At 62.8% G+C, this 56,904-nt stretch carries 50 protein-coding genes and 1 tRNA gene (1 of these 51 only partly in view); 23 read left to right on the top strand and 28 right to left on the bottom strand.

Annotated elements, in window-relative coordinates; genetic code table 11:
- Nucleotides 1-174 precede the first annotated feature (174 nt).
- From CR103_RS10060 to CR103_RS10070, 3 genes are all read right to left on the bottom strand, one after another.
- Nucleotides 175-591, bottom strand: coding sequence for a transposase (locus tag CR103_RS10060; RefSeq protein ID WP_229442987.1), 417 nt, complete (start codon nt 589-591; stop codon nt 175-177).
- 220 nt (nt 592-811) lie between these two features.
- Nucleotides 812-2,341, bottom strand: a complete 1,530-nt coding sequence (locus tag CR103_RS10065) for a GIY-YIG nuclease family protein (protein ID WP_143752570.1) — start codon at nt 2,339-2,341, stop codon at nt 812-814.
- A 922-nt stretch (nt 2,342-3,263) separates the two neighbouring features.
- A tRNA-Arg gene (locus CR103_RS10070) sits at nt 3,264-3,339 on the bottom strand.
- Between the two features lie 195 nt (nt 3,340-3,534).
- On the opposite strand from CR103_RS10070, the gene CR103_RS10075 reads away from it, so the two are divergent.
- On the top strand, nt 3,535-4,425 hold the full coding sequence (locus CR103_RS10075; protein ID WP_099915863.1) for a c-type cytochrome: 891 nt from the start codon (nt 3,535-3,537) through the stop codon (nt 4,423-4,425).
- A gap of 144 nt (nt 4,426-4,569) precedes the next feature.
- Here CR103_RS10075 and CR103_RS10080 read toward each other — a convergent pair whose 3' ends face one another.
- From CR103_RS10080 to CR103_RS10095, 4 genes are all read right to left on the bottom strand, one after another.
- Entirely contained in the window at nt 4,570-6,645 is a 2,076-nt protein-coding gene (locus CR103_RS10080; RefSeq protein ID WP_099915864.1) for a M13 family metallopeptidase, read from the bottom strand.
- Nucleotides 6,646-6,698: 53 nt separating this feature from the next.
- Nucleotides 6,699-8,741: a M13 family metallopeptidase gene (locus CR103_RS10085; protein ID WP_099915865.1), complete on the bottom strand. Its 2,043-nt coding sequence runs from the start codon at nt 8,739-8,741 to the stop codon at nt 6,699-6,701.
- Nucleotides 8,742-9,192: 451 nt separating this feature from the next.
- Nucleotides 9,193-10,245, bottom strand: coding sequence for a bifunctional UDP-4-keto-pentose/UDP-xylose synthase (locus CR103_RS10090; RefSeq protein ID WP_099915866.1), 1,053 nt, complete (start codon nt 10,243-10,245; stop codon nt 9,193-9,195).
- A 13-nt stretch (nt 10,246-10,258) separates the two neighbouring features.
- On the bottom strand, nt 10,259-11,254 hold the full coding sequence (locus tag CR103_RS10095) for an NAD-dependent epimerase/dehydratase family protein (protein ID WP_099915867.1): 996 nt from the start codon (nt 11,252-11,254) through the stop codon (nt 10,259-10,261).
- Nucleotides 11,255-11,526: 272 nt separating this feature from the next.
- On the opposite strand from CR103_RS10095, the gene CR103_RS10105 reads away from it, so the two are divergent.
- Nucleotides 11,527-12,966, top strand: a complete 1,440-nt coding sequence (locus tag CR103_RS10105) for a S41 family peptidase (RefSeq protein WP_099915869.1) — start codon at nt 11,527-11,529, stop codon at nt 12,964-12,966.
- A 98-nt stretch (nt 12,967-13,064) separates the two neighbouring features.
- The gene (locus CR103_RS10110) at nt 13,065-14,186 is read left to right on the top strand and encodes a beta-ketoacyl-ACP synthase III (protein ID WP_099915870.1); all 1,122 of its coding nucleotides are present in this window, start codon (nt 13,065-13,067) and stop codon (nt 14,184-14,186) included.
- Nucleotides 14,187-14,361: 175 nt separating this feature from the next.
- Here the strand turns inward: CR103_RS10110 and CR103_RS10115 are convergent, their stop codons facing one another.
- The gene (locus tag CR103_RS10115; RefSeq protein WP_099915871.1) at nt 14,362-16,392 is read right to left on the bottom strand and encodes an NADPH-dependent 2,4-dienoyl-CoA reductase; all 2,031 of its coding nucleotides are present in this window, start codon (nt 16,390-16,392) and stop codon (nt 14,362-14,364) included.
- A gap of 187 nt (nt 16,393-16,579) precedes the next feature.
- Here CR103_RS10115 and CR103_RS10120 point away from each other — a divergent pair, with 187 nt between their 5' ends.
- On the top strand, nt 16,580-17,158 hold the full coding sequence (locus CR103_RS10120; protein ID WP_099915872.1) for an SRPBCC family protein: 579 nt from the start codon (nt 16,580-16,582) through the stop codon (nt 17,156-17,158).
- Nucleotides 17,159-17,393: 235 nt separating this feature from the next.
- On the opposite strand, the gene CR103_RS10125 is transcribed toward CR103_RS10120, so the two are convergent.
- From CR103_RS10125 to CR103_RS10145, 7 genes are all read right to left on the bottom strand, one after another.
- Nucleotides 17,394-17,846 carry a hypothetical protein gene (locus tag CR103_RS10125; protein WP_099915873.1) on the bottom strand — a complete coding sequence of 151 codons (453 nt, stop codon included), beginning with the start codon at nt 17,844-17,846 and terminating at the stop codon, nt 17,394-17,396.
- Nucleotides 17,847-17,887: 41 nt separating this feature from the next.
- Nucleotides 17,888-18,334 (bottom strand): DUF2721 domain-containing protein, encoded by a 447-nt coding sequence (locus CR103_RS10130; RefSeq protein ID WP_099915960.1) that lies wholly within the window; start codon nt 18,332-18,334, stop codon nt 17,888-17,890.
- A gap of 67 nt (nt 18,335-18,401) precedes the next feature.
- On the bottom strand, nt 18,402-19,370 hold the full coding sequence (gene pip, locus CR103_RS10135; protein ID WP_370659434.1) for a prolyl aminopeptidase: 969 nt from the start codon (nt 19,368-19,370) through the stop codon (nt 18,402-18,404).
- A gap of 38 nt (nt 19,371-19,408) precedes the next feature.
- Nucleotides 19,409-19,543, bottom strand: coding sequence for a hypothetical protein (locus CR103_RS23845; RefSeq protein WP_267873985.1), 135 nt, complete (start codon nt 19,541-19,543; stop codon nt 19,409-19,411).
- 103 nt (nt 19,544-19,646) lie between these two features.
- Entirely contained in the window at nt 19,647-19,808 is a 162-nt protein-coding gene (locus tag CR103_RS22630) for a hypothetical protein (protein ID WP_180279349.1), read from the bottom strand.
- Between the two features lie 152 nt (nt 19,809-19,960).
- Nucleotides 19,961-20,701: an acetoacetyl-CoA reductase gene (gene phbB / locus CR103_RS10140; protein WP_099915875.1), complete on the bottom strand. Its 741-nt coding sequence runs from the start codon at nt 20,699-20,701 to the stop codon at nt 19,961-19,963.
- Between the two features lie 46 nt (nt 20,702-20,747).
- Complete coding sequence (locus CR103_RS10145) at nt 20,748-21,926, bottom strand: acetyl-CoA C-acetyltransferase (protein ID WP_099915876.1); 1,179 nt, start codon at nt 21,924-21,926, stop codon at nt 20,748-20,750.
- A 489-nt stretch (nt 21,927-22,415) separates the two neighbouring features.
- Between CR103_RS10145 and minC the strand changes: the two genes are divergently transcribed.
- From minC to minE, 3 genes are read left to right on the top strand one after another with little or no spacing between them, the layout of a single operon-like run.
- Nucleotides 22,416-23,192 carry a septum site-determining protein MinC gene (minC, locus tag CR103_RS10150; RefSeq protein WP_099915877.1) on the top strand — a complete coding sequence of 259 codons (777 nt, stop codon included), beginning with the start codon at nt 22,416-22,418 and terminating at the stop codon, nt 23,190-23,192.
- Nucleotides 23,193-23,222: 30 nt separating this feature from the next.
- The gene (gene minD / locus CR103_RS10155; RefSeq protein ID WP_099786742.1) at nt 23,223-24,038 is read left to right on the top strand and encodes a septum site-determining protein MinD; all 816 of its coding nucleotides are present in this window, start codon (nt 23,223-23,225) and stop codon (nt 24,036-24,038) included.
- Nucleotide 24,039: 1 nt separating this feature from the next.
- Nucleotides 24,040-24,291, top strand: coding sequence for a cell division topological specificity factor MinE (gene minE / locus CR103_RS10160; RefSeq protein ID WP_099915878.1), 252 nt, complete (start codon nt 24,040-24,042; stop codon nt 24,289-24,291).
- Nucleotides 24,292-24,306: 15 nt separating this feature from the next.
- On the opposite strand, the gene CR103_RS10165 is transcribed toward minE, so the two are convergent.
- On the bottom strand, nt 24,307-24,810 hold the full coding sequence (locus CR103_RS10165; RefSeq protein ID WP_099915879.1) for a hypothetical protein: 504 nt from the start codon (nt 24,808-24,810) through the stop codon (nt 24,307-24,309).
- Between the two features lie 233 nt (nt 24,811-25,043).
- On the opposite strand from CR103_RS10165, the gene CR103_RS10170 reads away from it, so the two are divergent.
- The 8 genes from CR103_RS10170 (at nt 25,044) to CR103_RS10205 (ending at nt 33,119) form a co-directional block, all read left to right on the top strand.
- Entirely contained in the window at nt 25,044-25,739 is a 696-nt protein-coding gene (locus CR103_RS10170; RefSeq protein WP_099915880.1) for a response regulator transcription factor, read from the top strand.
- A gap of 184 nt (nt 25,740-25,923) precedes the next feature.
- Complete coding sequence (gene hemA, locus CR103_RS10175) at nt 25,924-27,198, top strand: glutamyl-tRNA reductase (RefSeq protein WP_099915961.1); 1,275 nt, start codon at nt 25,924-25,926, stop codon at nt 27,196-27,198.
- A 74-nt stretch (nt 27,199-27,272) separates the two neighbouring features.
- On the top strand, nt 27,273-28,349 hold the full coding sequence (prfA, locus tag CR103_RS10180; RefSeq protein ID WP_099915881.1) for a peptide chain release factor 1: 1,077 nt from the start codon (nt 27,273-27,275) through the stop codon (nt 28,347-28,349).
- Between the two features lie 90 nt (nt 28,350-28,439).
- On the top strand, nt 28,440-28,910 hold the full coding sequence (locus CR103_RS10185; protein WP_099915882.1) for a disulfide bond formation protein B: 471 nt from the start codon (nt 28,440-28,442) through the stop codon (nt 28,908-28,910).
- On the top strand, nt 28,907-29,749 hold the full coding sequence (prmC, locus tag CR103_RS10190; protein WP_099915883.1) for a peptide chain release factor N(5)-glutamine methyltransferase: 843 nt from the start codon (nt 28,907-28,909) through the stop codon (nt 29,747-29,749). Before CR103_RS10185 ends, prmC begins: the two co-directional genes overlap by 4 nt.
- Nucleotides 29,750-29,933: 184 nt before the next feature.
- Nucleotides 29,934-31,526 carry a glutamate--cysteine ligase gene (gene gshA, locus CR103_RS10195; protein WP_099915884.1) on the top strand — a complete coding sequence of 531 codons (1,593 nt, stop codon included), beginning with the start codon at nt 29,934-29,936 and terminating at the stop codon, nt 31,524-31,526.
- Nucleotides 31,527-31,579: 53 nt separating this feature from the next.
- Nucleotides 31,580-32,623, top strand: a complete 1,044-nt coding sequence (locus tag CR103_RS10200; RefSeq protein WP_099915885.1) for a histone deacetylase family protein — start codon at nt 31,580-31,582, stop codon at nt 32,621-32,623.
- Nucleotides 32,624-32,648: 25 nt separating this feature from the next.
- Nucleotides 32,649-33,119, top strand: a complete 471-nt coding sequence (locus CR103_RS10205) for a GNAT family N-acetyltransferase (RefSeq protein ID WP_099915886.1) — start codon at nt 32,649-32,651, stop codon at nt 33,117-33,119.
- Here CR103_RS10205 and CR103_RS10210 read toward each other — a convergent pair.
- Complete coding sequence (locus CR103_RS10210; RefSeq protein WP_099915887.1) at nt 33,109-34,329, bottom strand: sensor histidine kinase; 1,221 nt, start codon at nt 34,327-34,329, stop codon at nt 33,109-33,111. The two genes, CR103_RS10205 and CR103_RS10210, sit on opposite strands and share 11 nt — an antisense overlap.
- Nucleotides 34,319-35,677 carry a sigma-54-dependent transcriptional regulator gene (locus CR103_RS10215; protein ID WP_099915888.1) on the bottom strand — a complete coding sequence of 453 codons (1,359 nt, stop codon included), beginning with the start codon at nt 35,675-35,677 and terminating at the stop codon, nt 34,319-34,321. The genes CR103_RS10210 and CR103_RS10215 overlap by 11 nt, the downstream gene beginning before the upstream one ends.
- A gap of 401 nt (nt 35,678-36,078) precedes the next feature.
- On the opposite strand from CR103_RS10215, the gene CR103_RS10220 reads away from it, so the two are divergent.
- From CR103_RS10220 to CR103_RS10235, 4 genes are all read left to right on the top strand, one after another.
- Nucleotides 36,079-37,362, top strand: coding sequence for an efflux RND transporter periplasmic adaptor subunit (locus tag CR103_RS10220; protein WP_229442988.1), 1,284 nt, complete (start codon nt 36,079-36,081; stop codon nt 37,360-37,362).
- 41 nt (nt 37,363-37,403) lie between these two features.
- Nucleotides 37,404-38,084 (top strand): ABC transporter ATP-binding protein, encoded by a 681-nt coding sequence (locus CR103_RS10225; RefSeq protein WP_099915963.1) that lies wholly within the window; start codon nt 37,404-37,406, stop codon nt 38,082-38,084.
- Nucleotides 38,085-38,095: 11 nt separating this feature from the next.
- On the top strand, nt 38,096-40,513 hold the full coding sequence (locus tag CR103_RS10230) for an ABC transporter permease (RefSeq protein ID WP_099915889.1): 2,418 nt from the start codon (nt 38,096-38,098) through the stop codon (nt 40,511-40,513).
- A 201-nt stretch (nt 40,514-40,714) separates the two neighbouring features.
- On the top strand, nt 40,715-42,814 hold the full coding sequence (locus CR103_RS10235) for a TonB-dependent receptor (protein ID WP_099915890.1): 2,100 nt from the start codon (nt 40,715-40,717) through the stop codon (nt 42,812-42,814).
- Between the two features lie 64 nt (nt 42,815-42,878).
- Here the strand turns inward: CR103_RS10235 and CR103_RS10240 are convergent, their stop codons facing one another.
- Nucleotides 42,879-43,928, bottom strand: coding sequence for an ABC transporter ATP-binding protein (locus tag CR103_RS10240; RefSeq protein ID WP_099915891.1), 1,050 nt, complete (start codon nt 43,926-43,928; stop codon nt 42,879-42,881).
- A 55-nt stretch (nt 43,929-43,983) separates the two neighbouring features.
- Between CR103_RS10240 and CR103_RS10245 the strand changes: the two genes are divergently transcribed.
- Nucleotides 43,984-45,624, top strand: coding sequence for an ABC transporter permease (locus tag CR103_RS10245; RefSeq protein ID WP_229442989.1), 1,641 nt, complete (start codon nt 43,984-43,986; stop codon nt 45,622-45,624).
- Between the two features lie 37 nt (nt 45,625-45,661).
- Here the strand turns inward: CR103_RS10245 and CR103_RS10250 are convergent, their stop codons facing one another.
- From CR103_RS10250 to CR103_RS10260, 3 genes are all read right to left on the bottom strand, one after another.
- Nucleotides 45,662-46,690, bottom strand: coding sequence for a Fe(3+) ABC transporter substrate-binding protein (locus CR103_RS10250; protein ID WP_180279350.1), 1,029 nt, complete (start codon nt 46,688-46,690; stop codon nt 45,662-45,664).
- A 98-nt stretch (nt 46,691-46,788) separates the two neighbouring features.
- Nucleotides 46,789-47,184 (bottom strand): FKBP-type peptidyl-prolyl cis-trans isomerase, encoded by a 396-nt coding sequence (locus tag CR103_RS10255; RefSeq protein ID WP_099915893.1) that lies wholly within the window; start codon nt 47,182-47,184, stop codon nt 46,789-46,791.
- 95 nt (nt 47,185-47,279) lie between these two features.
- A complete protein-coding gene (locus CR103_RS10260) occupies nt 47,280-49,157 on the bottom strand; it encodes a potassium transporter Kup (RefSeq protein ID WP_099915894.1) in 1,878 nt (625 codons plus the stop codon).
- A gap of 261 nt (nt 49,158-49,418) precedes the next feature.
- Here CR103_RS10260 and rarD point away from each other — a divergent pair, with 261 nt between their 5' ends.
- The 3 genes from rarD (at nt 49,419) to CR103_RS10275 (ending at nt 52,763) form a co-directional block, all read left to right on the top strand.
- Entirely contained in the window at nt 49,419-50,288 is an 870-nt protein-coding gene (gene rarD / locus CR103_RS10265) for an EamA family transporter RarD (protein WP_099915895.1), read from the top strand.
- Between the two features lie 147 nt (nt 50,289-50,435).
- Nucleotides 50,436-52,103 carry an energy-dependent translational throttle protein EttA gene (gene ettA / locus CR103_RS10270; protein WP_099915896.1) on the top strand — a complete coding sequence of 556 codons (1,668 nt, stop codon included), beginning with the start codon at nt 50,436-50,438 and terminating at the stop codon, nt 52,101-52,103.
- Between the two features lie 186 nt (nt 52,104-52,289).
- Entirely contained in the window at nt 52,290-52,763 is a 474-nt protein-coding gene (locus CR103_RS10275) for an REP-associated tyrosine transposase (protein ID WP_099915965.1), read from the top strand.
- A gap of 105 nt (nt 52,764-52,868) precedes the next feature.
- Here the strand turns inward: CR103_RS10275 and CR103_RS10280 are convergent, their stop codons facing one another.
- The 6 genes from CR103_RS10280 to CR103_RS10305 all read right to left on the bottom strand — a co-directional run.
- Nucleotides 52,869-53,510 (bottom strand): porin family protein, encoded by a 642-nt coding sequence (locus tag CR103_RS10280; protein WP_229442990.1) that lies wholly within the window; start codon nt 53,508-53,510, stop codon nt 52,869-52,871.
- Between the two features lie 119 nt (nt 53,511-53,629).
- Entirely contained in the window at nt 53,630-54,184 is a 555-nt protein-coding gene (locus tag CR103_RS10285) for an alpha-ketoglutarate-dependent dioxygenase AlkB family protein (RefSeq protein WP_307719697.1), read from the bottom strand.
- A gap of 166 nt (nt 54,185-54,350) precedes the next feature.
- Nucleotides 54,351-54,728 carry an MAPEG family protein gene (locus CR103_RS10290; protein WP_099915899.1) on the bottom strand — a complete coding sequence of 126 codons (378 nt, stop codon included), beginning with the start codon at nt 54,726-54,728 and terminating at the stop codon, nt 54,351-54,353.
- Complete coding sequence (locus CR103_RS10295) at nt 54,725-55,612, bottom strand: Rossmann-like and DUF2520 domain-containing protein (protein WP_099915900.1); 888 nt, start codon at nt 55,610-55,612, stop codon at nt 54,725-54,727. The genes CR103_RS10290 and CR103_RS10295 overlap by 4 nt, the downstream gene beginning before the upstream one ends.
- A gap of 1 nt (nt 55,613) precedes the next feature.
- A complete protein-coding gene (locus CR103_RS10300) occupies nt 55,614-56,207 on the bottom strand; it encodes a DUF924 family protein (RefSeq protein ID WP_099915901.1) in 594 nt (197 codons plus the stop codon).
- 54 nt (nt 56,208-56,261) lie between these two features.
- Nucleotides 56,262-56,904 carry the 3' portion of an MgtC/SapB family protein gene (locus CR103_RS10305; protein WP_099915902.1) on the bottom strand. The gene runs 104 nt beyond the window's last position, so only the last 643 of its 747 coding nucleotides appear in the window; the start codon falls outside the window, past its right edge — the gene reads right to left on this strand; the stop codon is at nt 56,262-56,264.

A 56,904-nucleotide genomic window follows, 5' to 3' on the forward strand; every position in this document is an offset into this window, starting at 1 on the left:
GCACTTGCTGGCGCTCCGCCGTTCCGAGGGCGAGCGGAGAGCGTCGCGGCTGGCGCACCGTATGCAGCGCCGCGCGCGACCACTTGGCACGGTAGTACGTGGCGCGTGACACGCCCATGCCTTTGCACGCGGCAGCGGCGCCAAGTGGCAGCACCAGGGTACTGGCGGCTGTCATCACGGCACATCCCCCGCCGTTGGCAAGCCCAGCAGATCGCAAAGTTTTTTTTGGACGTCGATGATTTGTTCGGCGCGGCCAAGCTGTTTTTTCAGCTTGGCGACCTCCAGCTCCAGACCAAGTACGCGGCGGTCGGCCGCCTTGGCAGCGTCGGGCTTGGGGCCGCGCGGCTTGCTCTGCAGGGCAGCCAGTTCGGCCGCCTCGACTTCCTGCCGCCAGTTGCTCAAGTGCGAGCTGTACAATCCCTCGCGACGCAACAGCGCACCGACGGCGCCCGGGTTGCTGCAGGCATCGGCTTCGCGCACGATGCGCCGCTTGTAGCTGGCCGTGAACTTACGGCGGCGCGCGACGGCGACAACCTCGGCACTCTCACGTTCATCATTTTGTTTTACCGCTGGCGACATCTGGTTTTCCATGTGATAGCAACTTCCTTAATTAGCATGATGAAGTTGTCTCACAGTAGTTTGACACAGGGGGTTCACGAGTGAGTGCATTTTCCTGTACGCCAAGGGTATACGTAGTGCTGGATCTCCTCCTAGAAATACACACAGCAGCATCGCGGTCATCGACGGACCGAGAAACGGAACTTTATGGAAAGGAGGAGCGATGAGAACGCTCATCAGGCTGCTTGTGGGTCTAATCGCGGCTGTAATCGGAGCCACTTAAGTGCCAATTCTTTACATGGGCCACAATAGCATCCAGCATGAGCGCTTCTTCGTTTTCAAGCAGTTGAAACGTCTCGGTTTTTCCCTCGAAATCTTCATCACTACGATACAAGTTTTCCACGAACTGGCGTTTAATCGCCTGTTCTACCTTATGAATATCCCGGAGGGTACCGCTAAACTGTGCAATGATTTCAATCGTCTCTCCCTGAAAGCGAACTTCCAATGGGCGTTTCGTCATTCCTATTTTATGAAGAGTCCCTTGAGTAGAACTTACTTTAATGAAATAAAGTGAACCAATAGTTGCGGCCAAGGCCTGATCTCGCTCAAATATAGTATCGCTGTAGCGTCCGTTACTAGGCTTGTAGACCAACGCTTCCTCCAAAGACATGGTTTTGAGCCGACTTACAAGCTGACCTGCAGTTAAATCGTGAGCGCAGGCGAGCGCGGCGAGTGATGGATAAGTAACCGCATTCACCTCATAGCGTTCCAGCGCCGGGAGCGGAGCTAGCCCTAACGATATCTCAAGGCTATGGCCGTCACGCTGACGGGCTAGGAAGGTTGTATAGTTAGTTCTTCCTACTTCTTCCCACGCAGACATACCGCTCCTATAGGTAACTCCATCGATTTTGACCGGCTTACTCACAGGTTCTTTAACGGCGCGATTAGCGTCCCACTTGTTGTCCCGCATCCTGTTATATACGAGCGCGGGTGACAAGGAATATGCTTCAGACAGGGCCTTGACTGTCTTGTAAGATTTGCCATCGACTACATATTGCTGCTTTGTTCTCGGACTCTCTTTTCTTACCTCGATGTGCTGCAAATCTCCCAGAATAATTGGATCTATACCCACGGCCTGGCGTGGCGTGGCATTTCGCTTTAGTCGGCGCCGGATTGTTGCTACTGGAACTCTGAACCGTTTGGCAGCTGCGACTATACTAAAATTTTCTTTGTTAATTTCGATAGTGGTCCCTAGACCGGCCGCGCTCCGCATATCAATTCTTTCGACCAACTCAAATGCTTGCTCAAAAGTCTGACCGTATCGAATCCGCGCCCTAACAGCATTGAAGGTGGCCGTGGGCGAAAGCTTGTCGTAAGCGTGACTTAAACTGTCGTAGTCGCAGCCTGCTATTGTGACCACATGCGGGCTGAGTTTTTTCTTCATAGTTGCAAAGTCGGCGTCCGCTTTCTTTAACTTGGCTGGTTTGTGCCGTCCATGGAAGATTTCCTCGTCGGTTGCGCCCCTATCGCGACGCTTGACTGCCGCTTCATATGTAATTCCAGCCGCATCAGCAAGCGCGGCGAGGTCTTTGAATACTCGGTCGCCAACCTTATACGTTCGGCGCATGCTTCTATTGGGTGGTTGAGTTAGTGCATCGGTCATTTGCCATCCCCCCTTCATACGCCCGAAGAAACACGCATACGAAACCCCAGGGGCAGAATGCGCAGCATGCAGTTCTGAGTAGGAGGCATACAGGATGCCGTTGTATATGATCTCAGTCATCTGGGATAACTTTAATAAGTTGAGATTGTTTTGGCGGGAATAGGATCGGAGGTATCCTAACATGCCAGAACGCAACATTGTTCAGCAGGCGAGAAGTAGATCGATACCTCTAAGAACGTGTCCGTAGACCTTTCATGACGTCATAGTCTGGTGTCCGTCAACGAAGTTCAGGTCGCTGCTCGCAGCCAACCACCTACGCCCTAGACGGTTGACACTGCGAGACCGACTGGCACAATGTTTTGATAGACGGCTTCGGGGCGTACCCAGCCGTTTCTGATGTGTCCCGTCTGGGCAATTACACCAAGACCCAACGCCAAATTTCAGGCTACGGTCTACCCTGATGATCCTCCCCTGTGGTCGCTGCTGTCGATGCACCAAAGCTGACCGCAAGGATCGGCTGACCAGTTCATGCTTTTCATCTTCCCCTTCAAAAAGACCCCCGGTAGTCCCCCTAAGTGGGTTGACTCAAAAAAGGGCTAAAGGTTGATTTCTGTTCTTGTTGTTGGAGATTTCACGAGTGAGTGCTTTTTCCTGTACACCAAGGCCCCGGTGGTCACGACCCAAGAACGAAGCAACAGGCCCGTATGCTTCAAAATCAAGGTATGGGGGTGGGTCGGGTGCGGCCATGGTAAACACGGTCCTGAGAGGCCTAGGAGGGACTACAGGCGCACCATGTGTCCGGGAGACACTTACTATCGCTGCAACTCAAGCGCCCCTAAGAAACAATCACGGAAATTGACGAGCAGTTCGGTCAATCCTGATGCGGGTACACCGGCCCACCAAACAAGGCTGGTTAATCTTAGGAGGCGCTGGTGTGGATAGCGAGCACAGTTTGAGCACAGTGCCGAGGTATAATCGTTGCTAGTTTGCATTAACGCGGTCTGCAAACACTCAACTAACCCGTTGATTCCATTGATTTAACTGGTGCGGCTGGCGGGGATCGAACCCACGACCCTTGGCTTCGGAGGCCAATACTCTATCCACTGAGCTACAGCCGCGCTGGGGAATTTCTGAAGAGAAGCAAAGGATACAGTTTTTCTGCAGCGCCGTCCATGGAAAGTGTCGTCTCACCGGCAATATCCGTTTCAAAACAGGGGCTTTGGGTCTATAATCGCCGGTTTGGCGAGTGTTTGCTTTTCTTCAAGTGAGCGAGTCTGGCAGGCCAGTTTTGAAAATTGTAAGTTAAGGACATCATGAGCGACGCACATAACGAACACGAATCCGCAATTCGGAACCCCAAGCAACTTGTAGTCGCCGTGGCCGGCTTCTTCCTGGTCACCGTCATCGGCATTATTTTACTGGTGTCGTTTGTCACAACGAGCAGGCTGACCGGTGCAGGCACTGACAGCCAGAGCGTGAAAGCGGTAGCCGCCCGCGTGCGTCCGGTCGCTGACGAAGGCTACACGTTCAAAGACGTGAATGCACCGAAAGTACTGCTGGCAGCCGAGGCCGTGTACACCGCCAATTGCGCTGCGTGCCACACCAGCGGTGCGGCCGGCGCACCGAAGTTTGGCGATGCAGGCGCATGGGCGCCACGCATTGCGCAAGGCTACGACACCTTGGTCAAGCACGCGGTCGAAGGCATCCGCGGGATGCCGGCAAAAGGCGGCAACGCTGACCTCGACAACGTCGAAGTTGCGCGCGCCGTGGTCTACCTGGCCAACAGCAGTGGTGCAAAATTCAAGGAGCCTGAAGTTCCGGCCGCGCAGCCAGCCGCGGCTGCCGCAGCAGCGCCAACCGCCACCGCTCCGGTCGCAGCCGAGGTCGTCGCTGCGCCTGCAGCCGCTCCGGCTGCAGCTGCAGCTCCCGCCGCTGCCGCGCCGAAGTTGGCCGCTGACGCTGGCAAAAACCTTTACAGCGCGGCATGCGTCGCATGCCATGGGGCTGGCATTGCCGGCGCGCCGAAATTCGGCGACAAGGCAGTCTGGGCGCCACGCATCGCGCAAGGCGCCGCGGTGCTGTATGAGCACTCGATCAAGGGTTTTCAGGGCAAGGCGGGCATAATGCCGCCCAAAGGTGGCTCGTCCGCTTCCGACGACGAAGTCAAGGCAGCGGTTGATTACATGGTCAACGCTGCCAAGTAAGCGCCAGGCGCCCTCTGTTCCAATTTAAGAACCGCTCGGTCGCCCGAGCGGTTTTTTTACGTATACTGCGCAGCCATACTCGGCGCACATAAAAAAAGGCCGCTCGCGCGGCCTCTTCTCAACTACCCGCCATGCTGTCAACTTTTACCAGATAATCACCCGATCCTTCGGCGCCAAATACATCTTGTCGCCCGGCTTGACATTGAACGCCTCGTAGAACGCCGGCTGGTTCATCATGGTGCCGTTGGCGCGGAACTGGCCCGGCGAGTGGGGATCGGTCTTGACTTGCACGATCTGCTGCGGCTCGCGCATCTTCATGCGCCAGACCTGGCCGAAGCCCATGAAAAAGCGCTGATCACCGGTGAGGCCGCTGATCACCGGCGCCTTTTTGCCGTTCAGCGACAGCTTATAGGCCTTGTACGCAATCGCCACGCCCGAGTTGTCGGCGATGTTCTCGCCCAGCGTCAGCTCGCCGTTGACGTTGTAGCCCGGCAGCGGGCTATAGGCGCTGTACTGCTTGACCAGCATTTGCGTCTTGGCCGCGAAGTTCTTGTGGTCGGCCGCGCTCCACCAGTCGCGCAGGTTGCCGTCGCCGTCGTACTGGGCGCCCTGGTCGTCGAAGCCGTGGCTGATCTCGTGGCCGATCACAGCACCAATGGCGCCGTAATTGACCGCATCGTCAGCCTTGGCGTCGAAAAATGGCGGCTGCAGGATCGCCGCCGGGAACACGATCTCGTTCATCTCCGGGTTGTAATACGCGTTGATGGTCTGCGGTGTCATGCCCCACTCTTCGCGGTCGATCGGTTTGCCCAGCTTGTTCAACTCGCGGTTCGATTCGAGCGTGCGCGAACGCATCACGTTGCCGACCAGGTCGTCACGCGATACCACCAGCGCCGAGTAATCCTTCCAGCGGTTCGGGTAGCCGATCTTCGGCCTGAACTTGGCCAGCTTGGACTGCGCTTCCTTCTTGGTCTCCGGACTCATCCAGTCGAGCGTGTCGATGCTCTGCTTGTAGGCCGCCAGCAGGTTCTTGACCATCGCTTCCATGCGCACCTTGCGCTCGGCCGGGAAATGCTGCGCGACGTACAGCTTGCCCAGGCTCTCGCCCTGCGACGTTTCGACCGCGCCGACCGCGCGCTTCCAGCGCGGCTGCATTTCGGTCACGCCCGACAGCGTGGTGCCGTAGAACGCAAAGCGCGTGTCGACGAAGGGCTTCGACAGCAAGGGGGCGTACGCGTTGATCAGGTGGATCTGCAGGTAGGCTTTCCAGCTCTCGAGCGGTGTTTTGTTGACGACGTCGGCGAACCCTTTCAGGTAACTCGGCTGGCTGACGATGACGTAGCCGGCCTTGCTGCTGATGCCCGCGCTGTCGAGGTAGGATTGCCAGTCGTAGCCTGGCGCCACTTCCGCCATCTTGGCCAGCTCGACCTTGTTATAGGTCTTGACCGGGTCGCGGTTCTGGACCTTGGTCCACTGCACCTTCGCCAGCTCGGTCTCCAACGCCAGGATCGCCTTGGCGTCGGCCGCGGCGGTCTTGCTGCCGGCCAGCGCCAGCATCTTCTCGACGTACACGCCGTACTTGGCAAGGGCGTCGGCCAGCTTGGCGTCGTCCTTTTTAAGGTAGTAGTCACGGTCCGGCAGGCCCAGGCCGCCCTGCATGATGTCGGCGACGTACTTGGTCGAATCCTTGGCGTCCTGGTGGATGCCGAAGTCGTACGGCAAGCCGACGCCGAGGCGGCCGAGATGCGCCATCATCGCCGGCAATTCGGCCCGGCTCTTGATGGCGGCGATGCGCGCCAGCTCGGCGTTCAACGGCGCCAGGCCGAGGGCGTTGGCCTTTTTCTCGTTCATGAAGCTGGCGTAGAAGTCGCCGATGCGCTGGGCGTCGGTGCCGGCCGCCTGGTTCGGACTCTTTGCCGCGTTCTCGATAATCGCGCGCAGCTGCGGCTGGGTGTCGTCCTGCAGCTTGGCGAACGAACCCCAGCTCGCCTTGTCCGCCGGAATAGCGGTCGTCTTGAGCCACTTGCCGTTCAGGTGAGTAAAGAAGTCGTCCTGCACCCGCACCGACGGGTCGAAGTAATCGACCGCGATGCCTGAACCAAGGGCGGCCGGCTTGGCGGTCAATGCCGTTTTGGCGGCAGCGGCGCCCTCGCCGGCGTGGGCGTGGGTGAAGGCGGTAAGCAGGCTCATGGTCAATGCGCTTAACAGGTATCGGTTCATCAGCTTATCTCAAATATAATGTAGGTGCTTGTAGGGGTCTGTACGGGCTGCGATTACCAAATGATGACGCGGTCTTTCGGCGCCAAATACATCTTGTCGCCTTCCTTCACGCCGAACGCCTCGTAAAACGCCGGCTGGTTCATCATGGTGCCGTTGGCGCGGAACTGGCCCGGCGAGTGCGGGTCGGTCTTGACCTGCACGATCACCTGCTGGTCGCGCATCTTGACGCGCCAGACTTGGCCGAAGCCCATGAAGAAGCGCTGGTCGCCGCTCAAGCCGTCGATCACCGGCGCCGGCTTGCCGCCCAACGACAGTTTATAGGCCTTGTAGGCAATCGCCACGCCGGAGTTGTCGCCGATGTTCTCGCCCAGCGTCAATGCACCGTTGACGTTATAGCCCGGTACCGGGCTGTAGGCGTCGTACTGCTTGGTCAGCATGTCGGCCTTGGCCTGGAACTTGGCGCGGTCCTCCTTGGTCCACCAGTCGCGCAAGTTGCCGTCGCCGTCGGACTGGCTGCCCTTGTCGTCGAAACCGTGACTGATCTCGTGGCCGATCACCGCGCCGATGGCGCCGTAGTTGACGGCGTCGTCGGCGCGCATGTCGAAGAACGGCGGCTGCAAAATCGACGCCGGGAACACGATCTCGTTCATCGACGAGCTGTAGTAGGCATTCACCGTCTGCGGCGTCATGCCCCACTCTTCGCGGTCGATTGGTTTACCGAGCTTGTTGACGCCGCGGTTGTAGCCGAAGGTCCGGGCCCGCATCATGTTGCCGACCAAATCGTCCTGCTTGATGGTCAGCTTTGAATAATCGCGCCACTTGTTCGGGTAGCCGATCTTGGGCGTGAACTTGGCCAGCTTGGCCTGCGCTTCCTTTTTTGTTTCGGGGCTCATCCAGTCGAGCGTGTCGATGCTTTGTTTGTACGCTTCGAGCACGTTCTTGACCAGCACTTCCATGCGCGCCTTGCGCTCGGCCGGGAAGTATTGGCCGACATACTGGCGGCCCACCGCTTCGCCCACTACGCTTTCGACGGTCGATACGCCATGCTTCCAGCGCGGCTGGTTTTCGGTCACCCCGGACAGGGTCGCGCCGTAGAACGCGAAGTTGGCGTCGTAGAAGTCCTTCGACAGGTACGGCGCATAGCTGCGCAGCAGCTGCCACTCGAAATACGCTTTCAAGGTTGCCAGGTCGGTCTTTTCCAGCACCTGATTCAAGCCCGTCAGGTAGCTCGGCTGGCCGACGATGATGTAGTCGGTCTTGGTGGCGATGCCGGCCGCGGCCAGTGCGCCCTTCCAGTCGTAGCCCGGCGACAGCGCGGCCAGGGCATCGAAGTCCATCTTGTTGTAGCGCTTGACCGGATCGCGCAGTTCGACCTTGGTCCACTGCACTTCGGCCAGCGCGGTTTCAAACCCCAGGATCGCCTTGGCCATGGCGGCAGCGTCTTTTTCGCCGGCCAGCGCCAGCGTTTTCTCGACGTGGCGCTCGTACTTGGCGCGCACGTCGAGCAGTTTGGCGTCGTCTTTTTTGAGGTAGTAGTCGCGGTCAGGCAGGCCCAGGCCGCCCTGGCTGATCTGGGCGGCGTAGCGGGTCGATTCGCGCGCGTCCTGGCCGACGCCAATCGAGTATGGCATCGGCACGCCGATCTGCGACAGGTGGGCGACCAGCGCCGGCACTGCCTTTTTGTCGCGCAGCGCGCGGATGCGCTGCATCTCGCCCGTCAGCGGACGGTAACCGAGCGCGTCGCGCTTTTTTTCGTCCATGTAGCTGGTGTACAGGTCGCCGATCTTCTGGTTGTCGGTGCCGGCTTTCTTGTGCGGGTCCTTCTGGGCTGCCTCGATCATGCCGCGCAGCTGGGGATTGAGATCGTCGCGCAACTTGGCAAAGGTGCCCCAGCTCGATTTGTCGGCCGGGATTTCGGTCGTTTTCAGCCATTTCCCGTTCAGGTAGGCGAAAAAATCGTCCTGCGCACGCACCGTCGGGTCGATGTACTGCACGTCGATGCCCGAAATCGGAGTCGCCGGTTTGGCCACGTCGGCGGCGCCGGCAAAAGCGGCGATCAGGCTCAGGGTCAGGGTGCTCAGTAGGTATCGTTTCACAGCGGTGTCCTTATGGGGCGGGAAAATGGCGCGGCGAATAGCCGAGGGAGAAATGTAACATATGACTCCAAGCAATACAGCCTCTTGGGCGCCGGCTCCCGGCCTGCCCTCCGGTTTTTACTTTACGATACATAAACTGTTGTATTCGGCAGGCCCAGGCTGCTTTCATGCCGCCACCGGCTCCGGCGGGCGTAAAAAAGCCCACGGCGGGCCGTGGGCAAAACCACTTCAAGGTGGTGGGGGAGAAAACGACTTCACTATAAGCTGGCATTTCGGCAACGCTGGGCACAATTACAATTGCTTACGGCTGGGTGATCAATCCATATATGGCTACATTTCGCGTGCGCGTTCCTCGTCCCGGGCACCGGGGTTACTCAAGCTCATGAGCGAAAAAAAACCGGGCTGCGCAGGCAGCCCGGTTTTTGTTAAATACTGGCAAATACTGGTGCAATCAGCTATTCAACTGCCGCGCATCGACCAGCTTGTCCTTGTACGAATCGAAAATGCCCACCAACGCCTCGCGCATGGCAAATTGTGGCTTCCAGTTCAGGTCCGTCATCGTGCCTTCGATCTTCGGCACCCGGTTCTGCACGTCTTGGTAACCGTTGCCATAATAGGCGTCGGAGCTGGTCTCGACCAGCTTGACCTTCTTGGCGGTGTCACGGTATTCCGGATACTCGGCGGCGAGCTCGAGCATCATGTTGGCCAGTTCGCGGATCGAAAAATTGTTGCTTGGGTTGCCGATGTTGTAGATCTTGCCGGTGGCGACACCGCCTTCGTTGGCGATGATCCGCACCAGCGCATCGATGCCGTCGTCGACGTAGGTGAACGAGCGTTTCTGCTCGCCGCCATCGACCAGCTGGATGTTCTCGCCGCGCACGATATGGCCGAGAAACTGGGTCAGCACGCGCGACGAGCCTTCTTTGGGCGTGTGGATCGAATCGAGGCCGGCGCCGATCCAGTTGAACGGACGGAACAAGGTGAAGTTGAGCCCTTCCATGCCGTAGCCCCAGATCACGCGGTCCATCAGCTGCTTCGAGCAGGCATAGATCCAGCGCGGCTTGTTGATCGGGCCGTACACCAGGTTTGACGCTTCCGGATCGAATTCGGCGTCCGGGCTCATGCCGTACACCTCGGACGTCGACGGGAACACCAGGTGCTTGCCGTACTTGGCGGCCGAACGCACGATCGGCAGGTTTGCCTCGAAGTCGAGCTCGAACACGCGCAGCGGTTCCTTGACGTAGGTCGATGGCGTGGCGATCGCCACCAGCGGCAGGATCACGTCGCACTTCTTGACGTGGTACTCGACCCATTCCTTGTTGATGGTGATGTCGCCCTCGAAAAAGTGCATGCGCGACTTGTACGACGCGTTGCCCAGCAGCTCGGTGATGCGGTCGGACTGCATGTCCATGCCATACACGTGCCAGTCGGTCGTTTCCAGGATGCGCTTGGACAGATGGTGGCCGATAAAACCGTTGACACCGAGGATGAGGACTTTTTTCATGGTAAAAGGGGCGCTACGCAGGCCGAATGGTTGACCACTGATTATACCAGTCGCGAAAATGCGTCAATCCGCTCGCCAGGGAGGTGGTCGGCTTGTAGCCCACCCACGCCTGAAGCTTGGCGGTATCGGCGTGGGTCGCCTCGACGTCGCCCGGCTGCATCGGCTGCAAATCGAGCCGCGCCGTCACCCCCAGCACGCGCTCGAGGGTGTGGATGAAGTCGATCACCGTGACCGGCTGATTGTTGCCGATATTGAAAACCGAATGAGGCGGCTTCACTTCGTCGGGAGGCGGCTTGAACAACAGACGCAGCACGCCTTCGACGATGTCGTCGATGTAGGTGAAATCGCGCCGCAGCCGCCCGCCGGCGAATACGGGAATCGTTTCACCCCTCTGCAGCTTCTCGGTAAAGCTGAAGCAGGCCATGTCCGGCCGGCCCCATGGCCCGTAGACAGTGAAGAAGCGCAGGCCGGTGGCCGGCAGCCGGTACAGGTGGCTGTACGAACAGGCCATCAGCTCGTTGGCCTTTTTGGTTGCCCCGTAGAGCGACACCGGCTCGTCGGTCCGGTCGTCTTCGCTGAACGGCACCTTGGCGTTGCCGCCGTACACGCTGCTGCTGCTGGCGTACAGCAGGTGCTTGATCCGGTGCAGCCGACATGCTTCGAGGATGTGGCCGAAGGCAATGATGTTCGACTGCAAGTAAGCGTTGGGGTTGACCAGCGAATAGCGCACCCCCGCTTGCGCCGCCAGGTGCACCACCAGGGTCGGCCGGGCGCGTTCGAACAATGCGTTCACCTGGGCCGCATCGGCAAGTTCGACTGCCGGGCACGGCACGTCGCAAGGGGCCAGCAGCGCCTCGACGCGGCTTGACTTGAGCCGGGGATCGTAATAGCCATTAAAATTGTCGCACCCGGTCACCCGGTGACCCAGCAAGGCCAGCCGGGCCGACACCGCGCTGCCGATAAAACCGGCGGCGCCCGTCACCAATATCGTGTGAGATCCGGGCGTCATGATCGCGGATTTTCCTGGGGAGAATGGGGTGAAAGGCGCGCTCGTCAGTTATCAAGCCGGCACGGACGGCTCAATACTGGCAGAGGTACAAGCGCCGCGTATGATCCCGCTCAGCCTGCGCAGCTTGCGCCGGCCCGTTTCCACTGGGCGAACCGGCCCGAATGTGCTGTAGCGTCACCGGCCTGGCAAGATCGCGTCTATACTGATGCAGCGCCGAGTCGGGCACTTTCGCCCGCACCCGCGCAGCACCAACCGCATCGATCAGGACCACCATGGGCTCAACACTGAAGAACTACGGCCTCGTCGGCCTCGGCCTGATCGCCGGCGTCGCCGTTTCCATGCAGTTCTCGGCGCTGGCGCAAAAGCCGGTCGAATTCAGCATCCCGCTCGAACAACTGCGTACGCTCGCCAGCGTGTATAACCTGATCAAATCCGACTACGTCGACGCGGTCGACGACAAGCAGCTGCTCAACGAAGCGATCGCCGGCATGGTCGGCTCGCTCGATCCGCATTCGGCCTACCTCGACAAGAAAGCCTACGCCGAACTGCGCGAAGGCACCGAAGGGCGTTTCGTCGGCCTCGGCATCGAAATCTCGCCGAGCAAGGACGGCACCATCCTGATCGTCGCGCCCATCGAGGATTCGCCGGCCTGGCGCGCCGGCATCAAGGCGGGCGACCTGATCACCCGCATCGACGGCCTGAACGTACAGGGCATCGGGCTCGACGACGCCATCAAGAAAATGCGTGGCGCCGCGCGCACCAGGGTTACCCTGACGATCGTGCGCAGGGGCGTGCTTGAACCGCTGGACGTCGTCATCGCGCGCGAGGAAATCGTGCAGAAAAGCGTCAAGGGCAAGATCGTCGAACCGGGCTATGCCTGGCTGCGCGTGTCGCAGTTCCAGGAACCGACCCTGGACGACATGGCCGCCCGCCTGGCCGCGCTGTACCGGCAGGAACCGAACCTCAAGGGACTGGTGCTGGACCTGCGCAACGACCCGGGCGGCCTGCTGCAAGGCGCGATCGGCGTCGCCGCCGCATTCCTGCCGAAAGACGCCGAAATCGTCTCGACCAACGGCCAGCTGGCCGGCTCGAAACAGCGTTTTTACGGCCGGCCCGAGTTTTATTCGCTGCGCGGCGACAGCGATGCGCTGGCCGGGCTGCCGGCCGCGCTCAAGACCGTGCCGCTGGTGGTGCTGGTCAACACCGGGTCGGCATCGGCTTCCGAAATCGTCGCCGGCGCGCTGCAAGACACCAAACGCGCCGCCATCCTCGGCAGCCAGACCTTCGGCAAGGGATCGGTGCAAACCATCCGGCCGTTGTCGAACGACAGCGCGGTCAAGCTGACCACCGCGCGCTACTACACACCAAACGGCCGCTCGATCCAGGCGCGCGGCATCGTGCCAGATTTCCTGGTCGACGAAAACGCCGACGGCGATGGCATCAATGGCTTGCGCACGCGCGAAGCGGACCTCGCCAGGCACCTGTCGAACGAACGCGACTCCGAAGACGCCAACACACGGCGCGACGAAGTCGAAGACGACATGCGCGCCAGTGCGATCGAACGCGGACGCAAGCCGCTCGAATACGGCAGCGCCGACGATTTCCAGCTGCGCCAGGCGCTCAACCACCTCAAGGGCTTGCCGCTGCAGCTGTCGCGGCGCGTTAGCGCACCGGCGCTGGCGCACCAGCCCACCAAGCCACCTGCCCACTAGCCCACTAGCGCCAAAACACCCGATCGGTCAGTACGCATGTGTAGAATATGCGGCACTCGCCGGGCATTGCCTGGCCTATTTCCTTTGAAAGCACTGCCATGAAACAAGTCGTCATTAGCGGCACCGGTTTGTTCACGCCGCCCCATTCGATCTCCAACGAGGAACTGGTGGCTGCCTTCAACGCCTACGCCACCCAGTTCAATGCCGACAACGCCGCCGCCATCGCCGCCGGCGAAGCGGTGGCGATCGAAGCGTCGAGCGCCGGCTTTATCGAAAAAGCGTCCGGCATCAAGTCGCGCTTTGTGATGGAAAAGGACGGCATCCTGGAACCTGGTCGCATGACGGCGCGCATCGCCGAGCGCGGCGACGACGAACTGTCGCTGCAGGCGGAGATGTGCGTGGCGGCGGCGCGCCAGGCGTTAGCGCGCGCCGGCCGCACTCCAGCCGACATCGACATGCTCATTGTCGCCTGCAGCAACATGCAGCGCGCCTATCCGGCGATGGCGGTCGAAGTACAAGATGCGCTCGGCATCGACGGCTACGGCTTCGACATGAACGTCGCCTGCTCGTCGGCCACCTTCGGCATCCAGACCGCGATGGCGGCAGTGCAAAGCGGCCAGGCGCGCGCGGTCTTGGTGCTCAATCCCGAAATCACCAGCGGCCACTTGAATTTTCGCGACCGCGACAGCCACTTCATTTTCGGCGACGCCTGCACCGCCATCGTGATCGAAGGCGCTGAGGAAGCGGTCAGCGGGCACCAGTTCGAGATCCTCGAATCGAAGCTCAAGACCAAATTTTCGAACAACATCCGCAACAATTTCGGCTTCATGAACCGGTTCGACGAAAGCGGCGTCGGCAAGGCCGACAAGCTGTTCCGCCAGCAGGGCCGCAAGGTTTTTAAGGAAGTGTGTCCGATGGCGGCCGAGATGATCAGGGAGACGGTGACGGCGGCCGGCCTCGAGGTCGGCCAGATAGCGCGCTTCTGGCTGCACCAGGCCAACCTGAGCATGAACCTTTTCATCACCCGCATGCTGCTCGGGCGCGACGCCGAAGCGGGCGAAGCGCCGGTCATTCTCGACACCTACGCCAACACCTCGTCGGCCGGCTCGATCATCGCTTTTCATAAACACCAGGACGACATGACGGCCGGCGCGCTCGGCGTGATCTGCTCGTTCGGCGCCGGTTACTCGATCGGCTGCGTGGTGGTGCGCAAAAAATAGCCGCCGCGGCGCAACGCTGAGGGTCGGACGTTTGTGCGTTTGCGCAAACGCCGCCGTTGAAAGCGGCAAACCTGCCAGACGTCATCCTCGCGGCTGCCGAGATCGATACTGAGTACGGCAGATCGGTGGAGCATATTCAGCATGGGTTTCCGCTGCGCGAGGGTGACGTACAGCTTTAAAGGCGCGATGCCAGCTCCGCCCCTTCCCTGATCGCGCGCTTGGCATCGAGCTCGACCGCCAGCGCGGCGCCGCCGATCTTGTGGAAGGCCGGCCCGCCACTGTCCCCCTCGAGCGGCATCAGTTCGGCCAAGCTGTCCTGGCCGGCGCAGATCACGATATTGTCGCACTCGATCAGCCGCTGCTCGCCCCCTACCGTGATGTGCAGGCCGCGCCCGTCGATCCGGTCGTAGCGCACGCCGGCCATCATTACCACGCCGTTGCGCGCCAGCGTGGCGCGATGCACCCAGCCCGACGTCTTGCCCAGACCGGCGCCCGGTTTCGAGGCCTTGCGCTGCATCAGGACGATCTGGCGCAACGGCGCCGGCGTGCTTGGTGCGACCAGGCCGCCGCGGTTGGTCGCCGCCAGGTCGACGCCCCACTCGCGCGCCCACGCCGCGACCGGCACCGGCAACGATTGCGCAGGATCGTGCAGCAGGTATTCGCCGACGTCGAAGCCGATGCCGCCGGCGCCGATGATCGCCACCCGCTTGCCGACCGCCGCTTTTCTCTGCAAGACGTCGACATACGACAGCACCATCGGATGCTCGATGCCGTCGATCGGCGGCATGCGCACCTTGACGCCGGTGGCAACGATAACGTCATCAAAGCCGCCCGCCAGCAACTTCGCGCGGGTGACGCGCTGGCCCAGCACCAGCTTCACGCCCGTCACGTCGAGCTTGCGCCCAAAATAGCGGATGGTTTCGCTAAATTCCTCCTTGCCGGGAATCTGCATGGCGATTCGGAACTGGCCGCCGATGCCGTCAAGGCTGTCGAACAGCGTGACGTCATGCCCGCATTCGGCCGCCACCGTTGCCGCCGACAGCCCGGCCGGGCCGGCGCCCACCACTGCCACTTTTTTTGGCGTGCGCGTTTTGGCGTACACCAGTTCGGTCTCGTGGCAGGCGCGCGGGTTGACCAGGCAGGAGGCGCGCTGGTTGGCGAAGGTGTGGTCGAGGCAGGCCTGGTTGCAGCCGATGCAGGTGTTGATCTCGTCGGCGCGTCCGCTGGCGGCCTTGGCGACGAACTGCGGGTCGGCCAGGAACGGCCGCGCCATCGACACCATGTCGGCGTCGCCGCGCGCGATGATGTCCTCGGCCACGCCCGGCGTATTGATGCGGTTCGAGGCGACTACCGGAATCGTCACCTCGCGCCGCAGGCGCCCGGTCACGCTGGCGAAAGCGGCGCGCGGCACCGACGTGACAATGGTCGGCACCCGCGCCTCGTGCCAGCCGATGCCGGTATTGAGGATCGTCACCCCGGCGTTTTCGAGCGCTTTGGCTACCGCCACCACCTCGTCCCAGGTATTGCCGCCGTCGACCAGGTCGAGCAGCGAATGGCGGTACATGATGATGAAATCGAGGCCCGCCTTGGCGCGGATGCGCTTGACGATTTCCACCGGCAGACGCATGCGGTTGTCGATACTGCCGCCCCAGCGGTCGGTTCTCTGGTTGGTGCGCGTACACAGGAACTGGTTGAGCAGGTAGCCTTCGCTGCCCATCACCTCGACGCCGTCGTAACCGGCCAGTTTGGCCAGCCGCGCGCAGCGCGCGTAGGCGGCGATGGTGCGCTCGATGCCACTTTCGGTGAGCGCGCGCGGCTTGAACGGCGAGATCGGCGATTTTTTCGCCGACGCCGACACCACCAGCGGCTGGTAGCCATAGCGGCCGGCGTGCAGGATCTGCAGCAGGATCTTGCCGCCTTCCTGGTGCACCGCGCGCGTGACACGGCGGTGATTGAAAACGTCGCCGGCAAAATTGAGGGTGCCGCCGAACGGCAGCAGCCAGCCTTCGCGATTGGGCGAAATGCCGCCGGTGACGATCAGGCCGACGCCACCGCGCGCGCGCTCGCGATAGAACTCGGCCAGCTTGCCGTAATGATAAAAGCGATCCTCCAGCCCGGTATGCATCGAACCCATGATGACGCGGTTGCGCAGGGTCGTAAAGCCGAGGTCGAGCGGGGCAAGCAGGTGCGCAAAGGTGGCGGTCATTGGGTATAGGGTTTTGGGTCCGGGTTCGGGCGCGGGTGCGCCTCAGCCCCGCATTAAAACCCGGTTTGTATAGATTGCGGCTACTAATTTTCATGAGCCCGCCAGCTGTTGCGGCTGCGCGGCGGGGGGGGCGCACGCTTGCGCCGCACGCTTGCGAGCCGGCACGTTTTATCGTAGGCTGCGGTGGATGAATGCCCGTCTCATCCTTCGCCTGCTCGTCTGGCTGCTCGTTTGCGTGCAACCAGCCTGCGCCCCGGCCGCCCTGGCACGATTGCCCGCCGTCGATGTCAGCGTCAAGCGCGTCGACGGCGCTAGCGGCCAGCTCTACCAGGTCAGCGCGCGCGGCGACGTCGCGGCAACGCCGGAGGCGGTCTGGCGCATCCTCACCGATTACGGCCGCATGGCCGAATTCGTGCCCGGCCTGCACAGCACGCGGGTCCTCGAACGCAGCGCCAACCAGGCGATCGTCGAACAGCACGGGGTGGCGAATTTCCTGTTCTTCCAGCGCAAGATCGGGCTGCTGGTGCAGGTGCGCGAACAGCCGATGTCGCAGATCGACGTCCATCTGATCGACGGCGACATGGCGGTCTACAACTGCACCTGGCGGCTGGTGCCGCTGCCGGAGACAGGCGGCACGCGGATCGTCTACAGCGGCGCGCTGGCGCCGAAGTTCTACGTGCCGGCCATGTTTGGGGCAAACCTGATCCGCGCCGACGTCGCGGCAATGATGGCCGCCGTGCTGGCGCGGCTGGACCGGCCGGGCTAGACTGGACTGGACTGGACTGGACTGGACTGGCACGTCACTACACGTCGTCCTCGCGAATGCGGAGACCCAATTTCCCGGGAACAGCGACAACGCCCGGCATCGTCCGTCAAAAGTTGATCAGCTTATCGTGCAAACTGGGTCCCCGCCTGCGCAAGGACGACGATTCAAATGTCAACGTAATATTTTCGCATCCTGGTGCGCAATTTCTGCGCAGGCGTCACCCGGACAGCACGGGTCAGCCGGCGTAGCTGTCGCGCTCGCGCAATTCGGCAAAGCCTTCGATGCTGCCGATCTTTACCGTCAGCGGATTCATCCTGCTTTGCGGCGTCATCGGGCGCCAGGCGAACTGCCACTCACATTCGGCGGCCTCGGCGAGCGTTTTGGTGAAGGCGACGCCGAGCGCGGCGCGCACGCCATATTCGACGGCGCCGTCGATCCCGGCCCAGGTCGGCAAAATGCGTTGCACCGCGCGGTGCAGGCGTTCACCGAATTCTTCGCTGTTATGGATCACCAGGCAGCTGTCGGCGTCCAGCAGGTCGAACAGCGACTTGTCCCACACGGTCGACAACGACAGCGTCAGGCATTGATTGGCCGGCATCAGGCGGAACTGGCCTTCGCGCAGCGCCAGTTCGAGTTCGTCGCGCGCCGCGTAGCGGTACAGGGTTGGGGGGCGTTGATAGTCGTGCATGATAAGAAGTTCCGGTAATAGGTAAGGGCACCGGCGCGCCGTCAGCGCACCGTTGCGCGGCGCGCGTTGTGCGCGAGCCGCATGTTTTTGGAGGCGATGAAAATTTCGCGCAACAGGAAGACGAAGCTGCCGATCAGCGCAAACATCGCCAGCACGAAGCAGGCGGCGATGTATTTGTCGAGCGGCAGGCTGGCGGTATCGCCCAAAAACAGCATCGCAATGACCATGCAGACCAGCAGGCCGCAGGCGGTCGACAGCGTGATGGCGGTGTTGATCAGGTGGGCGCGGCCGTACAGGATGTCCAGTTCGGCCGTGTAATGCGGGTCCGCGCCGATTTCGAGCCGGTCTTCGAGCACGCGCGAACGGTCGATGATGCGCGCGAGCCGGTTGGTCAGTACCGTCAGCTTGGTAGCCACGCCGGTCAGCAGGAACACCGGCGCGATCGCCAGCTGGATCACATGGCCGATATCGCTGATCTGGATATTCAAGGGCATCTTGTGATCTATTCTTATTGGATGGTTGTTTGAAGCGTCAGGCCGACAGTGTAGCAGGGCGTCACTCGAAACGGCCAAGACGCCTGAACTGTTCGGTGGCGGCCACCAGCGCGCTGGCGATACCGGTTTCGAGCGCGCCATGGCCGGCGTCCGCGATCATGTGTATGCGCGAGCCTGGCCAGGCCTGGTGCAGGCGATAGGCCGACACCGGCGGACAGATGACGTCGTAGCGGCCCTGCACGATAAAGGCCGGCAGGTGGGCGATGCGTTTGATGTCGCGCATCAGCTGGCCTTCTTCGAAAAAGCCGAGGTTGGCCATGTAGTGCGATTCGAGGCGCCCCACGCCCAGGTCGAGCGTGTCCGACGCCGGCTCCTCGCTTTGCGGGCGCAGGAACACGCGGCGTCCCTCGAAGCGGCTCCAGGCGCGCGCCGCCGGCCAGTAGCGCGCCGGGTCGTCGCACAGCATGCGCGACACGTACGCCTGCAGCAGGTCGCCGCGCTCGGCAACCGGGATAAGCGCGATGAAGTCGTCGTACAGCTCCGGATAGAACTGCTCGACGCCGTGCAGGAACCAGTCGATCTCGCTCGCGGTGCACAGAAAAATACCGCGCAGGATGAAGCCGAGGCAGCGCTCCGGGTAGGCCTGGCCGTACGCCAGTGCCAGGGTCGAACCCCACGAGCCGCCGAACACCAGCCACTGTTTGATGCCGAACATGGCACGCAAGGTTTCGATGTCCTCCATCAGCAGTTGGGTCGTGTTGTTGCGCCATTCGCCCAGCGGCGTCGACTTGCCGGCACCGCGCTGGTCGAACAGGATGATGCGGTAATGGCGGGGGTCAAAGAAGCGGCGGTGCTGCGGCGACAGGCCGGCGCCGGGGCCGCCATGCAGGAACAGCACCGGCGTGCCGTCCGGGTTGCCGACCTCTTCCCAGTAGATAGTGTGCAACGAATCGACCGCGAGCATGCCGTGGCGGTTCGCGATGATCGGCGGAAACAGCGACGGCTGGCTCTCGTGCATGGTATTTCTCATCGTGGCGAAGAGACGATTGTAACCTGCACGGCGAGCACTCAAAAAAAAGTATTGACGGCGAAACCGACGCCGTCGTCGTCGTCCACCGCCAGAGTGCAACCGGCCGGCAGCTGCAGGTAGGCGTGCTGCTCGTTCGTCTTGACGATGGCGCAGCCGTGCGGCAAGGTTTTCATTCGCGGTCCTGTTCCTGTCTTCCCTGTTCGTCTCCCAGCAACTGCTCCAGCCGGCGTTCGCAATGGTTGAGAAAATCGCGCGTCGCCGCGTAGTGTTCCGGCTTCATAGGCGGTTTCCTGGATGTCGTCGCCGTCGAAATCCGCCAACGGTCGATTTACCGGCGCCGATTGCGCCGATGAGGAAGGTGACGTCGGCGTGTAGCGACAGCTTGGCAATGTCGCGCAGGGACAACGAGCGCAGATACGGTCTTGCAGTGAGCGCCATGTGCCCCTCCGAAGTCAGAAGAAAACGCTACCCCTAAAATCGTCGTCCTCGCGAAGCGGGGACCCATACTGAGCAGATGTCGCCGATGTGGCGTACGCAGCATGGGGCCCCGCTGGCGCGAGGACGACGGGTGATACTGTGCCGCCTATAGCTCAATACATGTGCTGCCCGCCGTTGATGGCGATGTTGGCGCCGGTGACGAACGCTGCTTCATCGGACGTCAGGTAAGCGACCAGGCCGGCCACTTCTTCCGGCTTGCCCAAACGCGCCATCGGAATTTGCGGGATGATTTTGCTGTCGAGCACTTCCTGCGGAATCGCCATCACCATCTTGGTGCCGATGTAGCCGGGCGAGATGGTGTTGACGGTGACGCCCTTGCGCGCCACTTCCAGCGCCAGCGCCTTGGTGAAACCGTGCATGCCGGCCTTGGCGGCCGAGTAGTTGGTCTGGCCGAAGGCACCCTTTTGGCCGTTGACCGAGGAGATGTTGATGATCCGGCCCCAGCCGCGCTCGACCATGGTGTCGCACACCGGCTTCGTCATGTTGAAGACGGAGTCGAGGTTGGTGCCCATCACGGCGTCCCAGTTCGGCTTGTCCATTTTTTTAAACGTCATGTCGCGCGTGATGCCGGCGTTGTTGACCAACACTTCGATCGGGCCAACTTCCTTGACGACTTTCGCCACACAGGCCTGCGCGGAATCGTAGTCGGCGACGTCGCATTCGTACGCCTTGAACTCGTAGCCCATCTGCCTGGTTGCCGCCAGCCAGCCTTCGACCTTGGTGCTGCCGGGCGAATACGTCGTCACCACGGTGTAACCCAAGGCCGCCAGCTTGATGCATACGGCTTCGCCCAAACCGCCCATACCGCCGGTCACTAATGCAACTCTAGACATTTTTCATCTCCTGGTTTTGGTATCGCGCTGCTGTGAAAAAAAGGGATCAGTCCCGCTCGACTGCCAATGCGACGCCCATGCCGCCGCCGATGCACAGGCTGGCCAGGCCGCGCTTGGCGTCGCGCCGGATCATTTCGTGCAGCAACGTCACCAGGATGCGCGCGCCGGACGCGCCGATCGGATGGCCGAGCGCGATGGCACCGCCATTGACGTTGATCTTGCTGGTGTCCCAGCCCATCTCGCGGTTGACCGCGAGCGCCTGGGCGGCGAACGCTTCGTTAATTTCCATCAGGTCGACGTCCTCGTGGGTCCAGCCGGCTTTTTTCAGGCACAGCTGGGTGGCCGAGACCGGGCCCATGCCCATGATGGCCGGGTCGAGGCCGGCCGACGAATAGGCCTTGATACGCGCCAGCGGGGTCAGGCCGAGTTCTTTCGCCTTCGACGCCGACATCATGATGACGGCAGCGGCGCCGTCGTTCAAGCCGGACGCATTGCCGGCGGTGACGGTGCCTTCCTTGTTGAATGCCGGGCGCAGCGCCGTCAGCGCTTCGAGCGTGCTGCCGTGCTTCGGATACTCGTCGGTGTCGAAGATGGTGGCGCCCTTCTTGGAAGGGATCTCGAACGGGATGATCTCGTCCTTGAACTTGCCGGCCTTCTGGGCCGCCTCGGCCTTCTGCTGCGAGGCCAGGGCGAACGCATCCTGGTCGGCGCGCGAGATGTCGTACTTGCGGGCGACGTTTTCGGCGGTGACACCCATGTGGTACTGGTTGTAGACGTCCCACAGGCCGTCGACGATCATGGTGTCGACCAGCTTGCCGTCGCCCATGCGGATGCCGTCGCGCGAATTGGGCAGCACGTGCGGCGAGGCGCTCATGTTTTCCTGGCCGCCGGCGATGATGATGATGGCGTCGCCGCACTTGATGGCCTGGGCCGCCAGGTGGGTCGCCTTCAGGCCGCTGCCGCAGACCTTGCCGACGGTAAAGGCCGGCACCATGTCAGGCAGGCCGGCCTTGAGGGTGGCTTGGCGCGCCGGGTTCTGGCCGGCGCCGGCGGTGAGCACCTGGCCCATGATGACTTCGTCGACGGTGGCCGGATCGATGCCGATCCTGCCCAGCAAGGTCCTGATCACATGCGCGCCGAGGTCGACGGCCGGGATTTTTGCCAATGTGCCGCCGAACTTGCCGACGGCGGTACGGCCAGCGGCCACGATTACGACATCTTCCATTTTTTTCTCCGAGGTTGCTGGCGCCATTGGCCAGCCTGGTTGTCAAGCGGCGCCCCGCACAACCAGCGCGGGAAACGCCATCGGTCCTTACTGCAAAGCTGGCGGCGCGGCGCCGGGATCGACCGGCGGCCGCTGGCACCAGCGGTGGAGGGCGCCAGGTGGGCGTGCCTCCGGTGTCAGTCGCCGAAATCGCGGATTTTGCCTTGTTGGCAAAGAATTTATACTAAATTTCCACTCCTCTCGGCGTTTAAGCAATATCAATCTTATCAGCTTATTTACTGAAAACAATCGATGATTACGCTAATGCCAAAATATTGATTGCAACCTTGTCCACGGTGCGTGGCAGTCACCCAGCAAGTCAAGCGGGCCTAGGGTTTATTGCCTATGAGAACGACCTTGCAAACACTCCCTGTTCGGCAATATTCACAGTAGAATGCACGGGCCTGAAGCAATTGGGCGATGCCCGCCCGACACTCACGATTTTCGTTTATGCAAAAAACCTCGTCCCTTCCCATCGAAATCAAGATTTCCACGGTTGTCGCCATCTCGACGATCCTTTACTCGGCCGACACACTGGCGATCGACGCCGCGCTCAAGCAAATGACGGGCGGGGTATCGGATTTTTTCGAAGATGAATTTGCCGTCATCGACGTCACCGCGATCGCCGCGGGCGCACCGCCGATCGACTGGCGCGCGCTAGTCGAGCTGTTGCGCAAGTTCCGCCTGAACGCGGTGGCGGTGCGCGGGGCGACGCCGGCGATGGCCGACGCCATCCGCGCGCGCGGCCTGTCGCTCGACGGCGGCAGCAGCAGCGGCGCCAAACCGCGCGACGAGATTGAAGCCACCCCTGCCCTGGCGCCGCGCGCCGTTGCCGCAGTCGCTGCCGCCGCTGCGCAGCCGGCCACCGCCGTCATCTCGCCCGGCGCGATGATCATCGACACGCCGGTGCGCGCCGGCCAGCGCATCTACGCGCGTGGCTGCGACCTGATCATCACCGCGGCCGTCAACAATGGCGCCGAAGTCATTGCCGACGGCAGCATCCACGTTTATGCACCGCTCAACGGGCGCGCGCTCGCTGGCGCTTCGGGCAACACCGACGCGCGCATTTTCGCGCTGTCCATGCAGCCCGAGCTGGTGTCGATCGCCGGCGTCTACCGCACCTTCGACGACGGCTTCGCGCCCGAGTTGGCGCGCCAGCCGGCGCAAATCCGATTGGTGGGGGACCGAATCGATATACTATCGCTCAGTCCGGCTTCCCGAGCCTAATCCCCCAGTATATTTTCAAAGGACCTATTTGTGGCACGAATTATTGTTGTGACATCCGGCAAGGGCGGCGTCGGCAAGACTACCTCCAGCGCCAGTTTTTCCACCGGCTTGGCTTCCCGCGGCCACAAGACCGCCGTTCTCGATTTCGACGTCGGCCTACGCAACCTCGACCTGATCATGGGCTGCGAACGGCGCGTCGTGTATGACCTGATCAACGTCGTCAACGGCGAAGCGACCCTGAACCAGGCGCTGATCAAAGACAAGCACTGCGAAAACCTGTTCATCCTGCCGGCCTCGCAGACGCGCGACAAGGACGCCCTGTCCGAAGAAGGCGTCGAGCGCGTGCTGCACGACCTGATCAACATGGGCTTCGAATACATCGTCTGCGATTCGCCCGCCGGCATCGAACACGGCGCGCTGATGGCGCTGACGTTTGCCGACGAAGCGATCATCGTCACCAATCCGGAAGTGTCGTCGGTACGCGACTCCGACCGCATCCTCGGCATCATCCAGGCCAAGTCGCGCCGCGCCCAGACCGGCGCCGAGCCGGTCAAGGAACACCTGTTGATTACCCGCTACTCGCCGAAACGGGTCGAAAACGACGAAATGCTGTCGTACCAGGACGTGCAGGAAATCCTGCGCATCCCGCTCATCGGCATCATTCCGGAATCGGAATCGGTGCTGCACGCCTCCAATCAAGGCAACCCGGCGATCCACTTCAAGGGCACCGACGTCGCTGAGGCGTACGAAGACGTGGTATCGCGCTTCCTCGGCGCCGACCTGCCGCTGCGGTTCACCAGCTACGAAAAGCCGGGCTTTCTGCAGCGCATTTTTGGGACGAAGTAATATGGCACTGCTTTCATTCCTGTTCCCACCCAAGGCAAAGACCGCCAGCGAAGCTAAGGAACGCCTGCAGATCATCATCGCGCGTGAGCGCACGGGCCGCGGCGGACCTGATTTTTTGCCGGCGCTGCATCGCGAACTGATTGAAGTCATTTCGAAGTACACCAAGGTGAACGCCGACAACATCAAGTTGTCGCTCGACCGCCAGGGCAACCTTGAAGTGCTCGAAGTGAACGTGGTGCTGCCGGACGCCTGAGTTTTTTTCACCTGGCTACGCTGGCCGCGCAACCCGCAGCTTGTCGGCCACCTTGACGCACGCCTCGACGTGCTGGTAGCCGAGCTGGCGGAACATCGCAAACCCGATCGCCGCCGATACCACCGAGCCGGCGATCGGCACCAGCTTGGCCGCTGTCTTGGTGGCGATCTTCACCCCCACCTTCTTGAACAGTTTCATCAACAGTTCGCGCGTCACCAGGCGCCCCACCAGCATGCCGCCCATCCCGACCGCCGCCTCGTACGCCATCAGGCGAAATTTCGGCTGCAGCCGCTCGACCTGCTGCGGCGTCAGCCCGAAAGCGGCGTTGACTTCATCGACTAGCCGCACGAACAACGTCATGTCGGACACCACATCGAATCCCGGCAACGGCACCGCCGAAAAACCGGCCGCCATGGTGGCGCGCTTGCGCACCAGTTGGCGGCAGCGCTCACGCACTTTGGCGATCTCATCATTGCTACCCGGAATTAACGTCCAGTCGGTTGTCAGCGTGTCTGCCATCGCGGCGCCTCCCCTTGAAATTTTTTTATGCCAATAAACAAGTCAAAAACGACACGTTTTAGTGTACCTTGGAATAGCCCAGCCCGAATGCACGACAGGATTGCGCTTGCAGGCAACAAAAAAAAAGATTGCGGTGGCGATTTTTTGTAAAAGTCTGTTATATTTACGTTAACTATTCATTAGTATAAGTATGATAGTCCCTTTATATCACTTAACGTCTGCCGATAGCCCCTATGAAAATAGCCGTCTTAGATAAGGACCGCAGCCAGGCCGACCTGATTTGCCAGGTCTTGACCGGGGCCGGTCATGCCTGCCAGGCTTTTGACAGCGGCAAGGAAATGCTCGGGATGCTGAAAAAGGACAGTTGCGACCTGCTGATCCTCGACTGGCAGGTAGCCGACCTGTCAGGCGTCGAGGTGTTGCGGCGGGCAAAAGAGAAGCTGCCGTCGCACGCGCCGATCATGTTCGTGACGGGTAACTCCGGCGAGGACGACATTGTTGCCGGTGTCGGCGCCGGCGCCGACGACTACATGATCAAGCCGCTGCGGCGCGGCGAGCTGCTGGCGCGGGTGCAGGCGCTGTTGCGACGCGCCTATCCGTCGCAGAACGGCGCCGAACAGCTGCAATTCGGCCCGTACGTGTTCGAGACCCGCCCCGGCCGGCTGCTGCACGACGGCTCGGTGATCGACGTCACCCACAAGGAATTTTATCTGGCGTTGCTGTTTTTCCGCAACATTGGCCGGCCACTGTCGCGCGCCTACATCCACGAAGCAGTATGGATCCGCGAAACCGCTGTGCCCTCGCGCACCATGGACACCCACGTCTCGCGGGTGCGCAACAAGCTGCAACTGCGCCCGGAAAACGGCTTCCGGCTGGTGCCGGTGTACAGCTACGGCTACCGGCTCGAGAAGATGGGCGCAGCGGCATAGGGGTCAGGGCATAGGGGTCAGACCCCGGTTCTGCTTGGTTCTTCTTTGCCGGGTCTGACCCCGGCGTGTAGCGCTAGTGCCATCCGCAAGCGCACAAAAAGTCAACATCGGGGTCTGACCCCATGACCCGCGGGGTCAGACCCCATAAGATATAATGTTGGCTTACGCTGCCATCCGCACCCAAATGCAACTGCTCGCCGTCGGCCTCAACCACACCACTGCTCCCGTCTCGCTGCGCGAGCAACTGGCGCTTGCGCCTGACCAGCTTGGCCAGGCGGTGCGGGCCGCGCGCGGCTGGTTTGCGCGCTTCGATCAGCGCGGCGGCGACGAGGCGGCAATCCTGTCGACCTGCAACCGCACCGAGATGTACGCCGCCAGCCGCGCGCCCAACGGCCTTGACGCCAGTGCCCACTTCCTCGCCGATTACCACAAGCTCGACGTTGCGCAACTGCGTCCGCATCTGTACATGCTGCCGCAGGACCACGCTGTACGCCACGCCTTCCGCGTCGCCTCCGGACTTGACTCGATGGTACTGGGCGAGCCGCAGATCCTCGGCCAGATGAAAGACGCGGTGCGCATGGCCGACGAGGCGGGCGGCCTGGGCACCTACCTGCACCAGATGTTCCAGCGCAGTTTTTCGGTCGCCAAGGAAGTGCGCAGCACCACCGCGATCGGTGCCCACAGCGTGTCGATGGCGGCCGCCGCGGTGCGCCTGTCGCAGCGCATTTTCGACAAGGTCGCCGACCAGAACGTGCTGTTCATCGGCGCCGGCGAAATGATCGACCTGTGTGCCACCCACTTTGCGGCGCACCACCCGAAGTCGATCACGATTGCCAACCGCACCATGGAGCGCGGCGAAGCGCTGGCTGCGCGGTTTAACGGCCGTGCAATGATGCTGTCGGCGCTGCCCGAGCAGCTGGGGCAGTTCGACATCGTCATCTCGTGCACCGCGTCGTCGCTGCCACTGCTCGGGCTCGGGCTGGTCGAGCGGGCCATCAAGGCGCGCCGCCACAAGCCGATGTTCATGGTCGACCTGGCGGTGCCGCGCGATATCGAACCCGAAGTCGGCCGCCTCGACGACGTCTTCCTGTACACCGTCGACGACCTCGGCGAATTGGTGCAGACCGGGATGGAGCATCGCCAGGCTGCGGTGGCGCAGGCCGAAGCGATCATCGAAACGCGGGTGCTGTCGTTCATGCACTGGATGGGCGACCGCGCGGTGGTGCCGGTGATCCAGGATCTGCACGAGTCGAGCGAGGCGATGCGGTTGTTCGAACTCGAACGCGCCCGCAAGATGCTGGCGCGCGGCGACGACGCCGATGCCGTGCTCGACGCGCTCTCGAAAGGCCTGACCGCCAAGTTTTTGCACGGTCCACAGCAGGCGCTGCACCGCTCCGAGGGCGACGAGCGGGCCCGCCTGGCGGTGCTGCTGCCGCAGTTGTTCCGCGGCCGCCGTTAGCGCCACGCTTTTACTCTTCTGCTGGACCAGGCCGCGGCCAGGCGAGCCGTTCTCCCACCTACAAAAAGCCCCCTATGAAACCATCGATGCTGGCCAAGCTGGACCAACTGGCCAACCGCCTTGTCGAACTCGACGAACTGTTGATGCACGAAGGCGCGACGTCGAACATGGACAGCTACCGCAAGATGACGCGCGAGCACGCCGAGATCGGCCCATTGGTCGCGCTGTACCAGCAGTTCCAGCGTGCCGGCGCCAATCTCACCGAAGCGCAAGACATGCTGTCGGACCCGGACATGAAGGACTTCGCGCAAGAGGAAATCGAAGGCGCCAAAGGGCGCCAGGCGCAGTTGGAGATCGACCTGCAGAAGATGCTGCTGCCGAAAGACGCCAACGACGAGCGCAACATCTTCCTCGAGATTCGCGCCGGCACCGGCGGCGACGAGTCGGCGCTGTTCGCCGGCGACCTGCTGCGCATGTACAGCCGCTTCGCCGAGCGCAACCGCTGGCAGGTCGAGATGGTGTCGGAGTCGGCCTCGGACCTGGGCGGCTACCGCGAGGTGATCGTCCGGCTGGTCGGCACCAATGCTTATTCGAAACTCAAGTTCGAGTCGGGCGGACACCGCGTGCAGCGGGTGCCGGCCACCGAAACCCAGGGCCGCATCCACACCTCGGCCTGCACGGTGGCGGTGATGCCGGAAGCCGATGAAGTCGAAGACGTCAACATCAACCCGGCCGACCTGCGCATCGACACCTACCGCGCCTCCGGCGCCGGCGGCCAGCACATCAACAAGACCGATTCGGCGGTGCGCATCACCCACCTGCCGAGCGGGATCGTCGTCGAGTGCCAGGACGACCGTAGCCAGCACAAGAACAAGGCCTCGGCGTTAAAAGTGCTGGCCGCGCGGATCAAAGACGTGCAGTTGCGCGAGCAGCAGTCGAAGGAAGCGGCCACCCGCAAGAGCCTGATCGGTTCGGGCGACCGCAGCGAGCGCATTCGCACCTACAATTTTCCGCAGGGGCGCATGACCGACCACCGCATCAACCTGACGCTGTATAAACTCGATTTCATCATGGACGGCGACTTGACCGAGCTGACCAACGCGCTGGCCGCCGAGCACCAGGCCGAATTGCTGGCCGCGCTGGGCGACTAAAAAAAGCAGCGGCGAGGTCTTGCGCGCGCCTGTGCGAAAATCAGCCTTGCCGTCAAACCCGCAAAACTGCCAACCTGCACACCGGACCTTATGATCACTTCCCGTAGCCTCCTGCTTGCCATCGCCTCCGTGTGCCTCGCACTGATCGGCGCCGCGTTGTACCTGCAGCACGTGAAAAACCTGCTGCCCTGCCCGCTGTGCGTGATCCAGCGCTACCTGTTCCTGGCCGTTGCCGTGTGCTGCGCGATCGGCGCTTACGGCGGCAAGCCGCGCATCGGCGCCGGACTTGGCCTGCTCGGCGCGCTGGCCGGCGTGGGCGTGGTCGGCAAGCACCTGTGGGTGCTAAGCCATCCTGGCCTGTCGTGCGGCATCGACCCGATGGAAACAATGCTCAACAAGATCCCGAGCGCCACCGCGCTACCCTGGCTGTTCCGCGCCGACGGCCTGTGCGAAGATGCCCGCGACACCTTGCTCGGGCTGTCGATTCCGCAGTGGTCGGGGCTGTGGTTCGTGCTGCTCACCGGCGCGCTGGCTTATCTGTTAATGCGCCGGCGGGCATGAGCATCGCTTCCGCGATGAGCATCCCTGTCGGCGTGACCATCGCAGCGGTGCAGGCGGCGATGCTGCTCGATCCGCTCGAAAACCGCATCCTGCTGTGCCACGCGTTGGGCTTGAACCGGGTCGGTTTGATCACCCAGTCGGACCGCGTCCTCAACGCCGCCGAGACAGGTGCCTTGACTACCCTGGTGGCGCGTCGCATGGCGGGCGAACCGATCGCCTACATCGTCGGCAGACGCGAATTTTTCGGCCTCGATTTTTGCGTCACCGACGCCGTCCTGATCCCGCGGCCGGACACCGAACTGCTGGTCGAACTGGCACTCGAGCGGCTGCTGCCAGGCGCCTCGGTGCTCGACATGGGCACCGGCAGCGGCGCCATCGCGGTTGCCATCGCCCACACCCGCCCGGATGCGCGCGTGAGCGCATTGGATGCCAGTGTCGATGCCCTGGCCGTCGCGCGCGCCAATGCCGCGGCCAATGGCGCCACGGTGCGCCTGCTGCACAGCGACTGGTTCTCGGCCTTGGGCAGCGAAAGCTTCGACCTGATCGTCGCCAATCCACCGTATATCGCGAGCGGCGACCGCCATTTGTCGGAAGGCGATCTGCGCTTCGAACCGATCTGCGCGCTGACCGATCACGCCGACGGCCTGGCCGCGCTGCGCGCCATTGTCGCCGGCGCCGCAAGCCACCTTGCGCCCGGCGCCTGGCTGCTGCTCGAGCACGGCTACGACCAGGCCGCCCGGGTGCGTCAACTGCTCAGCAAGCACGGTTACGCCGGCGTGCAAAGCTGGCGCGACCTGTCCGGCATCGAACGCGTATCCGGCGGCCAATTTCAGGTATGACTGGTGTGACTCGGCATACCTCGACCCGACGCACGCCGGATTTCGCGCCCACGGGCGAAGTTGGCGTATTTCGGTTAATCTCTGCACAAATTACCAATTGGGTTGCCAATTGAGTTGTCAATTTAGTTATCAACTAAGTTATCAATTAAGTTATTAATAAAAGCAGTACAAGAAAGGATCACCCGTGTCGAACCAACTGACCCGCCGCCTCGCCCTGCTGGACGACGATGCGCACCGCGCCCTGCTCGGCCAGGGCTTGCGCGGCATCGAACGAGAAACGCTGCGGGTCGACCGCGACGGTCTGCTGGCGCGCACAGCGCATCCGGCGCAACTCGGTGCCGCCCTGACGCACCCGCAGATCACCACCGACTATGCCGAAGCGCTGGTCGAGTTCATCACGCCGGCCGAGCACGACATCAGCGTCACGCTGCACAAGCTCGACGCGATCCACCGCTACGTTTACACCAAGCTGGGCGACGAAATGCTGTGGAGCGGGTCGATGCCGTGCGAGCTGCCGGACGAAGCGGACATCGAAATCGCCAACTACGGCACCTCGAACATCGGCATGCTCAAGCACGTGTACCGGCGCGGCCTGGCACTGCGCTACGGCAAGGGCATGCAATGCATCGCCGGCATCCACTACAACTATTCGCTGTCCGAAAAACTGTGGCAGGTGCTGTCAAGCAGCGAAGGCGTCGCCCACGAACGCCGCATGCCGCTGCGCGACTTCCAGTCCGAGAGCTACATCGCGCTGATCCGCAATTTCCGCCGCTACAGCTGGCTGCTGATGTACCTGTTCGGCGCCTCGCCGGCGCTGTCGACAAGCTTCCTGCGCGGGCGCGCGCACGCGCTCGAAACGCTCTCTGACGACACCTTGTTCCTGCCGTATGCGACCAGCCTGCGCATGAGCGACTTTGGTTACCAGAACGACGCGCAGTCCGGCCTGACGCCGCACGAGAATAGTTTGGAGAGCTACGTCAACACGTTGATGGATGCGGTCAACCGGCCGTACCCGCCCTACCAGGCGCTCGGCACCAAGAAAGACGGCGAGTGGATCCAGCTGTCGACCAACGTGCTGCAGATCGAGAACGAATACTATTCGACCATCCGGCCCAAGCGCGTGATCCGCACCGGCGAGCGGCCGATCCAGGCGCTGTGCAAGCGCGGCGTGCAATACATCGAAGTGCGCTGCCTCGACGTCGATCCGTTCGAGCCGGTCGGCATCAGCCTCGAAACCGGCCGCTTCCTCGACGCCTTTTTGCTGTTCTGCGCGCTCGACGACAGCCCGCTGATCGCGCCGCCTGACAGCGCCGTCCACGCGCGCAATTTCGCCCGCACCGTCAAGGAGGGCCGGCGTCCGGGCCTCAGGCTCGAGCGCGCCGGCGAGGAAATCGAACTGCAGGCGTGGGCGAGCGAATTAATCGGCAGAATCCGCCCGGTCGCCGCGCTGCTCGACGACCAGCACAACGACGACGGCGTGCACGCGGCCTCGCTGGCGGCGCAGCAGGCGAAGATCGACAATCCGGCGCTGACGCCATCGGCGCGCGTGTTGGACGAAGTGCGCGCGATCGGTTCGTCGGCCGCTTTCGGCTTGCGCCAGAGCGCGCTGCACGCGGCGTACTTTCGCGACAGCGCGCTGATGCCGGCCGAGGAAGCGATGTTCGACGAACTGGCGGCCACGTCAAGAACGGAACAGGCCGCGATCGAAGCGGCGCCGGGACCGGACTTTGACGATTTCGTCGCTGCCTACAATGGTAGTACACTGTGCTGTGACTGATGCGCAAGCGGGCTTGATTGACGGGCTTGACTACCTACACCGGCGGAGACCCTGTGCTGACTTTTTTTAACGAACACCATGCGCAGCACCGTGGCCGCCACGAGATGTTCCGCGGCGCGCTCGTGCCCTGCTTCGAAAAGCCGGAGCGGGCCGACCTGGTGGTGGCCGAACTGGGCCGCCGCGGACTGGGCAAGATCGTCACTCCGCACGGCGTGCCGCTGGTGTCGCTCGAGCGGATCCATACGCCGCGCTACCTGCACTTCTTGCGCAATGCCTGGCACGACTGGCTCGCGCTCGACCCGGCCAATGCCGACCGCGACGCGCTGCCGTCGGTGTGGCCGATCCGCGGCATGCGCGCCGATGTCGAGCCGGACAACTTCAGCGCCCGCATGGGCCTGTACTCGATGGACAGCGGCACCCCTCTGACGGCCGGCTCCTGGATCGCGGCCAAAACCGGCGCCGATTGCGCCGTCAATGCGGCCCATGCACTGCGGCTCGGCGAGCGCGGCACCTTTGCGCTGACGCGCCCGCCCGGCCATCACGCCGGCGCCGATTTTTTCGGCGGCTACTGCTTCCTCAATAACGCCGCCCTCGCCGCCCAGCACCTGCTCGACGACGGCGCGCGCCGGGTCGGCATCCTCGATATCGACTACCACCACGGCAACGGCACCCAGGACATTTTTTATGACCGCGGCGACGTGCTGTTCACGTCGATCCACGCCGACCCGCGCGCCGAGTACCCGTTCTACCTCGGCCATGCCGACGAAACCGGTGCCGGCGCCGGCGAAGGCTGCAACCTGAACCTGCCGTTGCCGAAGGGGTCCAGCAAGGCGCAATGGTTTGCCGCGTTGGAGACGGCCTGCATCCGGCTGGCCGGCTACGCGCCGGACGCGCTGGTGGTTTCGCTCGGCGTCGATGCGTTCGCCGGCGATCCGCTGTCGCACTTCGCCTTGCAAAGCGCGGATTTTTTGCGCATCGGCGAACGCATCGCCTACCTTGGCCTGCCGACCGTGTTCGTGTTGGAGGGCGGCTACGCGGTCGCCGAAATCGGCATCAACGTCGTCAATGTGCTGGAAGGCTTCGAGACGGCGACGTGAATAAACAAGTGATTCAGGACTTGCAATGACAGAATGGCAGTGGCGCAGTTTCGCCGAACTTTCCGGCCACGAGCTGTACGACCTGCTGGCCCTGCGCCAGCAAGTGTTCGTGCTCGAGCAGCAGTGCCTTTACAACGATTTCGACGGGCTCGACGCCGCCGCCCATCACCTGCTCGGCTGGCGCACCATCGACGGCCGGCGCCATCTGGCGGCCTGTCTGCGCTGTCTCGCGCCAGGCGCCAAATACACCGAAATGTCACTCGGGCGCGTGCTGACGACGAAAGCGGCGCGCGGGGCCGGCATCGGCCGCGAGCTGCTCGCGCAAGGCATCGAACACGCCGAACGCCAGCATCCCGGCCACGCCATCAAGATCGGCGCCCAGCGATACCTGGAAGCTTTCTATGCAAGCTTCGGTTTTGTCACCATCAGCGCGCCGTACGAAGAAGACGGCATCATGCACGTCGACATGCTGCGCCAGGCCATCGTCAAAAGCTGATGATGAAGCGCGCGCCGGCGCCAACCGACCTGGCGTAGCGCACGGTGCCGCCGTTGCCGTGAACCAGCTGGCGCACCATCGCCAGGCCGATGCCGCCGCCCTGTTTTTTGGTGGTGAAGAACGGCGTGAAAATATGCGCCGCCAGCGTATCGGGCACGCCCGCGCCGTTGTCAAGCACCTCGATGCGCAGCCGTCCGCCGCGGGCCAGGCGTGCCGTCACCTGCGCCTCGGGAGCTGCCCCCGACGCCGCTTCCAGCGCATTTTTCAGCAGGTTGATCAGCGCCTGTTCGAGCTGGCCGGCATCGACCATCAGCTCCAGCGATTGCGGTTCGACCGTGAAGCAGGTGCGTCCGCCGCGCGCGCGCCAGGCCGGGTCGACCAGCGCCGCGATCCGCTCGAACAAGCTGGCAAGACGGACCCGCTCGGGGCGCGCTTCGGGCAGGTTCGACAGGCTGCGGTAACTGCCGACGAAAGCGACCAGGCTGTCGGCGCGCCGGCTGATGGCGCCCTGCGCGGTGACCAGGTCGGCGCTGACGTCGGCCGGCAGTGCGCTGCCGAACTCCTCGAGCAGCGCACAGGCGGTGCGCGACAGCGACGCCACGGGCGTCAACGAATTCATGATTTCATGGGTCAGCACATGGACCAGCTGGCGCCAGGCGTTGAGGGCTTCGGCTTCGAGCTCGCTCTCGACCGGCATCAATGCTGCCAACCGCTGCGCGCTGCCGTGCAAGGTGAGCGCCGATACCGACACCAGCGCGCGCTCGATGCCGCGTTCGGTGTCGAAGCCGATCATGCCGCGCTGGTCGACCGGCTGCGCCGCCAGCTGACGGTACAAAGCGGCCGGGTCGCTGGCGCGCCCTGGCGCCACCAACCGGCGCGCGTTGGCGTTGAGCGCCGACACTTCGCCCGCCGGGCCGACGCGAAACAGCGCGATCGGCGCGTGTTCCATCCGCGCCTCTGACACCAGCGCATTATCGACCAGGTTTTGGCGGTCGATCGGCACCGGGTCGCGCAGTTCCGCGCGCACGGCGCTGCGCGAACCCAAGCCATTCAAGCCGTGCCACAGCAAGCCGCCCAGCGGCAGCGCCGCCAGCGCGCACGCCACTATCAGGCGCGGCGACTGGTGAGCGGCGCCGGCGCCCGCGGCCAGCGCCAGCAGGCCCGCCAGCGCGGCCAGCACGGTAAGCTTGACGCGCCGGTCAGATACCATGCTTGCCAAGCTTGCGGTACAGCGCGGCGCGGCTGACGCCGAGCATTTTCGCCGCATGGCTGATGTTCCCCTTCGCCTGTTCGAGGGCCGCGGCGATGGTGTCGCGTTCGAGTACGCCGAGCTGGAAGAGCTCAAGCGCGGCCGGCTTTGGCGCCGGCGCGGCAAACACGGCGGCGCCGGTACGGTGGGAATCAGCCAGGCCGAAATCGGCGAAGCCGTATTGCAGCTCGCTGCCGAGGATGACGGCCCGCTCGCAGGCGTGGCGCAGCGCGCGCACGTTGCCGGGCCAGTCAAAGCGGTGCAATCGGTCGAGCGCGCCGTCGGCCAGCATGCGCGCCGGCCGCCCGTACTGGCGTTCGTACAGGGCCAGGTAGTGGCCGAGCAGCGCCGGGATATCATCGCGCCGTTCGCGCAGCGGCGGTACGCGGATGACGATGGTATTCAAGCGAAACAGCAGGTCGGGCCGGAACACGGCCGGATCGAACAGGCGCGTTTCATCGAGATTGGTGGCACTGACGATGCGCACGTCAATGGCCTCGGCGCGGTCGGCGCCAAGCGGCGTCACTTCGCGCCGCTCCAGCACCGTCAGCAGCTTGGCCTGGCCGGCCAGCGCCATGTTGCCGATCTCGTCGAGGAACAGCGAGCCACCGCGCGCAGCCTGGAAGCGGCCGGCACGGTCGGCTTTGGCGTCCGTGAACGCGCCCCTGCGATGGCCGAACAATTCGCTCTCGAAGGTCGATTCAGGCAGCGCGCCCATGTCGATCGCGAGAAAGGTAGCGCCGGCGCGGCGCGACGCCGCGTGGATCGCGCGCGCCACCAGTTCCTTGCCGACGCCGTTTTCGCCCAGGATCATGACGTTCGCCTCGGTCGGGCCGACGCCGGCCACCATCGCCTTCACGTCGCGCATTGGCGCCGATTCACCCATCAGCGCGGTGTTCGCGCTGGATGGCGCCGCGCCGGCGCGGCGCGCCAGCGCGTTGGCCACGGCGGCGACCAGGCGGGCGTTGTCCCACGGTTTGGTGATGAAGTCGCTGGCGCCACGCTTGAGCGCTTCGACCGCGAGCGGCACATCGGCGTAAGCGGTCAATGCAATCACCGCCGGCGGCCTGGCCTGGGCGCGCAACTGGTCCAGTAGCGCCAGCCCTTGTGCACCGTCGATGCGCCCGGGCGTAAAATTAAGGTCGAGCAGGACGACATCGGGCACCCCGGCCGCCAGCACGGCAGCCAGCCCGGCGGGGTCGTTCAGCGTCGCCACCTTGCCATGCAGGCGGCGCAACAGCAATTGGGCGGCGCAGGCGACGTCAGGGTCGTCGTCGAGGATCAGGATGCTGGCAGCGTTGTCGGCCATTCGATACGAGAGGGTGAGGTGAAATTACTTGCCATTCTAGCAGCAGGCATGACGTTACCATCAACCACTTTCGACGTCGTCCTCGCCATTGGCGAAAACGCCTCCTCGCGCACGCGGGGACCCAATTTGCCCGATTAGTTGATCATCTTTTTAACGGACGAAGCCAGGCATTGTCGATATTGCCGAAAAATTGGGTCCCCGCATTCGCGAGGACGACGTGTCCGGCCGGGGACGACGGCTCTGGGGTTTGCGGGAGAGACGGAGAGCGTGTTCGTTTTCGAACACCTGCGATTGTGCGGATACGGACAGAACGTGCGAAAAGCGTCCGCAAACATGTGATGTCAAGCATGGCACGGCGCTTGCAATGCCCTTCCTGACCTCACTTTTCACGGAACCCACGGATGGACCGAATCTCACAGCACGTCGCCAGCGGCGCGGCGATGGACACGCGGGTGCCGAAGCGGCGCGGCCCGATGTTCGCCCGCATCGGAGCCGGCGCAGTGTTGGTCGGGGCGAGTGTCTTTGCCGGATGGCACTTCATGCCGCGCGGTCTGCAAGTGGCGTCGCGCGACGTGCGCATCGCCGTCGTCGAACAAGGCGTGTTTCTCGACGATGTCGTGGTGCGCGCCAGCGCCGAGCCGCTCAATTCCGTGATCCTCGATTCGGTCGAATCGGGCCGCGTCGAGGAAGTGTTCGCCAGGGACGGCGCAATGGTCAAGAAAGGCCAATTGCTGTTTCGCCTGTCAAACCCGCAGCGCAATCTCGAGCTGCTGGCGCGCCAGGCCGAACACGCGCAGCAGATCTCTAACCTGTCGAACCTGCGGGTGGCGCAGGAAGCCGGCCGCACCGACCACCAGCGCCGCCTGCTCGATCTCGAGTTCGCGCTGGCGCAGGCCGACAAGCAGCATGCCCGCCATGCCAGGCTGGCGGCGCAAGGGTTCATATCGAACGTTGCCCTGGAAGAGTCAAGCGACAAGCTGGCACTGCAACGGCGCGCCTTCGGCCAGCAGCAGGACGCCGCCGACACCGAAACGCGGGTTCGCGGCAATGCGCTGGCGCAGATGGAAAAGGCAATTCTTGGCCTGCAATCGGGCCTGCTGCTGGTGACCGCCACGGTCGATGCGCTGGCCGTGCGGGCCCCAGGCGACGGCATGCTGACCGGCTTTCGCCTGCAGGTGGGCGAGACCGTCAAGACCGACCAGCACATCGGCCGCATCGACGATCCGAACCGCTTCAAGCTGTCGGCGCTGGTCGACGAGTTTTATCTGAACCGGGTGACGGTGGGCCGCCACGCCAGCGTCAGGCAGGGCGAAAAGATGTATGCGGCCGACGTCAGCACGATTTACCCGCAGATCAAGGAGGGCCGCTTCACGCTCGAGATGGTGTTTACCGAAGGCCAGCCGCCGCTGCTCAGTCCCGGGCAAAGCCTGGACGCCCAGATCACACTGGGCGAACCGGGCAAGGCAATCCTGCTGCCGAACGGCGCCTACCTCAACGAGACCGGCGGCGCCTGGGTGTTCGTGGTGGCGCGCGACGGCGCAACGGTGACGCGGCGCGCGGTACGCAGCGGCCGGCGCAGCAATACGCAAGTGGAGATCCTGGCGGGCCTGGCGCCAGGCGAGCAGGTGGTCGTATCGAGTTACGCGGCGTTCGAAAAAACCGAGCGCCTGCAATTGATCAAATAGACAATTAAGCAAATAAATAGTTGAATAAAAAGGTAAATACCATGCTCAAACTTGTAGGCGTTTGCAAGATCCACCTGGCCGGCGAAGTGCAGACGACCGCGCTCGACCGCATCGACCTCGACATCGACGCTGGCGAATACGTCGCCATCACCGGGCCTTCCGGCTGCGGCAAGTCGACCTTATTAAGCCTTCTGGGCCTGCTCGATGTGCCCAACAGCGGCGAGTACTGGTTCGAAGGCCAGAACGTGGCCGGCTGGAGCGAAGCGAAGCTAAATACGTTGCGGCGCGGGCGGGTCGGTTTCATTTTCCAGAGTTTTAACCTGATCGAAGAGCTGTCGGTGTTCGAGAATGTCGAACTGGCGCTCGAATATACGGGCACGCCGGCGCCTGAACGACGTGCACGGGTGAAAGCCATGCTCGAGCGCCTCGGCATCGCCCACCGCGCCACGCACCGGCCGTCGCAGCTGTCGGGCGGCCAGCAGCAGCGGGTGGCGATCGCGCGCGCGCTGGTGGCCGGGCCGGCCATGCTGCTGGCCGATGAACCGACCGGCAACCTCGATACCGCGCATGGCGACGAAGTCATGCGCCTGCTGCGCGACATCAACGCCGAAGGCACCACCGTCATCATGGTGACCCACTCGCCGGCGCACGCGGCGCAGGCCTCGCGCACCTTGCACCTGCTCGACGGGCGCATCGTGGTCGACGCGCTGCAAGCGGCTTGAAAGGCGGGCACATGAACCTGCGTGATTTTCGCGTTGGCTGGCGCCTGCTGGTGCAGGAACCGCTGTATTCGGCCGTCGTCGTGCTCGGCCTGTCGATCGGCTTCGCCGCCTGCTTCCTGCTGCTCGGTTTCGTGCGCTACTCGTTCAGCTATGACGCGCAGGTTCCCGATGCGCAGCAGGTGTACCTGGTCAAGACCCGTTTTAACATCACTGGTGACACCAAATGGTTCGAACTGGCGCCGCTTCCCTACCTGAAAGAAGCCCAGCGCAGTCCGATGGTCGCCGACGCCACAATGCTGTTCCCTCTTAGCGTGGCGATGAAGGTCGGCGCACAGGTGCTGCCGATTCGGTTGGTCGCTGTCAATGAGGGTTTCGGCGCGATGTTCGGCGTGCACGTGCTTGAAGGAGATCTGAGCGCGGTAATGAAGGAGCCCGGCAGCGTGGCACTGATCAGCAGCACAGCGAAACGCCTGTTCGGCCGCGCCAACGTGCTGGGGCAAACCGTCGCCATCGACGGTGCCGCATTCCGGATTGGCGCGATCCTGCCCGACCCGCCCCCCTCCAGCACTATTTTCTACGAAGCGCTGGCAGGCCAGGGCACAATGGCCTGGCCGGACGGCTATCGCAAGTCCATGATGGGCGCCTGGGGTGGCGTCGGCGGCAAGGTCTACGTCAAGCTCAAGCCCGGCACTTCGGCCGCAGCGTTGGAACAGGCCTTGCAGGCCGCCGGCGACCGTTCACCGTTGATAAAGGAACTTGGCCCAGAGGCGGAGGCCAAACTGGCTGGAAGGAAGGCTGTCGATATCCGCCTCGGCTCCCTGCCATCGATGTATTTCGATGACGATACCGCCAATGTACCGGGTAGCAGCGAGCATGGCGAACTGCGCGTGATCGGCGGCCTGGGCGCCGTCGCGCTGGTGATCCTGCTGCTCGCCGCCACCAACTACGTCAACCTGGCCACGGTGCGCACCGTGCGGCGCCAGCGCGAGATCGCCGTGCGCAAGGTGCTCGGTGCGCCTGCCGGACGGCTGGCCGCCCAGTTCGTCGCCGAATCGATGCTGGTAGCGCTGATCGCCACCGCGTTCGGCCTGCTGCTGGCCTGGCTGCTGTTGCCGGTGTTTTCCGACCTGGTCGACCGCCAACTCAAGGACATGTTCGGCGCGGTCAACCTGCTGGCGGCACTAGGGATGGGCGTCGTCACCGGAATGCTGGCGGGGATCTACCCTGCCTGGGTGGCGCTGGGCGTGCGTCCGCAACGCACTTTGGCAGGCCGCGGCAGCGCGGAGACCAGCGGCGGCCTGTGGCTGCGGCGTACGCTGACCGTGGCGCAGTTCTCCACTGCCATCTGCCTGACCGCCGTAACGCTGGCCATCGCCTGGCAGGCGCGCTACGCCAGCAACGCCAATCCGGGGTTCGACGCATCCGGCATGTTGGTGGTGGAACTGCCCCAGTCGATGCGCGGCGAACCGGCGCAGGCCATGCGCGCGCAGTTGGCGCACCTGCAGGGCGTGAAGGGCGTGGCCATCGCGCAAAATGCCATTAGCGATCCGATCATCGGCAACCACATCCCCTACACCACACAATCGGGCGGCAACGCAAACCTGCTGACGCGCGATATTAGCGCAAACTTCTTCGAAGTCGTCGGCGTGAAAGCGGCGGCCGGCCGCCTGTTCGACAGTACGCGAGAAACCGACACCACGGTCGACAAGGTGGTGATCGACGCGACAGCGGCACGCGCGCTCGGCTTCTCCGATCCGGCGATGGCAGTCGGGCAGGTCGTCACGGCGAACGTCGCGAACAATGTGCAGCCAGCGCAGGTGATCGGCATCTCGCCGCCGATGCGCATTCAGTCGCTGCACGAAGCGGTCAGGCCGGTGGTGTGGCGCATCAGGCCGCGCGCTGTTGTGCTGCTGGTTCGCGGCGACGCCGACCTTAGCGCGCTGCAAGGCACCATCGAGACGGTACTGCATCGCCAGTTGCCGGACCAAGTAGTCGCGATCGAGCGCGCGCAAGCCTACCTGTCGGCCAACTACGCCGACGACCTGCGCCTGGCCAAGCTGCTGGGACTGGCGAGCCTGGTGGCGATTGCCATCGCCTCGTTCGGCATCTACGTGCTGGCAACCTACAGCGTGCAGCGGTTGGCGCGTCAGATCGTGCTGCGCAAGCTGTACGGCGCCAGCCAGCGCGCCATCCTGACGCTGGTCGGGGGCGAGTTCGCCAGCCTGCTGGGGCTCGGCGCGGCGATCGCGCTGCCGATCGCCGCGCTGGTCAACGCGCGCTACCTGGCCGGGTTTGTCGAACGTGCGCCGATCGGCGCCTGGCCGCTGCTGGCGGCGCTGCTGCTGGCAGCGCTGGTGACGATGCTGTCGACCCTGCGCCACACGCTCGGCGCGCTGCGCATGGCGCCGGCGCAGGTCTTGCGCGATTGACGGTGATTATCACTTAATTTATCCCGGCTTGCTCGATGTGGCCATCGGCGGCAAGTACTGGCTGAAAGGCGGAACGTCGCCGGCTAACGCCGTCGACCCGCCGTGGCCATTTTCGTTGTTCAGTGGTTAAGGCACTTGTCATGACCCGCGACTGCATATAGAATAAGAATCATTCTCATTTCTATTTACACTTAATTCGCCATGACAACTTACTCAGTGTTCACCCGTCCGACCATCATGGCGCTCGCCGTCGCCAGTTCCCTCGCTGCAAGCACGGTCTTTGCCGAGGAAGCCGTGCAGCCGGTCATGGCGGAAGTCCACATCATCGGCACCGCGCAAGGCGGGTACAGGGAGAAGGCTTCGGTCAGCGCAATGAAGACCGACACGCTGCTGCGCGATACACCACAAGCGGTCACGGTGATCACGCGCCAGCTGATGGACGATCTGGCCATGCAGAGTATCGCCGACGCCATCCGCTATGTGCCCGGCATCGTTACCGCGCAAGGCGAAGGCAACCGCGATACCGCGGTTTTCCGCGGCAACAGCTCGACCAGCGACTTCTACATCGACGGCATGCGCGATGACGTGCAGTACTACCGCGACTTCTACAACATTGAAAGCGTCGAAGCCATCAAGGGCGCCAACGCCATGATTTTTGGACGCGGCGGTTCGGGTGGGGTGATCAATCGGGTCAGCAAACAGGCCGACTGGAAACCAGTGCGCGAGGCAGTGGCCAGTATCGGATCCTACGGCCACAAGCGCGCGTCGGTGGACCTGGGCGGCGCAGTGAGCACCGACATGGCCGTGCGCGTCAATGCCATGGCCGAGAAATCGGGCAGCTACCGCAACGGCGTGGAACTCGAACGCCAAGGCATCAACCCGACGATGACGCTGCGCGCCGGCAAAAATACCAGCATCAGCCTAGGTTACGAGCACCTGCGCGACGAGCGCATCGCCGATCGCGGCGTGCCATCGCTTAACGGGCGACCGTACAATACCGATGTGTCGACGTTCTTCGGCAACGCCGCATTGAGCCCGACCGCCACGCGCGTCAACGCCGTGACGGCCTACATCGAGCATGATTTTGGCAATAACATGGTGCTGCGCAACCGCACCCGGATCGCCAACTACGACAAATTCTACCAAAACGTCTACGCCAACAGCGCCGTCAACGCCACGACGGGCATCCTGGAAGTCGGCGCCTATTACGACGCCACCGAACGCACCAACAGTTTCAACCAGACCGACCTGACGTTCTCCCTCGCCACTGGCGGCGTGACCCACAAGATTGCCGCTGGCGTCGAATTCGGTCGTCAAAAAACCGACAACATCCGTCGCGCCGGCGTGTTTGCAGGCATCAAAAGCGTTCCAGCCACCAATCCCGTATACACCAGCGGCGTCAGCTTCCCTACCCCCACCACCAGCAACGACAGCGTTGCCAATGTAGCGTCAGTGTATGTGCAGGATCAGATCGTGTTTTCGCCGCAATGGCAGGCAGTGGCCGGCTTGCGCTACGACCGCTTCAGCGTCGACTTCAACAACCGCCTGGCCACCAGCAACGCCGCCTTCAAGGTGACCGACACCCCGCTGTCGCCACGTGCCGGCCTGATCTACAAACCGATAGAAGCCATGTCGCTGTACGCCAGCTTCAGCCGCGCCTATGTGCCGCGCGCCGGTGAGCAGTTGACCTCGCTGACCGCCAACAACCGCGCTTTCGATCCCGAAAAATTCGACAACGTCGAAGCCGGCATGAAGTGGGATGTGACGCCTGTCCTGTCGGCCAGCGCGGCGATTTACAAGCTGGACCGCTCGAATGTCGTCGTGCCTGGCGCGCTCGCCGGCACCAGCGTACTGGTCGACGGCCAGACCACGAAAGGCGTCGAACTTGAACTGTCGGGCCAGCTGACCCCGGCCTGGAGCGTGATGGGCGGCTATGCTTATCAGGATGCCGAATTGACTGCCAACCAGTCCGCTACGATACGCTCCGGCGCCAAACTGGCCATGGTGCCCAAGCATACCGTCTCGCTGTGGAACCGCTACAACATCAACCAGCAGTTGGGCGCGGGCCTGGGCCTGGTCTATCGCGACAGCCTGTACACCTCGACTTCCAACACGGTGGCGCTGCCATCGTTCACCCGGGTCGATGGCGCCGTGTACTACCGTCTCAGCAAGCAGTATCGCCTGCAGCTGAACGTGGAAAATCTGTTCAACAAGAAGTACTGGGCATCGGCCCACAACGACAACAACATTACGCCAGGCGCGCCTCGCAGCGTGAAATTGTCGCTGTTCGCCAGCTTCTGATGGCTGCATTAATAAAAGAACAGGAACAGTGAAAAAAGAACGGCGTCCCATGGACGCCGTTTTTTTATCGGGGAAACGCGACCACGTGGTCGACGTCGAGGCGAATCCCGATGTGCTCACCGGGCGCGTGGTTATGGTGACTGGGCACCAGCGACAGCACCTCCTCCCCGCTATCGAGCCTTAGCGTATAAAGAAATTCAGCGCCGCGGAACGCCTTGGCGACGACTTCCGCCGTCACGGCGCTGGCGTCGTCATGCACGATGTCATCCGGGCGCAGCAGCACAGTGACCCGGTCGCCGCTTTTCCATGGCGTGGCGGTGCCTGCCTGAGCGTGGCGCAGCACGCCGAGTTCGATCCGGATCGCGCCCGCGGCCAGTACTTCACCGGGAACGAAGGCGCCCTGTCCGACAAAGTCCGCCACGAAACGGTTATCCGGCCTGTGATACAGATTGTAGGGCGTGTCCCATTGCTGGATGCGGCCGTGCTGCATGACCCCTACCTCGTCGGCCATGGCAAACGCTTCGTGCTGATCGTGGGTGACCAAAATCGCCGTGGTGCCCTCGGCGCGCAGGATCGCCCCCACTTCGGCGGCCAGGCGCTCGCGCAGATCGACATCGAGGCTGGAGAACGGCTCGTCGAGCAACAGCAGGCGCGGCCGTGGCGCCAGCGCGCGCGCCAGCGCAACGCGCTGCTGCTGGCCACCGGATAACTCATGCGGATACTTGCTTGCAGAACTCGGCAAGCCGACCAGGTCCAGCAACTCGCCCACCCGCTTCTTGCGCGCAGCGGACGGCATGGCCTGGAGGCCGAAGGCGATATTGGCCGCGACGCTCAAGTGCGGAAACAGCGCATAGTTCTGAAACACCATGCCGATGCGGCGCCGTTCGGTCGGCACATGCTGGCCCGGGCCGTTGACGAGCTCCCCACCAACCCGGATCACCCCCGCATCGGGCCGCTCGAACCCTGCAATGCAACGCAGTACCGTGGTCTTGCCGCAACCGGAAGGACCGAGCAGGCAGCCGATCGTTCCGGGCGCCAGATGAAGCGACAAGCCGTCCACCACCGTGTGCTTGCCATAAGCGTGGGCAAGCTGCTGCACTTCGAGGAGCGCCATATAGATTCCGATAGTACAAAGGAACAATTATAATTGTTTATTTCATTGGCTCATCGTGGCGAAACTGACGTTCAGTACCTTGCAAGCTGCCGCGCTCGTAACCGCGGCGCTGATTGCCATCCCCCTGCTGACCGTGGCGGCGTCCTTGCTCCCTGGTGCCGGCAGCCAGACCTGGGCCCACCTTGCCGACACCGTGCTCCCTTCCTATATCGCCAGCACCTTGTACCTGTGCGTGGGTGTGGGCGTGGGCACGGTGACTATCGGCGCGGCGGCGGCGTGGCTGGTCACCATGCACGACTTCCCGGGACGGCGCATGTTCGAATGGTCGCTGGTGCTGCCGCTGGCGGTGCCCACCTACGTCATGGCGTACACCTACACCGATCTGCTGCAGTTCGTCGGGCCGGTGCAGTCCTGGCTGCGCACTACCTTTGCGCTGGCCCCGGGCAGCTACTGGTTCCCCGACATCCGCACGCTGGGCGGCGCTGTCGTGGTCTTCACTCTGGTGCTCTATCCGTACGTGTATCTGCTGGCGCGCTCGGCGTTCCTGGAGCGGGCGACCGGCATGCTCGATGTCGGGCGCTCGCTTGGACTGGGGCCGTGGCGGCGCTTCTTCCGCATCGCGCTGCCGCTGGCCCGGCCAGCGATTGCGGCCGGCGCCGCGCTGGCCTTGATGGAAACGCTGGCGGACTACGGTGCGGTGTCGTATTTCGGCGTCCAGACCTTTACCACCGGCATTTACCGCGCCTGGTTTTCGCTGGGAGACCGTCAGGCCGCGTCGCAGCTGGCGGCGGCACTGTTGGGTTTTGTGGGGCTGCTGCTGCTGCTCGAGCACGCAAGCCGGGGGCGCGCCCGCTTTGACGTGAGCGGCAGCCGTCACGCCGGCCATTTGGGCACTCGCCTGACCGGACCGCGCGCCGCCGGCGCCATTCTGGTCTGCAGCGTGCCGCTGTGCGGCGGCTTTCTGGTGCCCGCCGGTGTTCTGCTGCATATGGCGATCACCAGCGGCGACGCGCAGTTCGGCGAACGCTTCATCGAGCTTTCGCGTAACAGCTTCGTGCTCGCAGCAACGGCGGCGATCCTGGCCGTCGCCATCGCAGTGCTGCTGGCCTACGCGGCGCGTACCGCGCGCGGCGGTTTGACGCGCCACGTCAACCGTCTGGTCGGTCTGGGGTACGCGCTGTCGGGTACGGTGATCGCTGTTGGTGTCCTGCTGCCGGTGACACGGGTCGATATCTGGCTGGCTTCGGCCATCATGGACATGACGGGCCGCAACCCCGGACTGCTGCTTACCGGCGGCATCGCTGCGCTGGTGTACGCCTATCTGGTGCGCTTTCTGGCCGTCTCGCTGCACACGGTGGAGGCGAACCTGGGCAAGATCACCATGTCGATGGACGACGCCGCCCGGTCGCTGGGACACGGCGCGGCCACCACGCTGTGGCGCGTCCACCTGCCGATGCTGCGCGGCAGCCTGTTGACGGCCGGACTGCTGGTGTTCGTGGAAGTGATGAAGGAGTTACCGGCCACCCTTGTGATGCGCCCATTTAACTTCGATACGCTTGCCACCCAGGCGTATACGCTGGCGTCGGATGAACGGCTGACGGAAGCCTCGACTGCGGCACTGGCCATCGTCGCGGTGGGGGTGCTGCCGCTCATTTTCCTGACCCGCGAGATCGCGCGCAGCCGCCGCGAGCGCTAAAACCGCAAACGCACCCTTGTTGTGCGAACGACTGGGCTCAGCGCCAGCCGGCGCGGTCGTAGATTTTCTGGACCTCGGCCTGCTTGGCGGCCAGCGCGCCCACCTTGACGGTATCCGCCTTGAAATCGCCCATTGCCTGCAGACCGGGGTTGTTGGTCTTCACGCCGGCCACGACAGGCCACTCGTTGTTACCGTCGGCAAAGTACACTTGCGCCTGGTCAGACGCCAGGTATTCCAGGAACTTCACCGCCGATTCCTTGTTCGGCGCGGTTTTAAGCATGCCGCCGCCAGAAATGTTGATGTGGGCACCGGTCGTTTTCTGGTTCGGCCAGATGATGGTCACCGCTTCCATGATCTTTTTGTCTTCCGGCTTTTCCGAGCGCAGCATGCGCGCAACGTAGTACGAGTTAGCAATTGCAACGCCGCATTCGCCCGCCGCCACCGCTTTGATCTGGTCAGTGTCGCCACCCTTCGGTGCGCGTGCGAAGTTCGCGACCAGGCCCTTGGCCCACGCCTCGGTCTTCTGCTCGCCGAGATGGGCCAGCAACCCGGCGCCGAGCGACAAGTTATACGGATGGGAGCCCGAACGCACACACAGCTTGCCCTTGAGTTTTGGATTAGCCAAGTCTTCGTACGTCTGCACGTCGGCCGGATTCACGCTGGCCTTGTTGGCCACGATGACGCGAGCGCGCTTGGAAAACGAAAACCACGTGTCGGTACGCATCTGGGCGGGAATACGCTGCATTAACAACTGTGATGTGATTGGCGCGAACAAACCGAGCTCCTCGGCCTTGCCCAGGCGGGCAGCGTCGACCGTCAGAAACACGTCGGCCGGACTGTGTACACCTTCGTTGCGAAGACGCTCGAGCAACTCGTTCTCGCCTGCTTCAATGCGATTGATCTTGATTCCGGTCTGCTTGGTGAAGTCGGTGTACAACGCTTCGTCGGTCTGGTAATGACGGGCGGAATACAGGTTCAGCACCTTTTCTTGCGCCAATCCTGGTAATGTAACAAGGGAGGCTAAAGCAAAGGCTGCAAGGTTTTTGGCGTTCACGATGATATCCATGGAAATGGTGAAAATTCCAGCCTAACAAAACCTGCGCCCAGATGCAAATAATTATCATTCACTTGCGAAGCGGCAGTTGCCGCGTCCGCAAACCGGACTTACTTCAGCGACACCAGTTCGATGTCGAACACCAGGTCGGCATTCGCCGGAATGATCGAGTTTGGCGGCGGCGACGCGCCATACGCAAGGTTGCTCGCAATCTTGACGGTCTTTTTCTCGCCGGGCCTCATTCCGGTCACGGCCTGGTCGAAGCCAGGGATCACCGTACCGCTGCCCAGCTTAAAGTCGAATTGGCCGCCATCGAACTTCGCGCCCTTGGTATCGGCGGCGCTGGCGCTATACAGGAAACCGGCGTATTTCACGGTGGCGGTGGTGCCGGCCACGGCCACGGTGGGAGCGACGGCACTGGTGCCCGAGCTGCCGCCGCATGCGGTCAGTGCCGCGCTCATGCCAAGTACGGCGACGAATGCAACTACGGAAAGCTTCAACTTCATGGTGATCCTTGACGGTTAATGGCGTGCCCGGAGTCTAGCAGGGGATGTCGCCGTTCCATCCCTGCCAAACTGTCCGAAAGTTGTATTCGTTTGTATCAGATCTCGACTTGCGTGCCCAGTTCGATGACCCGGTTGGTCGGGATCTGGTAGTAGTCGGCGGCGCTGCGCGCGTTGCGCGACATCGCCACGTACAGGTGTTCGCGCCACGGCGCCATGCCGCCGCCGGGCGCCGAAATCACCGTCTGGCGGGCAATGAAGAACGACGTCTCCATCATCTCGAACGGCAGGCCGTACTGCGCGCACTGGGCCATCACTTTCGGGATGTCCGGCTCGTCCTTGAAGCCGTACTGGATATTAAGCTGGAAGCAGTTGTGGCCGAGCTGCTGCACCGACGCCTGCTCGGTCAAAGGCACCCACGGCACCTCGCGCATGTGCACCGTCAGGAACACCACGCGCTCATGCAGCACCTTGTTGTGCGACAGGTTGTGCAGCAGTGCGTGCGGCACGCCGTCGCTTTCGCCGCGCAGGAAGATGGCGGTGCCGTACACCCGGCTCGGCGGCGCGACGAACAGCGAAGCGAGGAAGTCGTCGAGCGGAATGGCGTGCTTCTGCAGGTTCTCGAACACCAGTTCGCGGCCGCGCTTCCAGGTCAGCATCACGGTGAACAGCACCGCGCCGAGCAGCAACGGAAACCAGCCGCCATGGAACAGTTTGAGCGAGCTGGCCGCGAACAGTGCGATGTCCATGACGATGAAAAAGCCGGTAGCGCCGAAGCACAACGCCAGCGGCAGGTGCCAGCGGTAGCGCGTCACGAAGAAGGTCAGGATCGTCGTCGCCAACATTGTGGCGGTGACCGCGATGCCGTAGGCGCCGGCCAGCTTGTCGGACGAGCCGAAGCCAACTACCGCAATCAATACCGCGACCAACTGCAACCAGTTGACGGCCGGAATGTAGATCTGGCCGATTTCGCTCTCCGACGTATGCAGCACGCGCATGCGCGGCAGCAGGTTGAGCGCGATGGCTTGCTTGGTCATCGAGAAGGTACCAGAAATCGTCGCCTGCGAGGCGATGACGGCGGCCATTGTCGACAGCACCACCAGCGGGTAGATGCTCCAGCTGCCGAGCTGCTGGTAGAACGGATTGGCGATCGCCTCGGGATGGGTGATCAACAGGCCGCCCTGACCGAGGTAATTGAGCGCCAGCGCCGGAAACACGATCAGGAACCAGGCTGCGCGGATCGGCTTCTTGCCGAAGTGGCCCATGTCGGCGTACAGCGCCTCGGCGCCGGTGAACGCCAGCACCACCGCGCCCAACGCGACGAAAGCAATGAAGCGGTTTTCCAGCATGAAGGCAAACGCGTTCAATGGGTTCAGCGCGGCCAGTATCACCGGCGCCTTGACGATGTTGATGACGCCCATGACGGCAAGCGCGAAGAACCAGACCAGCATGATCGGGCCGAACCAGCGGCCAATGCCGGCGGTGCCGCGCTTTTGCACCGCATACAGGGCAACGAGCACGATGATCGTCAGCGGCACCACGTAGTTCGACAGCGCGGGCGCGGCCACTTCCAGGCCTTCGATCGCGCCGAGTACGGAAATGGCGGGAGTGATCACGCTGTCGCCGTAGAACATGGTGGCGCCGAGCACGCCGATCATCAGCAGCGGCATGTAACAGCGCGACGACCTGGTGACCGAATTGAGCGTCAGCGCCATCAGCGCCATGATGCCGCCCTCGCCGCGGTTATCGGCGCGCAGCATCAGTGTGACGTACTTGAGCGAGACGATCATCGTCAGCCCCCAAAAAATCAGGGACACGATACCGATCAGGTTGAAGGTGTTCAGTGCGAGCCCGTGTTCCGGGTCGAAAATGGTTTTGAGGGTGTAGAGCGGGCTGGTACCAATATCGCCGTACACGATGCCGACGGCGGCGAAGGTCAACCCCGTGAGGCTGGATTTTTTGTGTTCCGGGGTCAAGATTGCACCGTATTATTATTTTTCTGCATTGCACAATAGGCCACCGACAATGAAATTGCAAGAACAATTCGTTTCAACGCAACACCTCTTATTAACACCTCGCCGGGCACCGGCAAATTGAACGGTTGCTGCAAGTTTGCCCTATCGCGGCTGGCCTGGTCGCGCGTAACGACCAGCGCCAGGTCGCCGCGCGGCTGCCGCGGTCACCGCTAGGCGGCAATTGAAGGATAATGTCCCATAGAAATTATTTGATCGTCCTCCATGCGCACCGGCATCATCAATGCAACCCTGGCCTTCCTCTGCTGGGGGCTGTTTCCCATTTATTTTCATGCTCTTCACGACGTGCCTCCAAGCCAGATTCTGGCGCACCGGGTGCTCTGGTCGCTGCTGTTCCTGGCCATCGTGCTCAGCGTGCGACGCCAGTGGAAGTGGCTGCCCGCCGTACTGCGCCAGCCGCGCGTAATCGCCAGCTTCGTCGCCAGCGCCTTCCTGCTCAGCGCCAATTGGCTGGTCTACATCTGGGCCGTTAACAACGGCCACGTGATCGAAGCGAGCCTCGGCTACTTCATCAATCCGCTGGTCAACATCATGTTCGGCTACCTGTTGCTTAAGGAACGGCTGCGGGCCGGCCAATGGGCCGCCATCGGTCTCGCCGCGCTCGGCGTTGCCTGGCTGACCTGGCAAGCCGGCACGGTGCCGTGGATCGCGCTGATCCTGGCCGCCACCTTCGGCGCCTACGGGCTAATGCGCAAGACCGCCGCCCTCGGCGCGCTCGAAGGGCTGTCGTTCGAAACCATGGTGCTGTTTCCGCTGGCCCTCGGCTACGTCATCTGGCTCAGCCTCAACGGCCAGAACAGCTTCATCAACAGCGCCGCCGACAGTACCCGCTGGCTGCTGGTGGCGGCCGGCCCGATCACCGCGATCCCGCTGCTGCTGTTCGCCGCCGGCGCGCGCACGATCCCGCTGTCGGCCCTGGGGCTGTTGCAATACATCTCGCCGACGATCCAGTTCCTGCTGGGCGTCTGGCTGTTCCACGAAGCTTTCAGCGCCGAGCGGATGGTCGGTTTCCTGCTGATCTGGAGTGCGCTGGCGCTATACGCCGCCGAAGGCCTGTGGCGCAACCGCGGCTAACTATTATTGGGGTCAGACCCGTTTAAATTGTCGAAATTTCGGGTCGTTACCGTTTAAAAAACGGGTCTGACCCGGTTTTTTTTACAGTATCCTGGGCCCGGTTTTCCGGTATGCTGTGGTCCTTCCGTCACACCTGAGAACACTGCAATGGCCAATTACGTCTATACCATGAACCGCGTGGGCAAAATCGTCCCGCCCAAACGCCAGATTCTGAAAGACATTTCGCTGTCGTTCTTCCCAGGCGCCAAGATCGGCGTGCTGGGCCTGAACGGTTCCGGCAAATCGACTTTGCTCAAAATTATGGCCGGCATCGATACCGACATCCAGGGCGAAGCCGTGCCGATGCCGGGCCTGAACATCGGCTACCTGCCGCAGGAACCGCAGCTCGATCCCGAGCAGACGGTACGCGAAATCGTCGAGTCGGGCCTGGGCGAAGTGTTCGAGGCGCAAGCCAAGCTCGAAGCCGTCTACGCCGCCTATGGCGACGAGGACGCCGATTTCGACGCCCTCGCCACCGAGCAGGCGCGGCTGGAGGCGATCATTTCGACCTCCGACGGCGGCAACCTGAACCTGCAGCTGGAAATGGCCGCCGATGCGCTGCGCCTGCCGCCGTGGGACGCCAAGATCGGCATCCTGTCCGGTGGCGAGAAGCGCCGCGTGGCACTGTGCCGCCTGCTGCTGTCAAAGCCGGACATGCTGCTGCTCGATGAGCCGACCAACCACCTCGACGCCGAGTCGGTCGAGTGGCTCGAACAGTTCCTGCTGCGCTTTCCGGGCACCGTGGTCGGTATTACCCACGATCGCTACTTCCTCGACAACGCCGCCGAGTGGATCCTGGAACTGGACCGTGGCCACGGCATCCCGTGGAAAGGCAATTACAGCTCGTGGCTCGAGCAAAAAGGCAATCGCCTCAAGCAGGAAGAAGCGACCGAATCGTCGCGCCAGAAGACCATCGCCAAGGAACTCGAGTGGGTACGCCAGAACCCGAAGGGCCGGCAAGTCAAAAGCAAGGCGCGCCTGGCCCGCTTCAACGAGCTGTCCGAACACGAATACCAGAAGCGCAACGAGACGTCGGAGATTTTTATTCCGGTCGCCGAGCGCCTTGGCAATGAAGTGATCGAATTTAAAAACGTTTCGAAAGCCTTTGGCGACCGCCTGCTGATCGACAACCTGTCGTTTACCGTGCCGGCCGGCGCCATCGTCGGCATTATCGGGCCGAACGGCGCCGGCAAATCGACCCTGTTCAAGATGATCACCGGCAAAGAGCAGCCCGACAGCGGCGAAGTGGCCATCGGCCAGACCGCGCGTGTGTCGATCGTCGACCAGAACCGCGACGACCTGGCCAACACCAAGACGGTGTTCGACGACGTTGCCGGCGGCGCCGACATGCTCACCGTCGGCCGCTTCGACATGCCGTCGCGCGCATACCTGGGCCGCTTCAATTTCAAGGGCTCGGACCAGCAGAAAATTGTCGGCAACCTGTCCGGCGGCGAACGCGGGCGCCTGCACCTGGCGAAGACGCTGCTGCAAGGCGGCAACGTGTTGCTGCTCGACGAGCCGTCCAACGACCTCGACGTCGAAACCTTGCGCGCGCTCGAAGATGCGCTGCTCGAATTTGCCGGCAGCGTGATGGTGATCTCCCACGATCGCTGGTTCCTCGACCGCATCGCCACCCACATCCTGGCCTTCGAAGGCAACTCGCAAGTGAGCTTTTTCGACGGCAATTATCAGGAATACGAAGCCGACAAGAAAAAGCGCCTGGGCGAAGAAGGCGCCAAGCCGAAACGCATCCGCTACAAGCCGCTGACCGTTTAAGACAGCGTGAGACAGCGTGAGACAGCGGTTAGCGTGGCCATGAAAAAAGCTCCCTGCGGGGAGCTTTTTTCATGGCTGGCTGCAAAATCGTGCTGGGCACCTGGGCGGCGTAGGCGAAGACCATGAAATTCCCGCCCGTTTGCGCAAATCGATATGGCGTCGATATCCAATACGCACACTACCTTGATGACAGACTACCGCTACAACCGTGTTCCCGGAGCGACGTTTTTCTTCACAGTCAGGCTGCTCGACCGCGACGGCACGCTGCTCGTCGACCATTTTTCCGCGTTTGGCGAAGCGATGCGCCAGGCCCGCGCCAAACGGCCCTTCCACGTCGATGCGTGGGTGGTGCTGCCCGATCATGCGCACGCTATCTGGACCTTGCCGCCGGGCGATCACAACTGCGCCAGCCGCTGGCGCGCCGTCAAGATCGCGTTTTCCAAGGCGCTGCGCAAGGCCGCTGCCGGCCCCGACAGCGCTATCTGGGTGCCCCACTACCAGCATCACCGGATCACCGGCGAGTCCGAATACCGGGCACTGGTCGACTACGTCCACGGTAATCCCCTGCGGCACGGACTGTGCAGCCAGGCGGCCGACTGGCAATGGTCGTCGCTGCACCGTTTTGCCGCATCCGGGCTGCTGCCAAAACGCGATAGTTAATTGTAAAAGAGCATAAAAAAGAACCCGCAAGCGGGCTCTTTTTTGAACTTATTTAAAACTGATTTTATGACCAGGGGGCGCCGGGCCGGCCTGGTCACGCCATCATCAGAAGGCGTATTTCGCGCCCACGGTCAGCACGTCCGCTTTCGCGCCGAAATCCTTGCTCTTGCCGTAACGCTCGTATTCAGCCGTCAGCGCAACTTTCTGGTTCAGATTGTACTGAAGGCCAACGCCGGCGTAGACTTCGGTCTTGCTGTGGCTGGTGTTAAATGCAGGCGTGGCGCTGCTCAGCGTGCTCTTGTTGCGGGCGACGCCCAGTTTGCCGAATGCCGAAAACTGCTCGTTGATCGGCGCGGTTGCCTTGCCGGCGACATAAAACGAGTTGCCGTCCGACTCGGCACGACCCGCAGTGTTGGTCGTCGTGTTGGTGTAATTGTAGGTCGACTTCTTGAAATCCGTGTATCCAGCTTCGACGCCCCACGTCGGGTCGATGTCATAACCGCCGAAAATTTTGCCGGACGCTTTGTAGCCGTCGGTGCTGCCATTGGTGGTGCCGGACAGCTTGTAGCTGTGGTCGGCGCTGGCGATACCAACGCCAACATAAGGGCCTGCGGCCTGGGCCGAACCAACTGCCGTCGCTGCGGCAATAAGTGCAAAAATGAGCTTTTTCATGCGGAATCCTTGATTAAGTTGATCGTCTGTCCCGCAATTACCGAATGAATCGCGAGATGGTGAAGGTAACATCATCAAATCCACACGTCCGTAGCAATCAGGTAATAAATGTAATCAGATGTAAGCGGCAGAGTCCGATTAATGACTCGCCGTGCGGTGACATGCATGTGCAAATAGCGCATTGATATGCGGAGTTAGCCGATATAACGAAAAGTCAGGTTCACTCTGGGACCTGCAAACCGGGATATTTTATGAATTCCATGTAACCAGTTATTTTGCAAACGCCCTGCCATTAACAACAGGCTGCCGTCAGTCAATGCGATCCTGAGCCGCTGTTTGGTCGCTTTATGTTGCAATACGAACGTGCGCGCGGCGCCAAAACTGACCGAGGCGATGGCCGGCTCGGGCCCCAATTCGGGCTCGTTATCGCTGTGCATGCCCATGCTGTCGCGGCCATCGCGGTAGTAATTGAGCAGCACGCTGTTAAAGCGCCGCCCGCTGGCCGCTTCCACCGCCGCCCGCAGCACTTGCTGCAAAGGCGTAAACGGCAGCGGCTCGAATTTAATGCCCGAATAAGCATACGCCGCCTCGCCGTGCCAGGCGGTCAGGCGCGGCTGCGGATATTGCTTGCCCCATACCGTAATGGTGTCGCTGCGCCAGGCCGTCTCGGCAATCAACCGGGCCAGCACCTCGTCGTTCGGCAGGGCGAGCGGAAGTTGTTCGAGAAAGGATAATTCGCCGTCGGCCACCGGGATCGGCGCTAGTATTGTGCTTGATGTAAATAAATCCATGGGTAAGAATAACGCTCAATGATGACGATCGCGCACTGCCGACGGTGACCGGCGCCATCGGCTGCCCCAACCGCGCCCGCTTCGATCCGGCACTCGACCAGATGATGCACGGGGCCCGGCAAACTCAACGCAAAATCAGGCCCACGCAGGTACCTGCGATCAGCAAGCCGCACGCCGCCATGCCGATAACAAAGCCGGCCTCGCGCTTGGCCGGATCCTTGTAATAGCCAAGCGCATACATGATGCGGCCGATGCACCATAGCGCGCCGCCGGCCGCGGCCCACGCGTCGCCGAGAAACAGGGCGCACAGCCACAGCGGCGCCAGCAGCAGCGGCAATTGCTCCAGCGTGTTCATCTGCACGCGCTGGGCGCTCTGGAACGCCACCGGCCCGTCCATCGACGGCGCCTTGACGTTGTACTTGACGCGGGCGGCGCCGGCATTGATGCCGGTCCAGAGATAGACGCCAAGTACGGCAAGGGTGATCCAGGCGGTCAGGTTCATGCGGTGTCCTTCAGGTTGATGGGGGCAATCGGCGCGATCGGCGAGCTGGGTAGCGTCGCCAGTACCGTGGTGGCCTTGGCCAGCGCGCGGTACAAGCGGCCGGTTGGCTGGTCCCAGCCGTCGAGCGCCGCCTGTTGGCGCGCCACCGTGGCAAAATCGCCGCGCGCGATCGGCCCGGACAGCGCCGCCCGCGGGCCGAGGCCAAATACGTTGTCGAGCGTTTCAAAGGCCAGCGGGCGCGCCAGTTCGCGCGCCAACGGCTCCGGGATGCCGGCTGCCTGGTACGCGCGCAGGGCCGCATCGAGCACAGTGACCAGGTAATTGGAGGCGAATACCGAAGCGGCGTGGTAAACAGTTTTGGCGTCGGCGTCGATCGCCACCGCGCGCGCGCCAATCAAGGCCAAGGCCGGCGCCAGCAGCGCCAGCGCGCGCGCGTCGCCTTCCAGCCCGCACCAGGTACCGGCGAAGTCGCGCGCCACCTGCTGCGGATCGGCGAAGCTGCGCACCGGATGCACGCTGGCGGTAAACGCCCCCTGGCGGGCGGCCGCTTCCAGCGCCGCCGACGACAAGGCGCCGCTGCAGTGAAACACCAGCACGCCGTCGAGGGCGTGCTGGTGTTCCGAATGTTCCACGCTTGCGGCCAGCGCCGCGCATGCCTGTTCGATCTGGTCGTCGCTTACAGCGAGCATGACGGCGTCGGCGCGGCGCAGTGTTTCCATGCCGCCCACCGCGCGCCCGGCGCCGATGAAGCCGACGGCGTCAAGCGCGGTGCCAGTCGAGCGCGTCAGCACATCTTGCACCACAAACGCGCCGCTGGCAGCGAACAGCCGGCCAAGCACGCGGCCAAGCCGGCCGGCGCCGATGATGTTGAGCGTGGGCGCCATCTCAGAATCTCGATCCGGGCTGGCTTAAAAACACCAGCTCGTCCGCGGTGGAGGCGCGGCCGAGGATCGCATTGCGATGCGGGAAGCGGCCGAAACGGGCGATCACGCCGCGGTGGCGGTGGGCGAAATCGAGGGCGCCAGCGAAGTCGCTGCCGTTCTCGCGCGCCAGTTCGGCGAGCAGCGTCACCGATTTTTCCTGCATGCGCGCGTCTTCGGCGTGCTCGAACGGCAGGTAGGCGAACCAGCGCTGCATCGGCGTCAATCTGCGGTCGGCCCCTGTTGCTTCCAGTTCGAGCGCCGCCGCCAGCGCCAGCGCGTCGCCGGCAAACGACGCGGGCGTACCGCGAAACGCATTGCGGGTGAACTGGTCGAGCAGCAAAATGCGCGCCAGCGTGCCGACCGTGCTGTCTGCGTCCCACTCGCGCAGGCCGCCCGCCAACGCCTGCGCGATGGCGGCGCCGAAGCGTTGGGCAATCGCCGCGTCAAACCGTGCATCCTTGCGGAACCATTCGCCGCGCGACTTGCCGTAGCCTTCGCTCGCGGGCGGCAAAAACCAGAAATCGCGGACTTCTTGTGGGGTCGTTTGGGGGATCATTTGTGGGTCGTTGGTGGGATCATTTGTGGGTCGTTGGTGGGCTCTGAGCTGCTTTCAGTTGCGTGCATGGGACAGCTGGAAGCTGTCGATGCCTTCGAATTTGGCCAGCTCGGTGGCCAGGTTCGACAACGACACGCCGCTCTCGCGCGACAGCGCGAGGGCGACGAAGCGCCATTCCTGGTGGCCGTGGGTGGCGCCGATGGCCAGCGAGCCGCCGGCCATCTCGTAGCCGCGTTCGAGCGCCACCCGGCGCAGTGTCGACTCGAGCGGCACGTAATCCTTTTTAAAACGCATGGTGATGGCAATCGCGTGGCGCGACGGCAGGAAGGCTTCGATTTTATGCAGGTAGATCATGATCATCGAGGCCATGAACGCCAGGCCCATCGCCGCCAGGTAAAAGCCGATGCCGACCATGATGCCGATGACCGACGACGCCCAGATCGAAGCGGCCGTGGTCAGCCCGCTGATATTGAAACCTTCGCGCATGATGACGCCGGCGCCGAGAAAGCCGATGCCGGTGACCACGCCTTGAATGATGCGGGTCGGGTCGGCGACGCCGGCCAGCGCGCCGCCATGACCGCCGAACCAGAAGCCGGGATAGCCGCCGATGATGGTGAGCGCCGCCGACGCCATGCAGACGATGCCGTAGGTGCGCATGCCGGCGGCGCGGCCATGGTACGAGCGCTCGTAGCCGACC

This window comes from Massilia psychrophila, from assembly GCF_002760665.1.
Classification (GTDB): domain Bacteria; phylum Pseudomonadota; class Gammaproteobacteria; order Burkholderiales; family Burkholderiaceae_D; genus JAFCUW01.

What these genes read in the sequence shown, in the direction of transcription:
- CR103_RS10060 (WP_229442987.1), bottom strand. Translation starts at nt 591, where the DNA reads ATGGAAAACCAGATGTCGCCAGCGGTAAAACAAAATGATGAACGTGAG.
- CR103_RS10065 (WP_143752570.1), bottom strand. Translation starts at nt 2,341, where the DNA reads ATGACTGAGATCATATACAACGGCATCCTGTATGCCTCCTACTCAGAA.
- CR103_RS10075 (WP_099915863.1), top strand. Translation starts at nt 3,535, where the DNA reads ATGAGCGACGCACATAACGAACACGAATCCGCAATTCGGAACCCCAAG.
- CR103_RS10080 (WP_099915864.1), bottom strand. Translation starts at nt 6,645, where the DNA reads ATGAACCGATACCTGTTAAGCGCATTGACCATGAGCCTGCTTACCGCC.
- CR103_RS10090 (WP_099915866.1), bottom strand. Translation starts at nt 10,245, where the DNA reads ATGAAAAAAGTCCTCATCCTCGGTGTCAACGGTTTTATCGGCCACCAT.
- CR103_RS10095 (WP_099915867.1), bottom strand. Translation starts at nt 11,254, where the DNA reads ATGACGCCCGGATCTCACACGATATTGGTGACGGGCGCCGCCGGTTTT.
- CR103_RS10105 (WP_099915869.1), top strand. Translation starts at nt 11,527, where the DNA reads ATGGGCTCAACACTGAAGAACTACGGCCTCGTCGGCCTCGGCCTGATC.
- CR103_RS10110 (WP_099915870.1), top strand. Translation starts at nt 13,065, where the DNA reads ATGAAACAAGTCGTCATTAGCGGCACCGGTTTGTTCACGCCGCCCCAT.
- CR103_RS10115 (WP_099915871.1), bottom strand. Translation starts at nt 16,392, where the DNA reads ATGACCGCCACCTTTGCGCACCTGCTTGCCCCGCTCGACCTCGGCTTT.
- CR103_RS10120 (WP_099915872.1), top strand. Translation starts at nt 16,580, where the DNA reads ATGAATGCCCGTCTCATCCTTCGCCTGCTCGTCTGGCTGCTCGTTTGC.
- CR103_RS10125 (WP_099915873.1), bottom strand. Translation starts at nt 17,846, where the DNA reads ATGCACGACTATCAACGCCCCCCAACCCTGTACCGCTACGCGGCGCGC.
- pip (WP_370659434.1), bottom strand. Translation starts at nt 19,370, where the DNA reads ATGAGAAATACCATGCACGAGAGCCAGCCGTCGCTGTTTCCGCCGATC.
- CR103_RS23845 (WP_267873985.1), bottom strand. Translation starts at nt 19,543, where the DNA reads ATGAAAACCTTGCCGCACGGCTGCGCCATCGTCAAGACGAACGAGCAG.
- CR103_RS22630 (WP_180279349.1), bottom strand. Translation starts at nt 19,808, where the DNA reads ATGGCGCTCACTGCAAGACCGTATCTGCGCTCGTTGTCCCTGCGCGAC.
- phbB (WP_099915875.1), bottom strand. Translation starts at nt 20,701, where the DNA reads ATGTCTAGAGTTGCATTAGTGACCGGCGGTATGGGCGGTTTGGGCGAA.
- CR103_RS10145 (WP_099915876.1), bottom strand. Translation starts at nt 21,926, where the DNA reads ATGGAAGATGTCGTAATCGTGGCCGCTGGCCGTACCGCCGTCGGCAAG.
- minC (WP_099915877.1), top strand. Translation starts at nt 22,416, where the DNA reads ATGCAAAAAACCTCGTCCCTTCCCATCGAAATCAAGATTTCCACGGTT.
- minE (WP_099915878.1), top strand. Translation starts at nt 24,040, where the DNA reads ATGGCACTGCTTTCATTCCTGTTCCCACCCAAGGCAAAGACCGCCAGC.
- CR103_RS10165 (WP_099915879.1), bottom strand. Translation starts at nt 24,810, where the DNA reads ATGGCAGACACGCTGACAACCGACTGGACGTTAATTCCGGGTAGCAAT.
- CR103_RS10170 (WP_099915880.1), top strand. Translation starts at nt 25,044, where the DNA reads ATGAAAATAGCCGTCTTAGATAAGGACCGCAGCCAGGCCGACCTGATT.
- hemA (WP_099915961.1), top strand. Translation starts at nt 25,924, where the DNA reads ATGCAACTGCTCGCCGTCGGCCTCAACCACACCACTGCTCCCGTCTCG.
- prfA (WP_099915881.1), top strand. Translation starts at nt 27,273, where the DNA reads ATGAAACCATCGATGCTGGCCAAGCTGGACCAACTGGCCAACCGCCTT.
- CR103_RS10185 (WP_099915882.1), top strand. Translation starts at nt 28,440, where the DNA reads ATGATCACTTCCCGTAGCCTCCTGCTTGCCATCGCCTCCGTGTGCCTC.
- prmC (WP_099915883.1), top strand. Translation starts at nt 28,907, where the DNA reads ATGAGCATCGCTTCCGCGATGAGCATCCCTGTCGGCGTGACCATCGCA.
- CR103_RS10205 (WP_099915886.1), top strand. Translation starts at nt 32,649, where the DNA reads ATGACAGAATGGCAGTGGCGCAGTTTCGCCGAACTTTCCGGCCACGAG.
- CR103_RS10210 (WP_099915887.1), bottom strand. Translation starts at nt 34,329, where the DNA reads ATGGTATCTGACCGGCGCGTCAAGCTTACCGTGCTGGCCGCGCTGGCG.
- CR103_RS10215 (WP_099915888.1), bottom strand. Translation starts at nt 35,677, where the DNA reads ATGGCCGACAACGCTGCCAGCATCCTGATCCTCGACGACGACCCTGAC.
- CR103_RS10220 (WP_229442988.1), top strand. Translation starts at nt 36,079, where the DNA reads ATGGACCGAATCTCACAGCACGTCGCCAGCGGCGCGGCGATGGACACG.
- CR103_RS10225 (WP_099915963.1), top strand. Translation starts at nt 37,404, where the DNA reads ATGCTCAAACTTGTAGGCGTTTGCAAGATCCACCTGGCCGGCGAAGTG.
- CR103_RS10230 (WP_099915889.1), top strand. Translation starts at nt 38,096, where the DNA reads ATGAACCTGCGTGATTTTCGCGTTGGCTGGCGCCTGCTGGTGCAGGAA.
- CR103_RS10235 (WP_099915890.1), top strand. Translation starts at nt 40,715, where the DNA reads ATGACAACTTACTCAGTGTTCACCCGTCCGACCATCATGGCGCTCGCC.
- CR103_RS10240 (WP_099915891.1), bottom strand. Translation starts at nt 43,928, where the DNA reads ATGGCGCTCCTCGAAGTGCAGCAGCTTGCCCACGCTTATGGCAAGCAC.
- CR103_RS10250 (WP_180279350.1), bottom strand. Translation starts at nt 46,690, where the DNA reads ATGGATATCATCGTGAACGCCAAAAACCTTGCAGCCTTTGCTTTAGCC.
- CR103_RS10255 (WP_099915893.1), bottom strand. Translation starts at nt 47,184, where the DNA reads ATGAAGTTGAAGCTTTCCGTAGTTGCATTCGTCGCCGTACTTGGCATG.
- rarD (WP_099915895.1), top strand. Translation starts at nt 49,419, where the DNA reads ATGCGCACCGGCATCATCAATGCAACCCTGGCCTTCCTCTGCTGGGGG.
- ettA (WP_099915896.1), top strand. Translation starts at nt 50,436, where the DNA reads ATGGCCAATTACGTCTATACCATGAACCGCGTGGGCAAAATCGTCCCG.
- CR103_RS10275 (WP_099915965.1), top strand. Translation starts at nt 52,290, where the DNA reads ATGACAGACTACCGCTACAACCGTGTTCCCGGAGCGACGTTTTTCTTC.
- CR103_RS10280 (WP_229442990.1), bottom strand. Translation starts at nt 53,510, where the DNA reads ATGATGTTACCTTCACCATCTCGCGATTCATTCGGTAATTGCGGGACA.
- CR103_RS10290 (WP_099915899.1), bottom strand. Translation starts at nt 54,728, where the DNA reads ATGAACCTGACCGCCTGGATCACCCTTGCCGTACTTGGCGTCTATCTC.
- CR103_RS10295 (WP_099915900.1), bottom strand. Translation starts at nt 55,612, where the DNA reads ATGGCGCCCACGCTCAACATCATCGGCGCCGGCCGGCTTGGCCGCGTG.
- CR103_RS10300 (WP_099915901.1), bottom strand. Translation starts at nt 56,207, where the DNA reads ATGATCCCCCAAACGACCCCACAAGAAGTCCGCGATTTCTGGTTTTTG.